This is a genomic window from Catenulispora subtropica (assembly GCF_039531675.1).
GTDB classification, from domain to species: Bacteria; Actinomycetota; Actinomycetes; order Streptomycetales; family Catenulisporaceae; genus Catenulispora; species Catenulispora subtropica.
Genome location: NZ_BAAAQM010000013.1, coordinates 54,364 through 112,034, shown reverse-complemented (window position 1 = coordinate 112,034; position 57,671 = coordinate 54,364). Strand labels below are relative to the sequence as shown.

45 protein-coding genes (2 of these 45 only partly in view) are annotated in these 57,671 nt (G+C 68.8%); 11 read left to right on the top strand and 34 right to left on the bottom strand.

Annotated features, from left to right (window positions below):
- Together ABD466_RS13900 and ABD466_RS13895 are read left to right on the top strand one after the other, a co-directional pair.
- Positions 1–1,454, top strand: partial view of an arabinofuranosidase catalytic domain-containing protein gene (locus ABD466_RS13900; protein WP_344657422.1) — the 3' portion only. 13 nt of this gene lie to the left of the window's left edge; 1,454 of the gene's 1,467 nt are visible here — the last part of the coding sequence; its start codon lies beyond the left edge, outside the window; its stop codon occupies positions 1,452–1,454.
- Positions 1,451–3,130 (top strand): glycoside hydrolase family 27 protein, encoded by a 1,680-nt coding sequence (locus ABD466_RS13895; protein ID WP_344657421.1) that lies wholly within the window; start codon positions 1,451–1,453, stop codon positions 3,128–3,130. The genes ABD466_RS13900 and ABD466_RS13895 overlap by 4 nt, the downstream gene beginning before the upstream one ends.
- 30 nt (positions 3,131–3,160) lie before the next feature.
- Here the strand turns inward: ABD466_RS13895 and ABD466_RS13890 are convergent, their stop codons facing one another.
- The 11 genes from ABD466_RS13890 to ABD466_RS13840 form a co-directional block, all read right to left on the bottom strand.
- Positions 3,161–3,922 (bottom strand): class I SAM-dependent methyltransferase, encoded by a 762-nt coding sequence (locus tag ABD466_RS13890; RefSeq protein ID WP_344657420.1) that lies wholly within the window; start codon positions 3,920–3,922, stop codon positions 3,161–3,163.
- A 10-nt stretch (positions 3,923–3,932) separates the two neighbouring features.
- Positions 3,933–4,880 (bottom strand): carbohydrate ABC transporter permease, encoded by a 948-nt coding sequence (locus ABD466_RS13885; protein WP_344657419.1) that lies wholly within the window; start codon positions 4,878–4,880, stop codon positions 3,933–3,935.
- Entirely contained in the window at positions 4,877–5,809 is a 933-nt protein-coding gene (locus tag ABD466_RS13880; RefSeq protein ID WP_344657418.1) for an ABC transporter permease, read from the bottom strand. Before ABD466_RS13880 ends, ABD466_RS13885 begins: the two co-directional genes overlap by 4 nt.
- 105 nt (positions 5,810–5,914) lie before the next feature.
- Positions 5,915–7,612, bottom strand: a complete 1,698-nt coding sequence (locus tag ABD466_RS13875; protein WP_344657417.1) for a type 2 periplasmic-binding domain-containing protein — start codon at positions 7,610–7,612, stop codon at positions 5,915–5,917.
- 1 nt (position 7,613) lies between these two features.
- Entirely contained in the window at positions 7,614–9,965 is a 2,352-nt protein-coding gene (gene yicI / locus ABD466_RS13870) for an alpha-xylosidase (protein ID WP_344657416.1), read from the bottom strand.
- A 338-nt stretch (positions 9,966–10,303) separates the two neighbouring features.
- Entirely contained in the window at positions 10,304–12,679 is a 2,376-nt protein-coding gene (locus tag ABD466_RS13865; protein ID WP_425558644.1) for a ricin-type beta-trefoil lectin domain protein, read from the bottom strand.
- A gap of 44 nt (positions 12,680–12,723) precedes the next feature.
- Positions 12,724–14,091, bottom strand: coding sequence for a GH12 family glycosyl hydrolase domain-containing protein (locus ABD466_RS13860; RefSeq protein WP_344657414.1), 1,368 nt, complete (start codon positions 14,089–14,091; stop codon positions 12,724–12,726).
- Between the two features lie 318 nt (positions 14,092–14,409).
- Entirely contained in the window at positions 14,410–15,525 is a 1,116-nt protein-coding gene (locus ABD466_RS13855; RefSeq protein ID WP_344657413.1) for a glycoside hydrolase family 11 protein, read from the bottom strand.
- A gap of 30 nt (positions 15,526–15,555) precedes the next feature.
- The gene (locus ABD466_RS13850) at positions 15,556–17,055 is read right to left on the bottom strand and encodes a glycoside hydrolase family 62 protein (protein ID WP_344657412.1); all 1,500 of its coding nucleotides are present in this window, start codon (positions 17,053–17,055) and stop codon (positions 15,556–15,558) included.
- Between the two features lie 260 nt (positions 17,056–17,315).
- Positions 17,316–19,475: a cellulose binding domain-containing protein gene (locus ABD466_RS13845; protein WP_344657411.1), complete on the bottom strand. Its 2,160-nt coding sequence runs from the start codon at positions 19,473–19,475 to the stop codon at positions 17,316–17,318.
- Between the two features lie 18 nt (positions 19,476–19,493).
- On the bottom strand, positions 19,494–22,535 hold the full coding sequence (locus ABD466_RS13840) for a glycoside hydrolase family 9 protein (protein WP_344657410.1): 3,042 nt from the start codon (positions 22,533–22,535) through the stop codon (positions 19,494–19,496).
- A gap of 175 nt (positions 22,536–22,710) precedes the next feature.
- On the opposite strand from ABD466_RS13840, the gene ABD466_RS13835 reads away from it, so the two are divergent.
- Positions 22,711–24,102: a serine hydrolase domain-containing protein gene (locus ABD466_RS13835; protein ID WP_344657409.1), complete on the top strand. Its 1,392-nt coding sequence runs from the start codon at positions 22,711–22,713 to the stop codon at positions 24,100–24,102.
- A gap of 76 nt (positions 24,103–24,178) precedes the next feature.
- Here ABD466_RS13835 and ABD466_RS13830 read toward each other — a convergent pair whose 3' ends face one another.
- The 6 genes from ABD466_RS13830 to ABD466_RS13805 form a co-directional block, all read right to left on the bottom strand.
- Positions 24,179–25,504, bottom strand: a complete 1,326-nt coding sequence (locus ABD466_RS13830) for a CE1 family esterase (RefSeq protein ID WP_344657408.1) — start codon at positions 25,502–25,504, stop codon at positions 24,179–24,181.
- 206 nt (positions 25,505–25,710) lie between these two features.
- A complete protein-coding gene (locus tag ABD466_RS13825) occupies positions 25,711–27,444 on the bottom strand; it encodes an amylo-alpha-1,6-glucosidase (RefSeq protein ID WP_344657407.1) in 1,734 nt (577 codons plus the stop codon).
- A 13-nt stretch (positions 27,445–27,457) separates the two neighbouring features.
- Positions 27,458–28,288, bottom strand: a complete 831-nt coding sequence (locus ABD466_RS13820; RefSeq protein WP_344657406.1) for a carbohydrate ABC transporter permease — start codon at positions 28,286–28,288, stop codon at positions 27,458–27,460.
- Positions 28,288–29,271, bottom strand: coding sequence for a carbohydrate ABC transporter permease (locus tag ABD466_RS13815; RefSeq protein ID WP_344657405.1), 984 nt, complete (start codon positions 29,269–29,271; stop codon positions 28,288–28,290). The genes ABD466_RS13820 and ABD466_RS13815 overlap by 1 nt, the downstream gene beginning before the upstream one ends.
- Before the next feature lie 25 nt (positions 29,272–29,296).
- On the bottom strand, positions 29,297–30,586 hold the full coding sequence (locus tag ABD466_RS13810; RefSeq protein ID WP_344657404.1) for a sugar ABC transporter substrate-binding protein: 1,290 nt from the start codon (positions 30,584–30,586) through the stop codon (positions 29,297–29,299).
- Between the two features lie 108 nt (positions 30,587–30,694).
- Positions 30,695–31,714 (bottom strand): LacI family DNA-binding transcriptional regulator, encoded by a 1,020-nt coding sequence (locus ABD466_RS13805; protein WP_344657403.1) that lies wholly within the window; start codon positions 31,712–31,714, stop codon positions 30,695–30,697.
- Between the two features lie 417 nt (positions 31,715–32,131).
- Here ABD466_RS13805 and ABD466_RS13800 point away from each other — a divergent pair, with 417 nt between their 5' ends.
- The 3 genes from ABD466_RS13800 (at position 32,132) to ABD466_RS13790 (ending at position 34,931) form a co-directional block, all read left to right on the top strand.
- Positions 32,132–33,670, top strand: a complete 1,539-nt coding sequence (locus tag ABD466_RS13800) for a serine/threonine-protein kinase (RefSeq protein ID WP_344657402.1) — start codon at positions 32,132–32,134, stop codon at positions 33,668–33,670.
- Between the two features lie 53 nt (positions 33,671–33,723).
- On the top strand, positions 33,724–34,032 hold the full coding sequence (locus tag ABD466_RS13795; RefSeq protein ID WP_344657401.1) for a discoidin domain-containing protein: 309 nt from the start codon (positions 33,724–33,726) through the stop codon (positions 34,030–34,032).
- Between the two features lie 455 nt (positions 34,033–34,487).
- A complete protein-coding gene (locus tag ABD466_RS13790) occupies positions 34,488–34,931 on the top strand; it encodes a DoxX family protein (protein ID WP_344657400.1) in 444 nt (147 codons plus the stop codon).
- A 52-nt stretch (positions 34,932–34,983) separates the two neighbouring features.
- Here the strand turns inward: ABD466_RS13790 and ABD466_RS13785 are convergent, their stop codons facing one another.
- The 4 genes from ABD466_RS13785 to ABD466_RS13770 all read right to left on the bottom strand — a co-directional run bounded on the left by ABD466_RS13785 (position 34,984) and on the right by ABD466_RS13770 (position 40,185).
- The gene (locus ABD466_RS13785) at positions 34,984–36,915 is read right to left on the bottom strand and encodes a DUF8034 domain-containing protein (RefSeq protein WP_344657399.1); all 1,932 of its coding nucleotides are present in this window, start codon (positions 36,913–36,915) and stop codon (positions 34,984–34,986) included.
- A gap of 33 nt (positions 36,916–36,948) precedes the next feature.
- Positions 36,949–37,896 (bottom strand): carbohydrate ABC transporter permease, encoded by a 948-nt coding sequence (locus tag ABD466_RS13780; protein WP_344657398.1) that lies wholly within the window; start codon positions 37,894–37,896, stop codon positions 36,949–36,951.
- Positions 37,886–38,701, bottom strand: a complete 816-nt coding sequence (locus tag ABD466_RS13775) for a carbohydrate ABC transporter permease (RefSeq protein ID WP_425558642.1) — start codon at positions 38,699–38,701, stop codon at positions 37,886–37,888. The genes ABD466_RS13780 and ABD466_RS13775 overlap by 11 nt, the downstream gene beginning before the upstream one ends.
- 101 nt (positions 38,702–38,802) lie before the next feature.
- Entirely contained in the window at positions 38,803–40,185 is a 1,383-nt protein-coding gene (locus ABD466_RS13770; protein WP_344657396.1) for an ABC transporter substrate-binding protein, read from the bottom strand.
- Positions 40,186–40,582: 397 nt separating this feature from the next.
- On the opposite strand from ABD466_RS13770, the gene ABD466_RS13765 reads away from it, so the two are divergent.
- Positions 40,583–41,335 carry a FadR/GntR family transcriptional regulator gene (locus ABD466_RS13765; RefSeq protein WP_425558638.1) on the top strand — a complete coding sequence of 251 codons (753 nt, stop codon included), beginning with the start codon at positions 40,583–40,585 and terminating at the stop codon, positions 41,333–41,335.
- A 301-nt stretch (positions 41,336–41,636) separates the two neighbouring features.
- On the opposite strand, the gene ABD466_RS13760 is transcribed toward ABD466_RS13765, so the two are convergent.
- The 6 genes from ABD466_RS13760 to ABD466_RS13735 all read right to left on the bottom strand — a co-directional run bounded on the left by ABD466_RS13760 (position 41,637) and on the right by ABD466_RS13735 (position 47,899).
- Entirely contained in the window at positions 41,637–42,434 is a 798-nt protein-coding gene (locus ABD466_RS13760; protein ID WP_344657395.1) for a DUF72 domain-containing protein, read from the bottom strand.
- Positions 42,435–42,518: 84 nt separating this feature from the next.
- Positions 42,519–43,793 carry a D-arabinono-1,4-lactone oxidase gene (locus ABD466_RS13755; RefSeq protein WP_344657394.1) on the bottom strand — a complete coding sequence of 425 codons (1,275 nt, stop codon included), beginning with the start codon at positions 43,791–43,793 and terminating at the stop codon, positions 42,519–42,521.
- 136 nt (positions 43,794–43,929) lie between these two features.
- Positions 43,930–45,039, bottom strand: coding sequence for a Gfo/Idh/MocA family protein (locus ABD466_RS13750; RefSeq protein ID WP_344657472.1), 1,110 nt, complete (start codon positions 45,037–45,039; stop codon positions 43,930–43,932).
- Complete coding sequence (locus tag ABD466_RS13745; RefSeq protein WP_344657393.1) at positions 45,024–45,692, bottom strand: ThuA domain-containing protein; 669 nt, start codon at positions 45,690–45,692, stop codon at positions 45,024–45,026. Before ABD466_RS13745 ends, ABD466_RS13750 begins: the two co-directional genes overlap by 16 nt.
- Positions 45,693–45,704: 12 nt before the next feature.
- Complete coding sequence (locus ABD466_RS13740) at positions 45,705–46,718, bottom strand: sugar phosphate isomerase/epimerase family protein (protein ID WP_344657392.1); 1,014 nt, start codon at positions 46,716–46,718, stop codon at positions 45,705–45,707.
- A complete protein-coding gene (locus ABD466_RS13735; RefSeq protein WP_344657391.1) occupies positions 46,718–47,899 on the bottom strand; it encodes a Gfo/Idh/MocA family protein in 1,182 nt (393 codons plus the stop codon). The genes ABD466_RS13740 and ABD466_RS13735 overlap by 1 nt, the downstream gene beginning before the upstream one ends.
- 129 nt (positions 47,900–48,028) lie before the next feature.
- On the opposite strand from ABD466_RS13735, the gene ABD466_RS13730 reads away from it, so the two are divergent.
- Positions 48,029–49,057, top strand: a complete 1,029-nt coding sequence (locus ABD466_RS13730) for a substrate-binding domain-containing protein (protein ID WP_344657390.1) — start codon at positions 48,029–48,031, stop codon at positions 49,055–49,057.
- 156 nt (positions 49,058–49,213) lie between these two features.
- Here the strand turns inward: ABD466_RS13730 and ABD466_RS13725 are convergent, their stop codons facing one another.
- The gene (locus tag ABD466_RS13725; RefSeq protein WP_344657389.1) at positions 49,214–49,927 is read right to left on the bottom strand and encodes a hypothetical protein; all 714 of its coding nucleotides are present in this window, start codon (positions 49,925–49,927) and stop codon (positions 49,214–49,216) included.
- Positions 49,928–50,228: 301 nt separating this feature from the next.
- Complete coding sequence (locus tag ABD466_RS13720) at positions 50,229–50,960, bottom strand: SDR family oxidoreductase (RefSeq protein ID WP_344657388.1); 732 nt, start codon at positions 50,958–50,960, stop codon at positions 50,229–50,231.
- Between the two features lie 95 nt (positions 50,961–51,055).
- Between ABD466_RS13720 and ABD466_RS13715 the strand changes: the two genes are divergently transcribed.
- Complete coding sequence (locus ABD466_RS13715) at positions 51,056–51,904, top strand: LysR family transcriptional regulator (RefSeq protein WP_344657387.1); 849 nt, start codon at positions 51,056–51,058, stop codon at positions 51,902–51,904.
- 33 nt (positions 51,905–51,937) lie between these two features.
- Here the strand turns inward: ABD466_RS13715 and ABD466_RS13710 are convergent, their stop codons facing one another.
- Entirely contained in the window at positions 51,938–52,795 is an 858-nt protein-coding gene (locus tag ABD466_RS13710; protein ID WP_344657386.1) for an MBL fold metallo-hydrolase, read from the bottom strand.
- A 127-nt stretch (positions 52,796–52,922) separates the two neighbouring features.
- Here ABD466_RS13710 and ABD466_RS13705 point away from each other — a divergent pair, with 127 nt between their 5' ends.
- Entirely contained in the window at positions 52,923–53,351 is a 429-nt protein-coding gene (locus tag ABD466_RS13705) for a MarR family winged helix-turn-helix transcriptional regulator (protein WP_344657385.1), read from the top strand.
- Between the two features lie 131 nt (positions 53,352–53,482).
- Here the strand turns inward: ABD466_RS13705 and ABD466_RS13700 are convergent, their stop codons facing one another.
- The gene (locus ABD466_RS13700; protein ID WP_344657384.1) at positions 53,483–54,019 is read right to left on the bottom strand and encodes a MarR family winged helix-turn-helix transcriptional regulator; all 537 of its coding nucleotides are present in this window, start codon (positions 54,017–54,019) and stop codon (positions 53,483–53,485) included.
- Between the two features lie 79 nt (positions 54,020–54,098).
- Here ABD466_RS13700 and ABD466_RS13695 point away from each other — a divergent pair, with 79 nt between their 5' ends.
- Positions 54,099–55,901: a chloride channel protein gene (locus ABD466_RS13695; RefSeq protein ID WP_425558637.1), complete on the top strand. Its 1,803-nt coding sequence runs from the start codon at positions 54,099–54,101 to the stop codon at positions 55,899–55,901.
- On the opposite strand, the gene ABD466_RS13690 is transcribed toward ABD466_RS13695, so the two are convergent.
- The 3 genes in view from ABD466_RS13690 to ABD466_RS13680 are tightly spaced (each overlapping or abutting the next) and all read right to left on the bottom strand, a layout consistent with a single transcriptional unit that may run on beyond the window.
- The gene (locus ABD466_RS13690; protein ID WP_344657383.1) at positions 55,862–56,713 is read right to left on the bottom strand and encodes a hypothetical protein; all 852 of its coding nucleotides are present in this window, start codon (positions 56,711–56,713) and stop codon (positions 55,862–55,864) included. The genes ABD466_RS13695 and ABD466_RS13690 overlap by 40 nt on opposite strands.
- The gene (locus ABD466_RS13685; RefSeq protein WP_344657382.1) at positions 56,700–57,344 is read right to left on the bottom strand and encodes an ABC transporter ATP-binding protein; all 645 of its coding nucleotides are present in this window, start codon (positions 57,342–57,344) and stop codon (positions 56,700–56,702) included. Before ABD466_RS13685 ends, ABD466_RS13690 begins: the two co-directional genes overlap by 14 nt.
- On the bottom strand, positions 57,341–57,671 hold the 3' portion of the coding sequence (locus ABD466_RS13680; protein WP_344657381.1) for a TetR/AcrR family transcriptional regulator. Its footprint extends 305 nt past the window's final position; the window shows 331 of its 636 coding nt (coding positions 306–636); its start codon lies beyond the right edge, outside the window; its stop codon occupies positions 57,341–57,343. The genes ABD466_RS13685 and ABD466_RS13680 overlap by 4 nt, the downstream gene beginning before the upstream one ends.

Sequence of the window (57,671 nt, the reverse complement as noted above, 5' to 3'; positions counted from 1 at the left end):
TCCGCGCCCGGATCGGTGTCGCGATCGGTATCGTTCTCAGCGCCCTGGCAGGCCTGCTGACCTTCACGGCGCCGGCGCGGGCCGCCAGCTCGGGGCCCTGCGACATCTACGCGGCCGGCGGCACGCCGTGTGTGGCGGCGCACAGCACGGTGCGCGCCCTGTACGCGGCCTACAACGGCAACCTGTACCAAGTCCGCCGCGCCTCCGACAACACGACGCGGGACATCGGCACCCTCACCGCCGGCGGCGCCGCGAACGCTTCGGCTCAGGACACGTTCTGCGCCGGCACGTCCTGTGTGATCACGATCGTCTACGACCAGTCCGGCCATGGCAACGACGTGGCATATCAGGGACCGGGCGGAGCCGGCGGCGCGGACACTCCGGCGAGCGCGACGAGCGAGGCGCTGACGGTCGGCGGCGCCAAGGCGTATTCGCTGTACATCAAGCAGGGCAACAGCTACTGGCACAACGGCTCGTCTTCGGGCATGCCGACGGGCAGTGCGCCGCAGGGCGCGTACATGGTGACCAGCGGACAACATGTCAACAACGGCTGCTGCTTCGACTACGGCAACAGCGAGACCGACCGCAGGGCTGACGGCGCCGGAGCCATGGACGCGATCTACTTCGGCACGAGCTGCTGGTTCGGCGGCTGCTCGGGCAGCGGTCCCTGGGTGCAGGCCGACCTCGAGTACGGTCTGTACTCCGGCGGAAGCCAGTCCTGGAACCCGAACCAGCGAGCGTTCACGAGCCGCTACGTCACGGCCATGCTCAAGAACAACGGGACGTCGCAGTTCGCTCTCAAGGGCGCCGACGCCCAATCCGGAGGCCTGACGACCCTGTGGAGCGGAGCCCTGCCACCGGGCTACAGTCCGATGAAACAGCAGGGCGCCATCATCCTGGGCAGCGGCGGCGATTGCTGCGCCACCAACACCAACCTGAGCATCGGCACGTTCTACGAGGGCGCCATCGTCGCGGGCTACCCGTCCGACGCGACCGACAACGCCGTCCAGGCGAACATCGCGGCGGCCGGATACGGGACGGCGGGCGGTGGCGGCCCGAGCAGCGGTCCGCTGCACGCGGTGGGGGCGGGCAAGTGCCTGGACGTGCCGAACTCCTCGACCGCCGCGGGCACGCAGACGGACATCAGCGGCTGCTCCGGTGTCACCGGCCAAACCTGGACCCACACCTCGTCCGGAGCTCTGACCGTCTACTCCGGCAGCACCCAGTTGTGCCTGGACGCCTCCGGCCGCGGCACCGCCAACGGCACCAAGGCCATCGTCTGGACCTGCAACGGCCAGACCAACCAGCAATGGAACCTCAACGCCGACGGCACCGTGACCGGCGTGCAGTCCGGGCTGTGCCTGGACGTCACCGGGGCCGGCACCGCCGACGGCACGCCGGTCGAGCTCTGGACCTGCAACGGCGGATCGAACCAGCAGTGGAGGCTTGGATGAGGCATGACCGGCAGAGCACTGATTCCCAGACCCACGCCGTCGGTCGCCCACCCGGGTATCGCCGGTCCTGGCGCTCGGCCCTGGCCGCCGTCGTCGCGCTGGCCGCCGCCCCACTACTGGCCCTCGGCCCGGCACACCCCGCACAGGCTCTCGGCAACAACCTCGCCCTGACCCCGCAGATGGGGTTCAACGACTGGAACGCGTACGGCTGCAACGTATCCGAGTCGCTGATCAAGTCCACGGCGCTGGCCATGCACGACAACGGCATGCAGGCCGCCGGCTACCAGTACGTCAACATCGACGACTGCTGGCTGACCCACAACCGCGACAGCTCCGGCCGGCTGGTGCCCGACCCCGCGAAGTTCCCCGACGGGATCTCCGGCACCGCGGCCTACGTCCACTCCCTCGGCCTGAAGCTGGGGATCTACGAGGACGCCGGCACCATGACCTGCGCCGGCTACCCGGGCAGTCTGGGACACGAGCAGACCGACGCGGACTCCTTCGCGGCCTGGGGCGTGGACTACCTGAAGTACGACAACTGCTACGCCGACGGGGTCAATCAGAGCGGCGGGGGCGGACCCAGCGCCCAGAGCCGCTACACCACCATGCGCGACGCCCTGGCCAAGACCGGCCGCCCGATCGTGTACAGCCTGTGCAGCTGGGGCCGGGACAACGTGTGGACCTGGGGCGCCGGCGTCGGCAACAGCTGGCGCACCACCGGTGACATCAACGCCAGCTGGGGCAGCATGCTGTCGATCTTCCACAGCAACGTCGGACTGGCCTCGTACGCCGGACCCGGCGGCTGGAACGACCCGGACATGCTGGAGATCGGCAACGGCATGTCCGCCACCGAGGACCGTAGCGAGTTCAGCCTGTGGGCCGAGATGGCGGCACCGCTGATATCCGGAACCAACATCGCCAACGCCAGCAGCACCACGCTGGGCATTCTGACCAACTCCCGCGTCATCGCCGTCGACCAGGACCCGCTGGGCAAGCAGGGCGTCGAGGTGGCGTCCTCCGGCGGCCTGGACGTGCTGGCCAAACCGCTGGCCGACGGCGACGTGTCGGTAGCGCTGTTCAACGAGAACAGCGGCACCGCCACCATCTCCACCACGGTCGGCGCGATCGGCAAAACCGGTGCGAGCAGCTACACGCTGACCGACCTGTGGACCGGGGCCACCAGCACCACCACCGGCGCGATCAGCGCCTCGGTCCCCGGCCACGGCACCGTCATGCTCCGGGTCACCGGCGGCACCACCGGCGGCGGCGGCGGCGGTTCGACGACCGGTGAGGTGCACGCGGTCGGCGCGGGCAAGTGCCTGGACGTCCCGAACAGCTCCACGACCGGCGGTACGCAGCTGGACATCAACGGCTGCTCGGGCACGGCGAACCAGATCTTCACCCACACCGGTTCGAACCAGCTGACGGTCTACTCCGGCAGCTCCCAGCTCTGCCTGGACGCCAGCAACCGCGGCACCACCGCGGGGACCAAGGTGATCATCTGGCCGTGCAACGGACAGACGAACCAACAGTGGCTCGTCAACAGCGACGGCACGATCACCGGCACCCAGTCGGGCCTGTGCCTGGACGTGACCGGAGGCGGCACCGCCGACGGCACCGCCGTCGAGCTCTGGACCTGTAACGGGCAGTCGAACCAGAAGTGGACGATCGGCTGAGGATCCCCGCCGGGGCCGCCGAGCATCCGCTCAGCGGCTCCGGCGAGCCTTCCAGATCTCCTCGCTGGGCCACCGGCTCGCCCAGTCGGCGGAGACCTCCGCGTACTCCCGGTGTGCGGGCTGCGGAGCTTGGATCTCGATCAGGTCTTCGACGACGCACCCGCAGGAACGCAGCAGCCGGATCATCTCCCCGTGGGGCAGCTGGAACTCGACGCTCGTGCCGTCGCCCGAGGACCGCAGACCGAACTGCGGACGCCGCAGGACGGCTTCGGCCTGCCCGTCGGCCCGCGCGCACAGCGCGAACAACGGCGAGCGGGTGACGAACGTCAGGCGCCCGCCCGGTCTCAGCACGCGCACGGCCTCCGGGATCCACCGGTACGGATCGCACCACAACGACGCCCCGAACTCACTGACGGCGAGGTCGAAGCAGGCGTCCTGGAACGGCAGGTGCTCGGCATCCGCGAGCACGAGCGGATAGCCGATCCCGAACTCCCGCTGCATCGAGCGTGTGGTGGCCAGTTGCTCCCGGGAGATGTCGACCCCCGTCGGACGAGCCCCCGCCCGGGCCGACCACGCGGAGACGTAGCCGGTGCCGCAGCCGATCTCGATCACGTCCGCCCCGGCCACGTCATCGGGGAACACCTTCACCCGCGACTCCGGCGTCTGCCACAGCCCCCAGCACGGCTCCGGCCGAAGCCAGTGGTCCCGGGCCAGCGGCCCGTGCCAGGCAGCCGCCCGTTCATCCCAGTGCCGCCGGTTCAGCGTCACGTGATCGGACCGGTCGTCCGACACACTCACATCCTCACCCCTTGATAGCCCCGGTCAGCATGCCCTTCGCGAAGTGCTGCTGCACGAACGGCGTCAGGATGATGATCGGCACCAGCGACAGTGTCACCACGCACATCTGAAGCCCCAGCTGGGAAGCGTTCTGCAAGCCTCCGATACCGGTCGTCCCCATCCCGGGCATCTGATTGCCGGAATATGTGTACTCGTAGATGACCATCGCGAGCGGCCACTTGCGACTGTCCGGCTCGTACAGCAGCGCGTTGAAGAAGGTGCCCCAGTACGCGACCGCGTAGAACATCGTCATCACCGCGAGGACCGGGCGCGACGTCGGAATGACGACCGACCACAGCAGCCGCCACTCGTTGGCGCCGTCCAGCCGCGCCGCCTCGATCAACTCGCTGGCGGTGTTCTGGAAGAACGAGCGGATGATCAGGATGTTGAAGACGTTCACGGCCGACGGCAGGATCATCGCCCACAGGCTGCCGTACAGCTTCAGATCGCTCACCACGAGGAACGTGGGGATGATCCCCCCGTTGAAGAACATGGTGACGACCAGGGTCAGCAGCAGCGGACGCTGGCCGAACGACCTCGGCCGGGACAGGCCGTAGGCGCACAACACGCTGACCACCATCGAGATGGCGGTGCCCACGACCGTGACGAACGCGCTGACGGTCAGCGCCTGGGAGACCGTTCCGCCGCTGAAGACGAGGCGGTAGTTCGCCAGGCTCAGGCCGTGGGGCACCAGGACCAGGCCGCCGGCGGCGTTGATCGAGGCCTTCGTGGAGAAGCTGGTGATCACCACGGCCCAGACCGGCACGATGAACACCGCGAGCGTGACCCCGATGACCGAGCTCTTGCCGAAGCGGCCGAACCAGGTCGGGTTCTCCTCCCAGACCGCGCGGCCCTTGGCCCGCCTGCGGGGCGCCGTCGTCGTCGCGCGCGGCGCGTCGATCAGAGTACTCATTTGCGGTACAACCCGTCCTCACCGAAGGCGTGCGCGAGCTTGTTGGCCCCGAGGATCAAGATCAGCGACAGCACCGCCTTGAACAGCCCGGCGGCCGCGCCGTAGCTGTAGTCGGCGCCGAAGGTCGCGGCGGAGCCGAAGCCGCCGCCGATCCCGTATATATAGGAGTAGGTGTCGAGCACATCGGCGGCCCCGGCGCCGACGGCCTGGCGCTGGATCAGCATCTGCTCGAAGCCCACGCTCAGGGCGTTGCCCAGCCGCAGCACGAGCATCAGCACCACGATCCCGCGCAGCCCCGGCAGCGTGATGTGCCGCATCCGGCGCCAGCGTCCCGCGCCGTCCACCGCCGCCGACTCGTACAGCGCCGGATCGATGGCGGCCAGAGCGGCCAGGAAGACGATCAGGCCCCAGCCCGCCTCCTTCCACACCGCCTGCGCCGTCACCAGGTACTTGAACGTGTGCGGGTTCGTCATCACGTCCCACGACGAGATCCCGTGCCGGTTGAGGAACACGTTCAGCACCCCGGCACCGCCGAGGAACTCCTGGAAGATGGTGATGACCAGGACGAACGAGAAGAAGTGCGGCAGGTAGACCACGGCCTGGATGAAGGCGCGCGCCCGGGTGCTGAGGATGGTGTTGACCAGCAGCGCCAGCGCGATCGGCACCGGGAAGTACAGGATCAGCTGGACGAAACTGATCACCAGCGTGTTCTCGAACGCGTGCCAGAAGTCGGGGTTGGCCAGCAGCTCCCGGAACTCGCCGAGGCCGACGAAGTCGCTGTTGACGATCCCCTGGTAGATGTCGTAGTGCTCGAAGGCCACGATGATGCCGGCCATCGGCAGATAGTTGAACAGCAGGAGCAGGATCAGGGCGGGGACGGTCATCAGCACCAGGGACTTGTCCCTGCGCAGCCTGATCCGCCAGTTCATTCCCCCTCCGCGTGCCGTCCGCCCTCCCCCGGTCCGCGCGCCGCCGAAGCGGCGCCGCGGCGGGGTCTTCGCCTCCTGTGTCGTGATCGCAGCCATCGCTCAGCCTCAGTTGCCGGTGCCGTATTGCTTGGCGACGCCTTCGTAGAAGGTGCGGAGCGTGTTGCCCGCGCTGTTCTGCCACGTGGTCAGCGCGGCCTGGTAATCCGAGACACCCTTGCGTCCCATGCGCACGTCGGTGACGACCGCCTCCAGCGCGGTGGTCGCCTTGGCGGTCTCGGCCGGCTCGGTGATGTTCATGGCGTAGAACATGGGCTTGTAGGCGTGCTGGACGGCGTCGGCCTGCCAGGCCGCGTAGTCCTTGGTGATCTGGTCGGCGCCGGCGTTGAAGGTGACCGCCTGGCAGTTGGCCAGCTGGTCGAAGGTGTCGGTGACCACCTTGTTGCCCTCGTCGTTGAGGATCGGGCCGGAGGGGGTCATCGTGTAGGTCGTCCCCTCCTTGCCGTACCGAGCCGTCAGGTACTCCTGGGTGCCGAACGGGGCCGCGAGGTAGTTCGCGATCCGCAGCAGCTCCTTGACCTGGTCGTCGTTCAGCTTCTTGTTCAGGTACGAGAACATGCCGGCGGCCGGGTAGAGCGCCAGCGACGGCTTTCCGCCGTCGAAGGCGAAGAGCTTGAACCCCTGGCGCACATAGCCGGGGTTGGCCGCCGTGCCGCTCTGCGCGTCGCTCTTGTTCCAGGCGCCGGTACCGTCGGCGGTGATGACGGTCTTGCCGGCCCAGAACCGGTTCTTCGCCTTCGAGGAGTCGCCGGCCAGCGCGTCCGGGTGCACCCAGCCGCTTGCCGCCAAGGAGTTGGCGAAGTTCAGGAACTCCAGATACTCGGGCGTCTCGTAGCCGTTGACCAGCTTGCCGCTGCTGTCGCGCTTCCAGCCGGTGTGGCCGTTGGAGAACGGGATGTTGAAGATCTGGTAGAGGTAATAGGTGAGGTCCTCGAAGGCATACTGCCCCTTGGACTTGACGGTGAGCTCGGGGCCCAGGGCCTTGAGTTTGTCCGCCGAGTTGATCGAGGACGCGTCGATGCCGGCCGCCTTGAAGATGTCCCCGCGGTAGAACAGCATGCCCGGGAAGTTGCCGGCCGACGTCCACAGCGGGATGCCGTACAGCTTGCCGTTCCACACTCCGGCCTGCCAGCCGCCGGTCGGGATGGCAGCCAGATTCGGGTAGTCCAGGACCTTGTCCCCGGCCAGGAACGGGGTCAGGTCCTTGAAGTACTTGTCGACGCCCTCGGCGAAATTCTGGATCGCTGAGACGTTCCAGCCCGGGACGTCCAGCCAGTCGGGGATGTTGCCGGAGGCGAACCTGGTCGCGAGCATCGTGGCGTAGGTGGTGCCGTCCGAGGGGCTGTCGGTCAGCGTCGCGCCGATGGCCTGGTTCACCGCGGTGTAGTAGCTGTTGCCGGGCGGAGGCACCGAGCCCCAGAGCGGCGTGACGGCCTGGTAGCTGCCGCCGGACCCGACCGGTCCGGTCACGGACTTCGCCGGACTGGCCGGGAAGGTCAGGAACGCGGGGTCGCTGGCCGCGCCGTTGGCGCCCTGCACCGAGGGGATGTCGGCGGTGACGGCGGTGGACGCCTTGTAGGTCGGGATGACGGACTTGACGGTGTTCGTGTCGGCGACACCGCTGTTCTTGGTGGACGCCTTGCCCGAACCACACGCGGACAGCAGCGGTGCCGCGGCTATCGCGCCGCCGACGGCGGCCGAGGTCCGGAAGACCTGGCGACGGGTGAAGCCATGCGAAGGTGCCATTTCAATCCTCCATCGAGACGGATGTGCTATCAACCCTGAGCGTGATGACCACGGTGTCGCCGGTGGCCTGGACCACGGCCCCCAGCGGATCGGACGTCGCCGAACCACCGTCCACGGCCACGTCCGGGACTCCGGCCACCTGAACCTTCCAGCCGTCCGGCGCCCCGGAGGCCGCGACCCGGATCGTGGCGCCACGGCGGACCGTGGTGAACTCCGCGAGCCGCGAACCGTCGGCGGCCGAGATCACCGTCGCGACCTCGGCGCCGTCGGCGAGTTCCGAGACCCGCAGCGTGACGCCGGCCGCGTAGTCGTATTCGGGCCGGTCTTCGACCGCGCCGAGCGCGATGACCGAGCCCGGGCGGGCCAGCAGCGGCAGGCTGTCGAAGCCGTGCTGCTCGGTGACCCAGCGTGGGCCGGTTGTCTTCTCTCCGGTGAGCAGATGGGTCCAGACCCCCTCCGGCACGTAGTACGACACGCGCCCCCCGGCGTCGAACACCGGCGCGACGAGAAGGTCGTCGCCGAGCATGTACTGCCGCTCCAGGTAGGTGCAGGCGGGATCGTCGGGGAACTCCAGAACCATCGCCCGCATCATCGGCAGACCCGCGTCGACGGCTTGTTCGGCCGTCCGAAGCAGATACGGCATCAGACGCGTCTTGAGTTTGGTGAAGCGCCGCAGCACCTCGACCGACTCCTCGTCGAACAGCCACGGGACCCGGTAGGAGGAGTGCCCGTGCAGCCGGCTGTGCGAGGACAAGAGCCCGAACGCGGTCCAGCGCTTGAACACGGCCGGATCCGGCGTGCCCTCGAAGCCCCCGATGTCGTGGCTCCAGTATCCGAAGCCCGACATGCCCAGCGACAGACCGCCGCGCAGGCTCTCGGCCATCGCCTCGAACGTCGACTCGCAGTCCCCGCCCCAGTGCACCGGGAACTGCTGGGAGCCGGCCGTCGCCGACCGGGCGAAGACCAGTGCCTCGCCTTCGCCGCGCCGTTTGCGCAAGAGCTCGAAGACGGTCTGGTTGTAGTAGTACGCGTAGAGGTTGTGGACCCGCTCCGGATCGGACCCGTCCTTGTAGACGACGTCGGTCGGGATGCGCTCGCCGAAGTCGGCCTTGAAGCAGTCGACGCCCATCTCGATCAGCGCGTCCAGCTTGCCGGCGAACCACTCCCGCGCCTCGGGGTCGGTGAAGTCGACGACCGCCAGCCCCGGCTGCCAGAGATCCCACTGCCAGACGTCGCCGTCGGCCCGCCGGAGCAGGTACCCGGCGGCCTTGGCTTCGGCGAACAGCGGCGAACGCTGCGCGATGTAAGGGTTGATCCAGACGCAGATCCGCAAGCCTCGCGCCTTCAACCGCTGCAGCATCCCCCGCGGATCGGGAAAGGTACGCGGATCCCATTCGAAGTCGCACCAGTTGTACTCGCGCATCCAGAACGAGTCGAAGTGGAACACCGACAGCGGCAGATCGCGCCGCGCCATCTCGTCGACGAACGAGCCGACCGTGGCCTCGTCGTAGGAGGTGGTGAACGACGTCGACAGCCACAGTCCGTACGACCACGCCGGAACGCGCGGCGGCCGGCCGGTCAGCGCCGTGTACTTGCGCAGGATCTCGCGGGGTGTCGGGCCGTAGATGAGGAAGTACTCCAGTTGCTGGCCCTCGACGCTGAACTGCGTCCGGGTCACGACCTCGGAGGCCACCTCGAAGGACACACGGCCGGGATGGTTGACGAAGACCCCGTATCCCGCGTCGGTCAGGAAGAACGGCACGCTCTTGTAGGCCTGCTCGCTGGCCGTGCCGCCGTCGGCGTTCCAACTGTCGACGACCTGGCCGTTCTTCACCAGCGGGCCGAAGCGTTCCCCGAAGCCGTACACGTGCGCGTCCAGGGCCAGATCGAGCTGTTCGCGGACGTAGTGCTCGCCAGAGCCGGTGTCGATGGCGGCCATGGCCTTGGTCCCGCTGCCGGTCAGCCGGCGCCCGCCGGCCAGGAAGTCCAGGCTCCACCGCGCACCCTTGGCGACCCGGGCGGTCAGGGCGCCGGAGGTGAACGTCAGCGCTTCATCGTCCTCGATGATCAGCGGCGGCTCGGCCTCCCCGTCGGCGGCGTCGGCCAGCACGAAATCCGGCTTGCGGTCCTGGCCCGCGAAGTGCGTCACCGTCACCCGGATCACGTCGGCCAGCGGCGCCGCGAACGCCACGGTGAGGGCCGGACCCCGCAGCAGGTCGCGGCGCTCCCGCACGGGATAGCAGGGGGCGTGGACGACGAGCGAGTCCGGGCCGACGTCCCCGTCCAGCACCTGCACGGGATAGGCCGCCTGGACGCCGGGGCGCATCATCCAGTAGCCGTCGGTGAACTTCACGCGTGGTGCCTCTCTGTTCGGCGGAGCTGATCGAAGCGCTTCGATCACCTGGCTTCCCCTCCGTGGGAAGATCAGAGTCCAGGAGCCGGACAACGGCGTAGAAACCCCGCCCAGCGCGCCTCACGTCCAGAAGGACGGCTGACGCACTACGGAGCGCTGTTGTCGAAGCGCTTCAATTGGCGGAAATATTAGGCGCCCGGGATGCGCGGAACAATACTTCGCGGAAACTTTCTCGCCGGCGACCCTCGGAAGCGCACGTCGGCGCGCCCGGATCCCCAGGTGTCACCGGGGATCCGGACGCGCCGGACGGGAAGGGCGGAACGGCCGCGCTCAGCCGCTCAGCCGTGCGTCCATTTCTGGTTGCTCCCGCCGTTGCAGGTCCACAGTTCGAGCAGCGTTCCGTTGCCGGTGCCGGCACCTGTGGCGTCGAGGCACAGGCCGGACTGCACACCGGTGATGGTCCCGTCGGCGTTGAGAGTCCACTTCTGGTTGGACTGCCCGCTGCAGGACCAGATGTCGACCTTGGTGCCCGCGGTGGTGCCCTGCCCCGAGGCGTCGAGGCAGGAGCTGCCGTAGACCCGCAGTTCACCGGCGGCGGTGGCGGTCCACTGCTGGTTCGTCCCGCCGTTGCAGTCCCACAGTTCGACCTGGGTGCCGTTGGTCTGCGTCGCGCCCGGCACGTCGACGCACCGGCCCGAGCCACTGCCGACGATCGCGCCACTGCCACCGCCGGTTCCGCCGCTGCCGGGGGTGATCGACAGATTGTCGAACTGTGCGGTCTCCCCCTGGCTGGTGGCGTAGCCGGCTTGGCCCGCGCCCCACGTGCTGTTGGAAGCGGCCCCCACCTCGGCCCCGTCGATGCTCGCGGTGATGGAGCTTCCGGAGAAAGACAGGGCCAGACTGTGCCAGCGACCGGTTCCCAGCGCCGCCACCGAGCCGCTTGCCAACGTGCTGACGGTGCCACCGGTGTTCGAGCTCAGGATCGACCAGGCCCCGGTGTCACTGACGCGCAGGTGGTAGGCGTTCAGCCCGCCTGCCCCGGTGTACGACTGGCTGTTGGCCCGGCCCATCAGCTCGGCGTAGCCGGACTTCTCGAGCAGCACGTCCGAAGTGACGGTGTAGTTGCTCCACCCCGTGTCGCCGAGGAGGGCATGCGGGTCGGAGAGCGAGTCCCACGTAATCGGGGTCTGCGCGCTCATCTGCCGCACACACTGGCCGGTCCGCCCACCGCCGCAGCCGGCGACCTCGAAGGCGCCCTGCCAGTCCATCAGGTACTTCGCCTCAGTCCCGGCCGCATCGCTGTCGAAGGTGTCGCTGTAAGGCAGGCTCAGCGTTCCCTGGCCGGGTCCGGCCGCGGTGCCCTTGCCCTGACCGGTCGTGGTCGTCAGGGAGTAGACATATCCGGGCTGCACCGTGAGGCTGAAGCTTCCACCCGACGGGGTGATGTCGGCGGTGTGCACGAAGTAGTCCGCAGAGCTGTTGGACCGCAGGTTCGTCGCCCACACGTGCACCTGTCCCGTCGACAGTCCCCCGGTGACGTTGAAGTTCAGTGTCTGGGCGCTGCCGGCGTCGACGGTCTCGATGATGGAAGAGTAGTCACTGTTGTTCGGCGCCTTGAGCGTCACGTAGCTGCCGTTGGCGCGGTTGCCGCCGATGAAGCCGCCCGAGCTGTCCAGGTACTGCCAGCCAGGCGCCGTGAACTGCGTGGTCTGAGCCATCACCCAGGCGTTCTTGCCGACCGAGTAGTACCCGGACCACGGCTGCGGCGCCAGCACGACGCCCATGGTGGGATACGGCAGGTTCGGCGTGATCGCGGCGACGATCGGCCAGTTCAGGTACGCGGTCATCCGTCCGTCGAGGTAGCCGCGGTTGATGCCGCGTGCCATCGCCTGCGCGCCGGAGTTGTAGTCGTCCGAGCCGTTCTCGCTGGCCCACAGGGGTTTGCCGGACGAGCTCGCGGCTGACGGCACCGTGCATGTGGACTGCGCGGAGCGGTAGCCGCACGGGTAGTGCGCGCCCATGACGCCGACCGCGGAGGCGAACGCCGGGTTGGAGTCGACGTCGTTGGCCACCGTCCAGTCCGAGTCCGCGGCCACGAGCTTGACGCCGCCGTAGCCGTTGGCGTTGAGAGCGCTGCGCAGTTGCTCGTACCAGGAGACGTTGTAGCCGCGCTCGTTCCAGCCGCCGAGGTAGTCGATGGTCAGCCCGTGCGATTTCGCGCAGCCGAGCCAGGAGACGAGGTAGTTCACCATGTCGGTGGACCAGAAGTCGCCGCCGCCGATCCAGCCGGGTGCACCCCACGCCAGTCCGTACAGCTTGATGTTCGGGTTGCGGGCCTTGGCCTGCTGGGCGAGCCAGAACTCGTACCCGACGTCGCAGTTCACGCTGCCACGGGTGTGTTCGACACTGGGTTCGGCGCCGGAGGTGGAGTTGGTGTCTCCCCCGATCTCGATCTTGAGCATCTGAGCGGCCGCGCCGTAGGCCGGTTTGAACATGTAGTCCAGGATCTGCCCCCGCTGGGGCTCCGGATAGTCGATCAGCAGCCTGCTGTTGCCGCCCCCGCCGCTGATGGCGCCGACGCCGTCGAAGGTTCGTCCCCCGGACGCTCCGTTGAGGGTGATCGAGGTGGCCGCCTGGGCCGGGGCCGCGGCGACCGCCACGACGCCGCCCGCGGCGAGCGCGACGCCGACGAGCACCGCCGTCGAGGTGCGCAGGCGTTTGAAGAATCGTCTGAGTCCTGACACCGTGTCATCCCTTGTCAGCTCGTGGTGCAGCTAAGGCTCGGGGACGGATTAGTACCCGAGTAGGTGGCTTGGAGGCCGAAGCTGGTGGTGCCGCCCGGCGCTATCGATCCGTTGTAGGCCGCGTTCGTGACGGCCACCGGCTGGGCCCCGCTCAGAACGCCGTTCCACACGTTGCTGATCTGCTGATTCCCGCCCCAGGTCCACGTCACCTTCCAGCCGTTGCTGGGAGCCGTGCCTCGGTTCGTCACCGTCACGTTGGCGGTGAAGCCGTTGTCCCACTGGTTCGTCACCGCGTATGTCGCCGTGCATCCGCTTCCTCCGCCGCCGCCCGCCGATGTCGTCGCGGTCACGCCGGAAGACTGGCCCGAGACGTTGCCCGCCGCGTCGTAGGCGGCGACTTTGTACGTGTACTGAGTAGAGGCCGACAGGCCGGTGTCGGTGAACGAGGTCCCGGCCGTGCTGCCGACCTGGCTCCCGTCGCGGTAGACCCGATACCCGGCCACGCCGACGTCGTCGCTGGACGGCGACCACGACAGCGACGCCGAGGAGCTCGTCACACCGGTGACGGCGAGGTTCGACGGCACGGACGGCGGGGTCGTGTCGCCGCCACCGCCGGCCGTGGCCGTGACCGAGAAGCTGTTGGTGCCCAGGCCCTGGCCGCCCTGCCAGATCTCGAACCCGGCCTCGACGTCCAGCAGGTAGTGCGAGGGGTTGATCGAGCCACGGGCCTGCGCGTCCTGGAAGATGGCCTTGAGGTCGAGGTTGCTGACCGACGTGGCGCCGGGGTTCAGGACGTACGAGATGATCTTCCACGAGGTCTGCTGCCCCGTCCAGACATTCCAATTCAGGCCGCTGATGTTCGCGTTGCCGGTCTGGGATCCGAACGGCTGCACCCCGCCGCGGCTGTTGATCCAGATCATCACCTCGGTCCCGTCCGGCTGCCCGCTGGTGGTGGGCGTGGAGTTGAACCAGATGTCGTAGGCGACGTCGTACGCCCCCGAGGACGGCTGCGTGGTGCTCCACGAGGAGACCGCACTGCTCAGCTTGCTCATCTGGATCGGCAGGCCGCTGTTGCCGGTGCACAACCCCCAGTGGCAGCCTTTGAAGATCGACGGGTACGTGGCCGGCGCGCCGCCGCTGAGGTTGAAGTCGGCGGTGCTGACCGTCCACGCGGTCCCCCCGGTGTACGTGAGGCACTGCGGCGCACTGGAGTTCCACTCATTGGCCTGGATCATGTAGTCCCCGGCCGGGATCGTGCCGGTGCCGGAGCACGTGGTCGTCGCGGCCTGTGCCGTCGGCAGCGCGACCGCGGAGACCGCCGCCGCGAAGGCGATCGCGAGCGCCGCCGCCCATGCGCGCGGGCGGAGAAACCTTGGAGCCATCCGGGTGCCTTTCCTTCTGATGTCCGCATCCGCCGATGAAGGTGCCAATCCGGCGCCCGATGCTCAAGGGCGAGTCGAACCGATTCGTTGTCACTCAGGCTGGAGGCGTCCGGAAACGTGCTGGTCACAGAATCAGCATTGGACGCCATCGACGTTTCATGCGACGCGCGCCGATCCGAAAGTTTCACGGTTCGACGAGGCGGCCCGCCGTCTTACGTACGAGCACCGGCGCCGCGAACCGGTGGCGCCGACTCCCACGTCGGGCAGCGGGAATCGGCGCCGGTCGCATCGGTGCTCACCGGGCCCCGGAGACCGAGGTCACCCCAGCGTCCACTGCTGGTTGGCAGCGCCACTGCACGTGTACAACTGGACCAGCGCGCCGTCCGCGGTACTCGCCCCGCTCACATCCAGACAGAGCCCTGACTGCACCCCGGTGATGGTGCCGTTGGAGTTCACGTTCCATTGCTGGTTCGCGCCGCCGTTGCAGGTCCAGGTCTCGACCTTCGTGCCTGGAGTGGTCTGGTGGTTGTACGCGTCCAAGCACAGCGTGGTCCCGTTCATGGTGACGGTCAGCTGGCCGGACGAGGTCTTGGTCCACATCTGGTTCGCGCCGCCCCAGCAGCTGTAGATCTGCGTCTGGGCGCCCGGCGTCGTCGAGGCGTTGGGGACGTCCAGGCACTTGCCGGCGCCGACCGCGTGCACCTCACCGGTGGTGCCGCCGCCCCCGCCCCCTCCCCCGCCGCCTGTCGAGCTGTCGACGGTGATGTTGGAGTTGCCGCTGCTCTGGTAGCCCTCGGTGGCCAGGATCATGTAGTTGTACTGGCCCATGTTCATGCCGTGGGCGGCCCAGGCGTCGAAGAAGTTGCCGGTGGTGATGGTGCCGCCGACCCGCTTCGACTGGCGCACCGCCCAGTACTGGTTGAAGGTGGCGGTTCCGATGATGGAGGGGGCGTTGACCCGCTGCGTCTCGTAGATGTCGTAGGTGCCGCCGTCGCTCGTGACGGTGCCCTTGTAGGTGCCGGTGGGCCGGTAGCTGCCCCAGCTGTCGGTGATGTAGTACTCCACCAGCGGGTTGGTGGTCCAGCCGTACAGCGACAGGTAACCGTTGCCGGAGGGGTTGAAGCTGCCGGAGTAGTTCACGGTGCGCCGGCTGCCGGTGCTCCAGCCCTCACCAGCCACGAAGTTGCCGGCGTTGCTCCAGGAGGTGCTGTAGTTCCCGCCGGAGCCGAAGCTCATACACGCCGACCCGCTGCCCTCAGTCCAGAACGAGAAGTAGTAACCGTTGCTGTTCCCGGTCTGGCTGTTGCACACGGTCGCGGCGCTGGCCGTCCCCGGGAGAAGCACTCCGAAGGCTGCGAGCAGCATGACGCAGAGAGCTGTCAGAAGTCGCCTTCCTCGGGTGCGGCCCCTTGCGCGTCGTGGGTTGTCGTTCATGGTCGTCCTTCCTCCTGTCTCCCTCGAGGTTCAGCACGTGGAGTTGGTCTGGGTCGCCAGCCCGAGGCGCCAGGGCAGGTGGTTGTAGTCCTGGTTCGCGGACGGATCCTTGCCCTGGTACAGGTACTGCAGATGACAGGGACTGAGCGTGACGTTCTGGTCGTAGCCGCTGCGGACGGCCTCGCCGCTACTGAGGTCCTGGGTCCACGGGGTCCCGCTGAAGGTGGTGTCCGAGGCCGCCAGGAAGGGGTTGGACTGCGTGGCGGCCAACGGGGTCCAGCTGCCGGTGAGGCTGTCGGAGGTCCAGGAGTGGAACAGCCGGTGGCCGTCGGAACCGATGGCCTCGACGACCATCAGGTAGGTGTTCGATCCATCGACCTTGTAGACGTTGTCGGCCTCGAACATGTCGTATTTGTTGGGAGCCGACGCGGCGATGACGGTGTTGCCGCCGTCACCGAAGCCGTTCGGGAACTGCGACAGCGAACTCGTCGACCGGTAGACGTGGCCGTTGTCATCGACGGAGAACAGGTAACAGTTCGCCGAGTCGCAGATCACCCAGCTGTCGACCCAGTAGCCGCCGCCGATGTTCTGGCTGATGATCGTCGGCATGCCGTTGCTGTAGAAGTTGTGCGGCGCGCTCCATCCGGCCGGGTTGCTGATGTCGGGGTTCGTGGAGTACCCGATGTTCGAGCCCTCCTGGTAGGTCACGTACCACAGCTTCTGCGGCGCGAAGTAGAACACCATCGGTGCCGTCTTGTAGCCGCCGCCGATCGGCGTCGTGTCGAGGTACGTCCACGGCGCCGAGTCGGCCTGCGACCAGTCGCTGAAACTGGTCTGGGCCATCCCGTAGTCGCCGTTCGAGTCGACGGTCGACAGCACCACGTACCACTTGCCGTCGAAGAACACGACGGACGGGTCCTTCGCAGCGATGATGGTGTGCCGGGAGTCGGACTTCGGGCTGATCAGGATGCCGCTGGAGTTCCAGCGGAAGCTGCTCGGCAGGGAGCCCCCCGGGCTGCTCGGGGATGTCGAGGGACTGGTGGGCGGCGTGGTCGGCGTGGTCGGCGTGGTCGGTGGAGTGGACGGCGCCGTCGACGGAGTGGTCGGCGGCGGCTGCGAGCCGTCGCACAGCACACCGTTGAGCGCGAAGTCCGTGGGAGCCGGATTGCTAGCGGTCCACGTGCCGTTGAAGCCGAGGCCGACGCTGCCACCGGACGGGATGGACCCGTTGTAGGCGGCGTTGGTGACGCTCACATGCCCGCCGGACTGCGTGTATGTCCCGTTCCACAACTGGGTGACGGTCTGACCGGCACCGAACGACCACGTCAGCTGCCAGGACGTCACCGGGCTCCCCTGGTTGCTGATGGTGATGTTCGCGCCGAAGCCGCCCGGCCACTGGCTGGAGACGCTGTAGTCGACCTGACAGCCGCCGGCGGCGCGGGCGGTGGCCGTCACGGCCGCCACGCCCGCTGCGGCGAGACCGGTCGCCACGACGGCGGCGAGTACCGCTCGGCGATCGAAGAGACTCACGGGACGCCCTCCTGGAGGTGATGGGATCTCGTGGCGAGAAAATGCCACCAAAGCCCGATGACCTCAAGGTCCCCCTGGAGGCTCTCGGAGAGCCCAGCCATCCGCACTTATGGCAGTGACCTGCGAAAACAGCCTATGCGACAGCCCCGAAAGCCATCGCCACACCGTGACAATCCGCGAAACTTTCAACTCGGCCCGAGAGCAGGACATCCCATGAATCACGGCCATGGCGATGTCCTGTCTCGGACCGGGATCAGTTCTCAGATGTTCGCGCACACCGTCCCGTTGAGGGAGAACGCCGTGGGCGCCGGGGCCTGGCCGGTGTCGGTGCCGTTGAAGCCCACACTCACCGAGCCGCCGTTCGCCGCGATCGCCCCGTTCCACGCCTCGTTCGCCACGGTGACCGTCGAGCCGCTCTGCGTCCACGTCCCGTTCCAGCCGCTCTGCACCGCCTCGCCGGCGTCCGGCCAGGTGAAGGTCAGGGTCCAGCCGTTCACGGCCGTCGCGGCGCGGTTGGTGACCGTGATGTTCGCGCCGAAACCACCGGGCCAGGAGCTGCTGACGGCGTAGTGCACCGCGCAGCTCGCGTCGGACGGAGGCGGCACGGTGAACGTCACCGGTGGCGAGGGCAACGACGGGTTGCTATGGGAGTCCACCGCGATCACGTCGTAGGTGTAGGTGGTGCCGATCGTCAGACCGCTGAGGTTCAGCGTCGTGGCGCTCGTCGTGCCGACCAGAGTGGTGCCCCCGCCGCTGTTCTGCCGGTAGACCTGGTAGGACGCGACCGGGTACGTGCCGGGGGTGGCGGCGGGCCAGCTCAGCGTCGCGATCCCGGAGTCGTTCCCCGACGTGCTGGACGCCAGGCCCGACACGGTCGGCTGACCCGGCGCGCCCGGTGCCGTCACGCCGCCCCCGCCGCTGCCCGGCACCTGGACGACGGTGAGGGTGTACGGCGCGACGGTGACCGACGCGGCAGAGCTCTGCGTCGCGCTGGTGATCGAGGTGCCGTTGTTCGCGAAGGTGAAGACGGTCGGGCTGCCCGCCGGGGTGAAGCCGTTGTAGGCGAGGTTCACCGTGTAGGGCGTGCTCGGATCCTCGTTGTCGATCAGCACGTCGAGACTGCCGCCCGCCCGGCGGACCGCGTGCACCCTGACCAGCGAGTTAGAGGAGGTGCTGTTCACCATCGTGTCGCCGGGCCCGCCGAGTTTGGAGAGCATCTCGATGCCGTAATACGGCGCGAACGGTGTCTCGACCGCCGGTTCGGTCACGCCGCTGTTGTTGCCGCCGCTGGAGAAGATGCCGTAGTCGCCGTAGTCCTGCGCGCCGTCGACGACGCTCGGCGGATTGGTGCCGGGGCCGTTGTGCTCGTCCCACCAGTCCACGTTCGAGACGCCGTTCTCCAACCACGTCATGTACATGTCCGCGGCGAACAGCGCGTTCGGCTGGGTGTCCATGTCCACGTTCGAGTTGGCCTCGGAGACCAGAATCGGCACGGTGGCCGGGTTCACTTTCGCGTACTGGCTGATCTCCGACTTGACGGTGGAGATGATCCCCGAGATCTGGTTGGTGGCGGTGAGCATCGCCGCGGCACTCGAGCCGCCGGGGTAATAGTGCACGATGACACAGTCGGTCTTGGCACCGAGCGCGGTCAGCACCGTCTGGTTCCAGGGCAGCGGGCTGGTCTGCGCATTGGTGACGTTGTCGGGCCAGTTACCCGGCGTGGTCAGGACGGCGCACACGTGCGCGCCCGAGCTGACCGCCTTCATCGCCGACATGTAGCTCAGCACGTTGTTCGCATACACACCCGGACCGCAGTTGTAGGTCTGCGACGGCTCGCTGCCGATCGTGACCGGGGTTCCGGAGGACGTCTGGCAGTGTGCGTCGGCCTCCCAGTTCGCGCCGTAGGTACCGTTGCCGTAGACCTCGTTGCCGACCTCCCAGTAGGAGACGCCGTACTTGTTCGTCACCGTGGCGTTCTGCACCCAGGACGCGGCGAGCGCCGGTGTCCCGGTGCCGTAGTTCACGGTGATGACGGGACTCGCCGAGGCCGCCTGCGCGGTGCCCATGAAGTCCGCGAAGCTCGTGTTCGGGGCGTCGTAACCGCCCTGGGCCACGTTGGTCTGCCAGTTGTAGATGTCCGAGTAGGAGCCGCCCGGGTAGCGCAGAGCGTTGATTCCTGCGGCCTTGAGCAGCCCCGGGATCGGGGTGTCGTTCATGTACCCGTCGTAGACGGCGGTGTTCAGACCGATCGCGCCGCCCGGGATGGTGCCCAGTCCCGCTGTGCCGTTCACGGTCACGGACACCGCGGTGGCGGCGGACGCGTCCGGCGCCGCCGGTCCCGCGAGCATGACCGCGCCCGCCAGGGTCGTGGCCGCGGCCAAGGCGAGAGAGCGCGCCTTGGTTCTCCAACGGTTTCGCATGCCTTCTCCTTGCTGGACTCAGTGGGGTTCGGTGCCGTAGACCAGGAGGCCGCCGACGTAGACCGTGATCGCGGGGTTCGCGGTGAAGGCGGTGTCGGCGGCGTTGAAGCTGTAGTCGCCGGTCTGTGTGAAGTTCGACCAGTCGGTCTTGTTGACCGCGTTCTGGATCTGGCCGGTCGACGCGCCGACGGCCAGGCTCCCCGCCCCGGCGGTGAAGCCGACCTGCAGATAGTGGTCGGCCCCGGTAACCGGCGCGGACATCGCGACGACGGACTGCGTGACGTTCGCGCAGCCGAGGACCGCGTACCAGCAGTTGGTGGTGAAGGTGCTCGCGCCGCCGTCGGCGGTGAACCAGTACCGGACGGTCACCGACGACAGGGAGATCGCGCTGGTTCCGTTGTTGACCAGGTTCAGCATCGGCTGAAGCTGGCCGGTCGTGGCCGCGGTGACGCTGGTCTGGTACTGCGCCGTAAGCGAGGCGGGCGGTGCCGTGACCGTCGTCGCACTCACGGTGGCCGATGCCGGCGACGACTGCCCGCCGCTGTCCTCGGCCACAACATAGAACTGATAAGCGGTTGCCGGACTCAGGTTGCTGACGGTCGCGGCCGTCGCCGTTCCGGGCACCGTGGCGACGGCGGTCGCGGACGCTCCGGTTTGGTAGACCACGTAGTTCGCGATCGGCAGTGTGCCCGGCGTCGCCGCTGTCCAGCTCAGCCCGACGGTACTCGCCGTCACTCCGGTCACGGTGAGGCTGCCTGGCGCGCCAGGCGGAGTGGCGGAGGCGGTGGTCACGCTCACCGTCGGCGAGACCGCCGAGAGGTTGCCGGCGCTGTCCCGCGCGACGACGTCGAACGTGTAGGCGGTCGACGGCGTCAGACCGGTCAGCGCCGCCGACGTCGTCGTGGACGAGGCGACCTTGGTGGAGGTCGAGCCGGAGACGCTGTAGACGTCGTAACCGGCGATCGGGTTGGTGCCCGCGGTGGCGGCGGGCCAGGTCAGGGTCGCGCCGGTCGCGGTGATCGCCGACGCCGTCGGCGTGCCGGGGGCACTCGGCGGCGTGACGGTCCCGCCACCGCCGGGTCCGGAGCCCCAGACCTTGGTGGCACCGTCGTAAAGCTCGATGTAGTTCGTCGTCACCGGTGTCGCGTTGGTGGGGAGCCCGGCCAGCCCCTGGTAGGACCAGTCCTTCGTGTAGTCGTGCGCCGCCGGGAAGGTGATCCGGAACTGCACCTCCCGATGGAACGCCGACTGCCCTGCGGGGGCGATGTCCTGACCGGCGCAACTGACTGTGAGGTAGTAGGTCGAGCCGGAGAACTGCGTGATGGGGCTCGGTGCGCTGCACTGGCTGTACGGCGATGACAGCTGTATCTGGGAGGGTGTCTCCCCGGGGTCGAGCGTGAAGTAGTACCGGAACGAGCCGTTGGTGAGGTGCCGGGCGGGCCAACCGGACTTGTTGACGACCTGGGCCTTGATCTCGATGAAGTTCGTGCCGGTCTGGTTGGGCGCCGCTTGCATGAACTCCTCGGCCCCGTCCGGGGTCTCGGTCGGCGGGAAGTCCACCCTCGGTGTGCCGCCGTACTCGCTGGTGAGCTCGGCCAGGGCGCCGGAGAACAGGGCGTTGTAGTCCAGTGCGCCCTCGGTCTGCTGGTAGTTGGTCCGGCTGTCCGTGAAGCCGTCGCCCGAGGTCGGGCCGCCGACCAGCAGGCCGTAGTCGAGATGCCGGGTGTAGGGCGGGTCGCTCATGCTCTGGTCCCACGAGCCGTGTGCCGGCCGGTTGTGGATGAACTGCGGCCAAGAGGTGTTGGTGCCGCCGTTGGTGAATCCGACCTCGTAGCTCTCGTGGCCCGGGTTGTCGCCGAGGATGTAGTTGATCTGCCGTACCGCGAAGTCGTGATACGTCTGTTGGCGCGTCGGGTCGAGGCTCTTGGCCTTCAGCCAGTTCGCGAAGTCGAGTGCCAGGTAGGCCTCGTTCGCCGAGTAGCGGGCCGTGCCCCACACGTCGACCTGCGCCTCGCCGCCCGGTGACATGGCCACGTGCTGGCCGTTGTAGCCAGTGGTGAACCAGTCGAGGTTGCGTTCGGCGTCGTCGATGTACTGCTGCTGACCGGTGATCTGCGCGAGAAGGATGTAGGAGGCGTAGGACGAGTCGTCCCAGCTGATGGTCCAGGCGTATTCCGGGGTCGTGGTCTGGTTCGCCTTGTTCAGGTTCGGGAAGTAGTTCTCGGCCTTGGTGAGATAGGTGGTGTCGCCGGTCGCCTTGTAGAGCCACAGCGCACCCCAGACCAGCTCGTCCCAGTAGCCGCTGAACGAGGTGTAGAAACCGGAGGCCCCGGTGATGCAGGCGTCGTATTTGCCGCGGTAGTCGTCGGCGAACTCATACAGCGACTCGGCCTGCGCGAGCAGCTTGGCCGAATAGGTCGGATCGTCACCCTGGAAGACGATCGAGGAGGCCGCCAGCGCCGCCGCCGACTGGCCGACCAGATCAGAACCCGGACACGACTCGGTGACCGCGGAGGACGGCCGGGGCTCGGGATTCACCTCGGGCGGCCCCCAGAAGCTGTGGTCGCTGCTGCCGTCGCCGACCTGGCCGTAGAACACGTGCGGCTGCGGGTGCGCCTTGATGATGTAGTCGTCGCCCCAGCGCAGGTTCCGCTCGACGAACGCCCACTGCCCGGCCTTCTGGTAGCCGGCCTTGTCGTCGATGGCGCCCCAGGCCAGCGCGGTCATCGAGTACGCCGCCGGCAGGCCGAACTTCACCTCGTCGCCGGCGTCGTGGTAGCCGCCGGTCAGGTCCAGGCCGTGGTCCGCGCCGTCGGTCAGATCGGACGGCCCGCGCCACAGCACCCGGTTGTCGGCCGGCAACGGGCCGGAGCGCTGCGACTCGTAGAAGAGCATGGAGTCCTGGAGGGCCTCGGCGTAGTCGAACTCGCCGGTGCTCGAAGGCGTGCTCGCCCGGGCGGCGGGCGGTTGCAGCAGAGCCATGGCGTTCGCCGCGAACAAGGCGGCGGCGACGGCGGCGAGGGCTCGGGCGGCACGGTTCCGCGGCTTGCCTGATCTCATGGGGCGACGGTCGGCAAACGACCGCCAAGCGTCAATGTTCTGCGGCACTTTCGTGGACCGACCTGGGGTGACGCCGATCCGCTCACGAAAGTTTCATCTGGGCGGCAACCGTTCGCAGCGGCCCGGCAGCCCGCGATAGGGTCGCCGAACCCCGCCCTGCCCTTGTGGAGATCCGATGACACCGCTCCCCCGCTGCACGCCGTCCGCGCAGAACACCGACGCCCGCGGCGTCTCCGCCTTCCTCGACGCGATCGACGGCGAGTCCGGAGTCGAAGCTCACAGCCTCATGCTGCTGCGGCACGGCCACGTGATCGCCGAGGGCTGGTGGGCCCCCTACAGCCCGCAGGGGATCCAGCACCTTTACTCGCTGAGCAAGAGCTTCACCGGCACGGCTGCCGGGCTCGCCTGGGCGGAAGGGCTGCTGGACCTCGACGCGCCGGTCATCTCGCACTTCCCCGAGCTGGACGCCGAGATCACGGACCCGCGCAGCCGGTCGATCCTGGTCCGGCACATCGCGTCCATGGCCGCCGGCCACACCGCCGAGCAGTGGGACCGGGCCTGGGCCGCCGACCGCGACGAGCCGGTCCGCGGTTTCCTGCTCCACCCGCCGGACGGCGTCCCGGGCACGACGTTCGCCTACAGCCAGCCCACCACCTACACGCTCGCCGCGGTGATCCAGCGGGTGACCGGCCAGACGCTCACGGAGTACCTGCGACCGCGGTTGTTCGAACCGCTGGGCATCGACAAGGCGACCTGGGTCCAGCACCCGGCGGGACGGGACATCGGCTTCATCGGCCTGTCCACCACCACCGAAGCCGTGGCCCGGCTCGGCCAGCTGTATGCGCAGGGCGGAGTCTGGGACGGACGACAGCTGCTGGCGCCGGAATGGGTGGCCGAGGCCACCCGCGCGCAGGTGGGCAACAGCGGGACGGGCTCGAACCCGGACTGGTCGCAGGGATACGGATTCCAGTTCTGGATGTCCCGCCACGGCTACCGCGGGGACGGCGCCTACGGCCAGTTCTGCGTCGTCCTGCCCGAGCAGGACGCCGTCCTGGCGCTGACCGCCGAGACCGAGGACATGCAGGCCGTCCTCGACGCGGCCTGGACCCACCTGCTCCCCGCCTTCGAAGGCGCCGGCCACGATGCGGCGGCGGCCGACAAAGCACTCGAACACCGGCTGACGGGCCTGCAACTCCCCTTTCCCACCGGAGCCGAGGTGCCGACCGGCGAGTTCACGGCCGCCAGCTCGGTCCTCTCCCGGCTGACGCGGGTCGCACTCTCGCCACAGGTCCTCGCGCTACACGAGGACGACGGCACCGTCACCACCCTGCCTCTGGTCCCCGGCGCCTGGCCGACGCGCGAACACATGGCGGCGCGCGCGGCGCGGACCGACGCGGACACGGTGGTCGTCCACGTTCAGTTCGTGCAGACGCCGCACAAGCTCCGGATCACCTGCGATCTGCGGACCGGCACGTTCGACGCCGGGTGGCGGACCATCCCGCTGACCGGGCGACCGTCGACCGCGCTGTCCGCGCTCGCGCAGCCGACCCCTTTGGACGCGCTCTGACGGTCAGGGCACGAGAGGCCGCGGCCGGCACCGGGTCAGGGTTCCCGATGCCGGCCGTGGTGCGGTTCGCGGCAGGTCACGGACTGGTGCAGGTCAACTGCGGGCTGGACGGCGTGCCGTCGGCGAGGAAACCGAAGGTCGTCGTCCCGGCCGGTGGCAGCGATCCGTTGTAAGCGGCGTTCGCCACGGTCGCCGCGGGTCCGTTCGTGGTCAGGGTGCCGCTCCACAGCTGGGTGATCGTCTGGCCGCTCGCGAGCGTCCAGCGGACGGTCCAGCTGCTGATCGGCGTGCTCCCCGCTGTCACCGTCACCTGTCCCTGGAAGCCGCCCGGCCAGGAGTTGGTGGTCTGGTAGCTGGCGCTGCACGCCCCGGGCGGCGGCGGGGTGGTGCTCGGCGTGGTCGAGGGTGTGGTCGACGGGGTGGTCGGGGTGGTGCTCGGCGTGGTCGAGGGTGTGGTGCTCGGGGGTCCGCTCTGGAACTGGGTGAAGAAGTTCCACACCACTCCCGACGTCCAGGTGTGCCAGCCGTCGCCGGTGCTGCCGTCGATCGGGCCGGGGTCGTGGCCGGCTCCGTCGAAGGCGGCCCAGACGACCGGGTACCCGGTCTGGCATCCGGAGTAGGCGGTGACGATGTGTGTCAGGCTGCCGTATGCCGGTTCGGGCGGGTTCTGCGGGGTGCAGTGGTTGTTCCGGACGAAGGTGTCGCGGAGCGATCGGCCGTCCGCGATCGGCAGGACGTTGTCCCGGATGCCGTGCAGCCCGATGTAGGCGACGGGCTGCGTGCCACCGCTGCATCCGCTCAGGTTCGCGCCGGAGTAGACCGCGACCGCGCGGAAGACGTTCGGCCGTGCGCAGGCCAGCGCATAGGACATCGCGGCGCCGTAGCTGAAGCCGCTGGAGAAGATCTGTCCGGTGTCGACGCACAGGCCTGTTTCGAACTGGTTGAGCATGTCGTCGACGAAGGTCACATCTTGCCCGCCGGGGTTGGCCCAGCCGTTGCTGTTGCCTTGCGGTGCGACGAAGATCGTGCCGTTGCCCGCGGCGTCGGCCAGCCGCCGCAGCCCGTAGTAGGACCAGTTGTAGCCGTCGGTGCCGCCGGAGTCGACGTCGTTCATGGTGCCCCCGAGCCAGTGGAACCCGAAGACCAGCCGGTAGGGGTGACTGCTGTCGTAGCCGGCGGGGAGCCGCAGGATGTAGCTGCGGGTCTGGCCGCCGCTCTGGATCGTGTGCGTGCCGCTGGCCAGGGCCGGAGCCTTGCCGCACCCGCCGGAGGCCGCGGCGGGCGCGGCGCCTGGCGACGCCGCCGCACTGCCGAGACCTCCGTACACCGTCAGCGCGCTCACCAGGGCGACCAGGAGCGCCATGAGCGCGACCGGCCCGAACACGGCTCTGCGTTTCTGCATGGCCTCACCCTCCGTCGAATCGATTCGCACGATCGGTTCGACGGGATGCTACGAACCCTCCCGGGAACGGGCAATCGATGTGTCGTACTCTTCGGCCCTGATGCCTGGTCGACGCCGCTACCGGCGCCGCCGACGGCCGAAAGTTTCAGACCGATTCTCAGCAGGCGGACACCCAGTAGTCGTCGACCTGGACGTTATCCGTCTCCCTAGCGGTTCCTCCGCGACTCGTACGCCGCGGCGAGGATCAGATAGCCGCTGGCCGTCCACGTGTACGCCCGATCACGCAGTCCGGCGCCGGACAGAGCGTCGAAGTTCTCTGCGAAGCCGGACTTCTCGCACAACGCCCGGAACCGGCTGCTGACGTCGTCCGCGAGCTCTGTGAACCCCGCGCGGCGCAGACCGTCCTCGATCAGGATCGTGGACGGGGCCCAGATCGGGCCGCGCCAGTAACCGTCGGCTTCGTAGTGTTCCGACGACGGCTGCTCAGTGGCCAGACCGTGCGGCGTCAGGTGCGCCTCGATGTCGCGGGCCAGGGCGCCGCGGACGTCGTCGGGCAGATCCGGTCCCAGGACGATCGCCATCAGGTCCAGCAGACTCGTACTGCCCACGGGCCGCCCGGTCGCCGCACCGCGCGCGACGAACCTGCCGTCCGCCCACAGCGTCGTCAGCATCGCGGCCCGCACGTCCGCCTCTTGGCGCCGCCACCCGGCGGCCTCGTCGGGGAGCCCGAGCTCGTCGGCCAGTCCGGCGAGCCGGTCGAGCTGCAGGATCAGGAACGCCGCCAGATCCGACGTCTGCACGACGCGATCGGCGTCGAAGGTGGTGGCGTTGTCCCAGCCGCTGTCGTTGCCGTGCTGATAGTGGGGCAACGCCTGGCCGGGGACCCGGCGCGCGGTCAGCCAGAACTGCGTCCAGGAGGAGAGTCTGGCGTAGAGGTCCGCGATCTCGGCCCGGGTCAGTGCGCGGGGCAGTCGGCCACGCAGGTGCCCCAGCGCCCAGCCGTGAATAGGTGGCTTGACGTAGTTGTAGAGGATCTCGGAGTGCGTCACCGAATCGGGAAGCGCACCGGTCTCGTCCTGGTGGTCGAACGGGATCTGGAACTGGTCCAGGGCCAGCTCTGGCGCACCGGCGGCCAGCGCGATGGCGTTGAAGCAATGATCCCAGCTCCAGACCTTGTCCATCCAGTGCTTGGACATCAGTACACCGGGGCGGGAGAGGAACCCGGCCGGACGGACGGTCGCCGACCACAGGACATACGCCGCGAGCTCCGCAGCCGGAGTCCGGTCGCTGCGCCAAGGCGCGACAGCGTCCACGAAGGCGACGAACCCCGCGGCCGACGCCTGAGCCGCGTCATCGAACGTGGCGGCACGGCGGTAGCGCGGTCGAGCGCTGTCGAACTCCTCAATGGCGATCTCCCAGGGCTGATCCGCGGGGAGATGGAGCCCGCGTGCCGCGGTTCCCAGGGCCTGGAGTCCGAACACTTCAGCCGGCTCACCCGCCAGCACGGTGATCCGGTAGCGGCGACCGGTCTGGTAGAGCGTGTAGATGTAGGACCCGTCGACCGGATCGCGGTAGAAGTACGGTCCGCTGAACGGGCCCAGTATCGTGTCGGCCGCACTGATGCGCAGCCCCAGTCCCGTACCGCCGCCCCGCACCCGAACCGTGTCGGCTGTTTCGTAGGCGAGCTCGACCCCGGAGTCCTGAACCGTCCAGGCAAGCCGGGCCGGCGTCGCGGCGACGGCCGCCTCGACGCGCGAGCCGGACGGATCGGCCGGTGTGAGACGCAGGACCGCGTGCAGTCCGTTCTGGTGGGAGACGAGATGGAGGTCGTCGGCGTAGGCGGCCTCGCCGATCACCGGCGAGATGCCGAACCACGAACCGTGGTGGCTGAACGGGATCTCGCGAACGTCGAACGCCGGAAGGGTTCCGGTGATGGTCATAAGTGATCTTTCTTCAGTCCTTGACCGCACCTGCGGTCACACCGGCGGCGACATAGCGCTGGGCGACCACGAGCAGGACGGTGGCCGGGATCGAGGCCACGACCGCGGTGGCCATGATGGCGTTCCACTGCTGGTTGTTGTTGCCGATGTAGTGGTAGATGCCGAGGGTGATCGGCTGCGCGCCGCCACCGCTGTCGAGAGTATTGGCGAACATGAAGTCCGACCACGCCCACAGGAACGCGAACAGCGACACGGTGACGACGGCGTTGCGGCTGACCGGCATGACGATCGACCAGAAGGTCCGCACCTGTCCGGCACCGTCGGTCTTCGCCGCCTGCATCAGCTCCTCGGGGATGCCGGACATGAACGCGGCGAACACCAGGGTCCCGAACGGGACCGCGATCGTCGAGTCGGCCACGATCAGGCCCGGCACGCTGTTGAGCACGCCCAGATTCAGGTAGATGGCATAGAAGCCCATCGCCATGATGATGCCGGGGATCATCTGCGCCATCAGCAGGGCGAAGCTCAGAACGCCGCCGCCCGGGGGACGGAGTTTGGCCAGGGCGTAGCCGGCCGGCGCCGCGACCGCCACGGTCAGCGCGACCGTCCCCAAGCCGATGAACAGGCTCGTGCCGAGATAAGGGAGCTGCTGGTGCAGAACGGCACGGTATCCGTCGAGCGTTCCGTGGACGGGGAGCCAGTCCGGCGGCGTCTTGCGCATGTCCTGGTCCCGCGTCAACGACTCGTTGATCATCCAGTAGACCGGAAACAGCATCAGCCCGGTCAGACCGAGCCCGACGGCCGTCTTCCAGCGCGCGACGTGCTGGGATCGGGACTTCCGCATCACGCCTCCCGCTGCTTGCGCTGGGCGCGGACGTAGACCAGTCCGAAGGCCAGGGCCATGACGACCAGCAGGTTGCCGACCGCCGCCCCGGGCCCGAACTCGGGCAGCAGGTTCCCGAAGCCCAGCTGGTAGGACCACGTCGCGAAGGTCGCCGAGGAACCGGCCGGACCGCCCTTCGTCATGATCCAGATGATGTCGAAGACCTTCAGCGTGTAGACCAGCCCGAGCAGCAGCGTGATCGCCGCGACCGGCCGCAGCAGCGGGAACGTGACCTTCCAGAAGCGCTGCCACGCGCTCGCGCCGTCCAGCTCCGCGGCCTCGTACAAGTCGTCCGGGATCGCCTGGATCCCGCTGTAGAGCATCACGAGGTTGAACGGGATGCCGATCCAGATGTTCGCGATCGTCACCGAGGCCAGCGCCCACGTCGGCGACGTCAGCCAGTCGACCGGGGCGACGCCCAGGCCGTGCAGCACGTGGTTGACGACGCCGGAGTCGCTGTTGAGCATCCACGACCAGGTCGACGCCGACACGATCAGCGGCAGCAGCCAGGGCACCAGGAACAGCGCGCGCAGCGTCGCCGAGAGGCGGAAGTTCCGGCTGAAGAACACCGCGAGCGCCATGCCGATCCAGAACTGGCACAGGATCGACACGCCGGTGAACACCAGCGTGTGCTTCAGGGCCGGGCCGAACGCCGGGTCGCTCAGGATCTTGCGATAGTTCTCCAGGCCGGTGAACGGAGCGCCGCCGTGGACGAAGGAACGCACCGTGTAGTGGCGGAGGCTGAGCTCGATGTTGCGGTACATCGGGTAGGCGTAGAAGGCGAGCAGGTAGATCGTGACCGGGGCGAGAAAGGCCCAGCCGGCCCAGTTCGTCGAGCGGGTGCGGGATGGGTGCCGGGGCGACGGCGCGCGCCGCGGGGCGGTCGCAGCCGCCCCGCGCGCGCCCCGCACAGACCGTGCCCCAGTCCGTGTCACGGAGTTCATGAAGCGGCGCCTTCGGTCCTCGGCGTCACTTGGTCGCCGCGGCGGCCGCGCTCTGCGCGGTCTTCAGCGCGGCCTGGGGCGAGGCCGACCCGCTGAGGGCGGCCTGCACGGCGGTCCACAACGGCTGCGAGATCTTCGGGTACTTCGTCCCCAGGTCGTCGCTCGTCCGGCCCTTGGCCGCGGCGACCGCGTCGACCCAGGGCTTCAGGTCGGGGTTCGCGGCCACCTGCTTGGCCTGGACGTCCTTGGTCGCGGCGACGTAGGACAGGGTGGTGTCGGTGGCCAGTGCGTTGTCGGCGCTGGTCAGGCAGGCCACGAGCTTCTGCGAAGTGGCGTACCGGTCGGTCTTGTCCTGGACCGGGATGGTGACGAACTCGCCGCCGGTCGGCGCCGCCGCGGTGCCGCCGCTCGCAGCCGGGATCGGGATGATCCCGTAGTCGAAGCCCGCCTTCTTGGCGTTGGCCAGCTGCCAGGTGCCGTTCTCGGCGAAGGCGTACTGTCCGGTGGCGAACTCCTGCCAGCTGGTCGTCTGCGTGTTGTTGATGACGGAGTTCGGTGCGTAGCCCTTCTTCAGCCAGTCGGCCCACAGGCTCACGGCCGAAACGCCCTGCGCGGAGTCGAGCTGCTTCAGGTTCGCGCCGGAGCCCCAGAACCACGGCAGGAACTGGAAGCTCCCCTCCTCGGTGCCGATCGCCGAGAACGTGATGCCCTTCTTGCCGGCTCCGGTGACCTTCGCCAGGGCCGCGGTCAGCGACGGCCAGTCCTTCACCGAGGCGACGTCCACCCCCGCGGCCGAGAGCACCGCCTTGTTGTAGTACAACGCCAGGGTGTTGGCGCCGATCGGCACGCCGTAGGTCCTGCCGCCGAGCTGGCCGGCGGCCAGCAGGTTCGGCGAGATCGCCGAGGTGTCGAGCTTCGTGGCCCCGGTGTCGGTGAGCACCCCGGCGTCGGCCAGCGTGGAGACCACCGGATTGTCGACGATCAGCACGTCCGGCGGATTGCCCTGCTGCGCGGCCAGCAGAGCTTTGGTGGTCAGGTCGGTGGTGTCGAAGCCGGTGCGCTTGACGGTGACCCCGGCGTCGGAGCCGCACTTGGTCAGCAGTCGCGACCAGGCCGAGCCGCCGTCGAACTGCGGGTACGGGTCCCAGATCGTGAAGGTTCCACCCCCGCCGCCGCCCGCGGCCGCCGTGCTGTCGGTGTCGGCCCCGGACGCGCCCGTGGAGCTCTTGGACGCCGAACAAGCGGCCGCCGTCCCGGTGACCGCCAAAGCCAGACTGGCACAGGCGATGCGCCGGGCTATGGACTGTGCTTTCATGGTCGTTCCCTTTCGATCTGCCGCCGCGAGGCGGCTGATGGACTCCGCATTGCCGTGCGGAGCGCGGGATTTCTCAGGTCCGGGCGGGCGCCGGGGCCCGCCGCGGGGTCAGTCGTCTGACGCCGGTGCGGGCCCGGCGCTCGCGCGCAGGGAAACCGGCGGCGTGAGCAGGACGTGCCGGGGCGGCACGTCCGGGGTGGCGAGCAGTTCCAGCAGCAGTTCCACCGCGACCCGGCCCATCTCGATCGCCGGCACGTCGGCCGCCGTGAGCTGCGGCGTCACCGCGGTGGCCCAGCGTCCGGCGGCGATGCCGGTGACGGAGAAGTCGCCGGGGATCGCGCGTCCCCGGGCGGCCAGGCCGCGGTAGAGCCCGCCGAGTGCGGCCTCGTTCACCGTCACCAGGGCCGTGGTGCCGGGATCGGCGGCCAGGATCCGGCCGATCGCGTCCTCTCCCGACGCCGGGTCGTCGCCGCACAGGTGGGCGGTGCCGACGACGCCGTACTCCGCGCAGGCGCGCTCGAAGCCGGTCAGGCTCCGGTGCGCCGACTCGTACCCGGCGTGGAACAGCCGCTCCGAGCGGTTGACGAACGCGATCCGCCGGTGCCCGAGCTGCACGAGGTGCGTCACGCAGGAACGGACCAGGGCGGTGTAGTCCAGGTCGACCCAGCGGGTGCGCTCCGGCTCGCCGGTGCGGCCTATGGTGACGAACGGGAAGCCGGCCTCGGCGAGGTAGTCGACGCGTGCGTCGTCCAGCCGGATCTCCATCAGGACCGCGCCGTCCACCCGCCGCTCGGCGACCAGCCTCCGCAGCCCCTGCTGTCCGTCGCCGACGGCGGCGGCCAGCAACACGTCGTAGCCGAACCCGGCGGCGGCCTCCACGAGGCTGCCGATGAAGTCGAGCTGCATGTCGGTGTAGTGGCTGCCGGCCGGAGGGAACACCAGACCCAGGGTCCGGGTCTCCCCGGAGGACAAGGCCCGCGCGGTGGCGCTCGGCTGGTAGCCGAGCTCGTCGATCACCGCCTGGATGCGCGCCCGGGTCGCGGGCGAGATCGACCGCTTCCCGGACAGCGCGTAGGACACGGTGCTGCGGGACACTCCCGCCCTGCGGGCTATCTCACCGATGTTCACGCGCGGCGTCTCCGATGTCGACGATGGCTTCTGATCGAACCGGTTCGACCAGCGATGTGAAGCGAGGGTAGGCGCGCCCGGGGTACGTGTCAACCATGTGAACGACGAGCGACGATCCCTCCCCCACTTCAGGGCCCTGCGCCTCCAGAGGCTCCGGGATCGCCTCGGCCCGGCCGTTGACAGGCGCGAGCCGCACCTCTACGTTCTGACGAACCGGTTCGACTGGCGATTCCGTTGTGCACCATCGCGTTTCGTCATCCGAAGGACGGTCACCATGGCACATCCCCGAACCAGGAAGCGGCTCGCGATCACGACAGCCGGGCCCATGACCGGTGTCGGCAAGCTCCAAGTCCAGACGGCCGACTGATCGTGCCGCCGCTGACAGGCGAAGGCGGTTCAGTAGACTGACGTTCCAATGTGGCTTGTCCATCCGCAGAGACCGGGGGTCTTGTGGTTGCGTCCTCGAACGTCCCTTCCACCGTTGCTGCGCACGGGCTGGCTCTGGCTGGTGGTCGGTACCAGCTGGTGCGCCAACTCGGCACAGGCGGGTTCGGCAGGGTGTGGCTGGCGCGGGACCAGACGCTGAACGTCGACGTGGCGGTCAAGGAGGTGCTCGTCACGCCCGGCGCGACACCGGAAGAGACCGTCGAGCGCATCGAGCGTGCGGCCCGGGAAGCCCGCAGTGCTGCCCGGCTGCGGGACCATCCGAATGTGGTCACCGTGCATGATGTCGTCGTGGAGCGGGGGACGCCGTGGACTGTCATGCAGTACGTTCCCGGCCGATCACTGGCTGAACAGATCGCCGCCGACGGCCCGATACCCAGGCCGCAGGTCAAGCAGATCGCGTCCGCGTTGCTGTCGGCACTGGCCGCCTGCCACGCCGCCGGGATCACGCACCGGGACGTGAAACCGGCCAACATCATGATGGCCGACGACGGCCGGATCCTGCTCACGGACTTCGGCATCGCCAAATCTGCCGAAACCTCGGCCATGACTGCCGAGGACATGGTGATCGGCTCCCTGGAGTACATCGCCCCCGAGCGTGCCCAGGGTGAACCGGCGACACCGGCCTCCGATCTGTTCTCGTTGGGCGTGACCCTCTATCACGCGGTCGAAGGCGTCTCCCCGTTTCACCGCGGCTCGGGTGTGGCCACCTTGTCGGCCGTGCTGCTGGAACCACTTCCAGCACCGGGGAACGCCGGACGGAAGCTGGCGGCGGTGATCGAGGGCCTGACCGTGAAGGACCCCGACCACCGCCTGACCGGACCGGAGGCAGCACAGCTGTTGCACGGCGCCGCCACGGCCGGAAGGCCGGCAAGGACGAAGACCCTCACCGCCGAGGTGTCAGCGCCGGGCAAGGAACCGGAGCCGGCCACCGCCGGACCTGATCCGTCGCAGCGCCACGAGCCGGACGGGACCGCACCCGAACCGGAAGCGTTGCGCGATCGGCTGCTCTGCCTCGGCACAGCCGCGGCGTTGCTCGCAGCGGGGTTGCTGATCCCCACCGGGGTCGGCGTCAAGCAGACCTACAGCAATGCAGCCGCATACCTGGCGGGCAAGACCACGCAGGCGACCAGCAGCCATACCAGCTACGTCAGCCTTTACACCAGCTTCACCAGCCTGGGAGACCAGAACTACAGAAGTTGGGCCACAGCCCTGTGCATCGTGCTGCCCGCCGCAGCCCTCATCATCGGCCTGCTCATGACCCTCAGACAGGTCAAGGACGGCGTCGCGGCACTGGTGTCGCTGATGAACCTTCCAGCTGTCATCTTCGCGACATTCTGGGTCTGGCTGCCAGTCCAGACGAAACACGCAGGGAGCTTCATCCGAGCCACGGACGCCGCCGGCACCTATCCCTCACCCACTCCGGGACTGGGGCTCTTCGTCTACACCATCCCCCTCGCCGCCTACTTGATCCTCCTCTACTACGCGATCGCCGCCAAACGAGGCACCTGACCGACGTCACCCGACCCGGCAGGACGACGACCAGCACCTCGCAAGTCCAGAATGTGGGCTTCAGCGCGGCCACCCGCCACCTCCGCCTCACGGTCACCGCGCTGAACTCCGGCTGCTGGGCCTCGGTCCGCGCCTTCGAGGTCTACGACCGCCCGTTGTTCGACCCGTCCCTGGATCTGGCGCTCGGCCGGACCGCGACGTCCTCGTCGAACGAGAGCTCCGCGCTCGGCCCGGGCAACGCCGTCGACGGCAACCCCGCCTCGCTCTGGTCCAGCGCTTTCTCCGACCCGCAATGGCTTCAGGTGGACCTCGGATCGGTGCAGAGCATCGGCCGCGTCGTCCTGTCCTGGGAGAACGCCTAGGGCAAGGCGTACCAGGTCCAGACCTCCAACGACGGTTCCACCTGGATCACCCTCTACGGCACGACCGGCGGCACCGGTGGCGTGAACGACCTCACCGGGTTGAAGGGCACGGGCCGCTGCGTGCGCATGTATGACACAACCCGCGGGACCCAGTGGAGCTACTCGTGGTGGTCCATGCAGGTCTTCGCCAGCTGAAAGTTTCGGCGGCGGCGTCGAAGAACCCGATCTTCCTCGCCGCCCGCCCTCCGCGGCGCAGCCCTCGCCTCATCGCAGGTGAACCGCCTATCCGGCGGTGGTACCAAGGCACCGAAGGCTCTGATTCCCGACAAGAGCCGCGGGAACAGACCTGTACCGCCGTTTCGCATCAGAGCATCGAACCGATACGTTCCCACCGCCGACGTACCCAGACGTCTGCCTCCTACCCCGACGTATCCACACGGAAGTGGTGAAGCCGCATGCCCGACTTCAAGTCACTGCCGCCCATCGGCCTGTCGCTCTATCGGATCGTCATCGGATTCCTCATGGCCTGCCATGGGGCCTCCACCCTGACCGGCTTCCCGGTCAAGCCCTTCTCCGGGCACACCATCTCGCCCACCACCTGGCCCGACGGGATCGCCGGAGTGCTCCAGCTCGTCTTCGGGCTGCTCGTCATGCTCGGGCTGGGAACACGGATCTCCGCCGTCATCCTGTCGGGGACCATGGCCTACGCCTACTTCTCCGTACACCAGAAGCACGCGTTGCTGCCGATGGCCAACGGCGGCGAGCAGGCCGCGCTGTTCTCGTGGGCGTTCCTGCTGATCGCCATCGTCGGCGCCGGCCCTCTGGCGGTCGACACGCTGATGAAGGGGACCCTTCGACTTCCCAAGCCGTCGAAGGCGACGGCTCCCGGGTTCGAGTGACGGCTGCCGCAGCCGGCGTCGTCGTGCCCTGCGCGGCCCTGGTGCCTGTCGGTCAGTCCGTACCGCCCCGTTGCTCTGCGTCGAACGGCGTGCGGTAGGACGGCTGACGCGTGCGCAGGTCCAGACGCAGCGTCAGGCGCACACGCGTCGAGCGAGGCAGCTCGACGGTGAGCCAGGGGCCGCCGACCTCGGCCGAGACCACCGTCTCGCTCGGCTGCCGGTGGCCGTAGTCGTAGAGGTCGCCGATCCATGAGGAGTCCTCGCAGATCGTGTATGCCACCTCGGCGATCGTGTGTTCTGCGAACGCACCCGCCTGCACGATCACCGTGCGCCCGCGTTCCGGATCGAGGTTCACCAGCTCCACGACGGTCGCCTGCGGATCGATGCTGGAGACCAGCGCCGCGACCGACGACGGCAGGCCGGGGCGGCGGGACTCGGCGTCGTAGTAGCGCACGCGCGCCTGCTGAAGCCCGCCGTTGTAGAGCACCTGCGGACCGCCCCAGGTGAGCTGGACCAGGGCCTCGGTGGCCACCGGGTTCGACTGCTGCCAGAGGTGGATGTCCGCCTCCGGCACGTCCAGGCCGCGGTAGCGCTCCATGCGGGCCAAGCGGTGACGCACCTGCGCCTGCGCGGCGGCGAGGATGCGTTCGGGATAGCCGGGATCGTCTCCGGCGAGGAAGGCGTACCAGGGCTCTTCGTGCCCTGATTCCTCCTTGCTGCGGAACGGGCGGACGATGCTCCAGTCGATGCCGGACGCGCTGCGCAGCCGCTCGATGCGCTCACGGTCGGCGTCCGCCGCGGTGTGGTGCCAGAGCGCGGCGGGCACCACCAAGGGCATCGGGTTGAAGTCGAACCAGCCTTCGTCGCCGTACCGGTACGGGACATGCAGCGTGGGAGTACGGACGTCGTCGAGCAGTTGGATGGTCCACTTGGACTGCAGGCTGGAGTCGGCGTCCTCGAAGGCGATCGTCTTGCCGTGCGCGATGACCTCGTCGAGCGCCGGTCTCACCAGGTCGAGGAAGGAGTCGTCACCGGTGGCGGCGGCCGCGGCGAGAGCGGCGACGGCGGCAGCCGGTCCGACGCTGTGCCAGCCGTGCGGCCAGTTCCACCCGTAGTGGCCGCCGTACCAGCGCCCTTCCAGCAGGCCGCCGACGGTACCGTCCGGGGCGACGTTGTCCGGAAGGACTCCCCCGTTGGCGACCGCACGCTCCCGCCAGGCACCGACGTACTCGGTGATCCAGTCCCGGTAGCGCACGTCACCGGTCAGGATCAGAGCGTTGAGGGCAAGACCGGTGGCCGCCAGGTTGACCGCGGTGTCACCGTAGCCCGTGCGCAGCCGCATCTGTTCGCCCAAGCGCGGGTCCTCGTCCAGCGGCGGGGTCTCGGAGCCTTCGGGCAGTATCCAGTTCAGGGGGAAGCCGTACATCTCGGCTTCCTTCGGCAGCCACGGGTAGCTCGCGGTGTCGGACAGGCCTTCTCGCGCCGGATCGCTGCCGTTGTGCGGGCGCCGGATGATGCGATGCTCGGCGTCGTAGTTGCCGTGCGCGGGGTCGACGTAGAGCTCTGCGAAACGAGTGGCGCGCTCGGCCCAGCGCTCAGGCGCGGCCATGCACAGGAAGTAGAACAGGAGCAGGCTCTCGCCTTGGTGGAACCAGTCGTACCCGCGTTCGTACTCGTCCTTGAGCATGCCCAGCTCCGTCAGCTGGCGGGTGACGCCTTCCCAATGCCGCTCGGAAGCGGGCAGCAGGTCGTCGGCGCCGCCGAGCAGGTAGAGCTGCGGCCAGTTGAAGAAGACCTCGTAGAAATCGTCCCCGCCGTCGCGGCTGGAGAGCGTCCCGTTGTACGTGAGCTCGCCGTCCGGCCCCGTGAAGTCGTCGGCGAAGCGCCGCCACGACCGGTCCAGCAGATCGAAGAGCTCGCGCTGCGCCAGCGCCCAGCCGGGCGGTTCGAGCAGCGGCACCGAGGCCGTGATGACGGGATGCATGCGGGTTTCTCCGTTTCGGACATGGCTTCGGAATCAGCCCTTGGCGGCGCCGGCGAGCATGCCGGCCACCAGGAAGCGCTGGGAGAACAGGAAGACGATGAGCACCGGGGTGATCGCGAGCAGAGTGGCCAGTGCCAGTTCCGGTCGCTGCACGGCCAGATCGCCGACGGTCGGATTGAACTGCGGCACATCGTCGAGCAGCGTGCCCAGGCCCACCTGGACCGGGAACTGATCGCTCTGCGGCAGCAGCACGTACGGCAGGAAGTAGTTCGTCCAGTTGGCCACGAAGCTGAAGAAGCCGACCAGAGCCACGATCGGGGCGGCCAACGGCAGGGCGACCCGGCGGAAGACGCCGAACTCGCCGCAGCCGTCCAGCCGCGCCGCCTCCAACAGTTCCCTGGGCAGGGCCGTGCTGAAGTAGATGTAGGCCAGATACACGCCGAACGGGTAGAACGCGTACGGCAGGATGACGGACCACATCGAGCCGACCAAGTGCACCGCGTCGATCTCCAGGAACAACGGCACGACCAGGGTCGCGTTCGGCATGAGCATCACCACGAGGGTGGAGATCAGCAGAGTCCGGCGTCCGCGGAACTCGGTCATCGCCAGCGCGTAGCCCGCCGGAATCGCCACGGCCAGAGTGATCACCAGGGCGAGGAAGGAGTAGACCGCGGAGTTGCGCAGCCATTGGAAGATCGCGTCGTCCTGATAGGAGGTCAGCGCGTCCCAGTTCGCCTTCAGCGCGTGCCAGGAGCCGAACGACAGCGGGTTGCCGTGCACGAGCTGGTCGTCGGTCTTGGTCGCGGCGAGCACCAGCCAGAGCACGGGCAGCACGAAGAAGACCGCGAACAGCCCCAGCACCAGCGCGGGGAGCGGATTGCCCGGGCCGCGGCGGACGGAGCGGCGCGGCCGGCCGGTGTCGGCGGGCGGCATGGACACCCCCATACGTGCGGCCGCGGCGGAGTGTGTCTCAGTCGGCATCGAAGAACCCCGATCTGGCGACGAACAGCGCGGCGACGACCAGACCGATCAGCAGCAGCTCGACCGAGACGGCGGCGGCGGTGTTCACGTCGTCGTTCTGGAAGGCGAAGTCGTAGGACAACTGGTTCAGCGAGTAGTCGCGGCCGGCGACACCGACGCTGGCCTGCGCGAGCAGCTGCGGTTCGACGAACAGCTGGGTGCCGCCGGCGAACGCCAGGATCACCATGTAGACGATCCACTTGCGCAGCATCGGGATCTGGATCCGCTTCGCGGTCTGCCAGGCGGACGCCCCATCGATCCGCGCGGCCTCGACGACCTCGTGGGGGATGTTGTTCAACGCCCCGTGCATCACCACGATCCAGCCCCCCGCGCCGGTCCAGAACGCGATGAGCGTGAACAGGACGGGCAGCTGCCCCGGCGCCACGACCTGGCCGAAGGTGTCGAACCCGAGGGCTCTCAGCAGGAAGCTCACCGGGCTGACCGAAGGATCGAGCAGGAACAGCCAGACCATCACGCTCGCCGCTCCGGCCAGCGCGCCGGGGATGTAGTACAGGAACCTCAGGGCCTTGCTCACGCCGCGCGCCGACAGCCGGTGCACCAGCAGCGACAGGCCCACGACGAAGACGACCAGTGCCGCCAGCCAGAACACCAAGTACAGCGCGACGTGCCCGACAGCCGGCCCGAAACGGAAGTCCGCGGCCGCCCGGGTGAAGTTCGACAGCCCGGTGAAGTGCGCACCCTCGTCCGTGAACGCGAAGTAGACCGCGTAGCCGGTCGGCACGACGCCGAAGGCGATCAGCAGCACGACGTAGGCGGCGACGAAGCCGTAGCCGGCCCGGCCGGACCAGGGCGCGCGCCGTGCATCGCGCTGCGCGGTGGTCCGGTCGGCCGTCGCGGGGGACGTGCTCACTTCGTCGTCACCTGGTATCCGTCGGCCTTGGCGTAGTTCGCGATGGCGTCGCGCCAGGCCGGCAGCAGCGAGGAGATGCTCTTGCCGGCGTTGACCCCCGGGGTGATGGTCGCGGCCCAGATCGCCTCCTGGCTGAACTGGCCGTAGCCCCATCCGGGCCACACCTGGTTCGCCGCTGCGGTCAGCGGCGCGGTGATGTCGTTCGCGTAGTAGCCCGAGGCCACCTGGGCCGCCAGCCAGGTCTTGGCCGCGGCGGAGTAGGCCGGGTATCCGGGGGCGAGCTTGCCCTGGTAGTCGTCGGACGTGGTGACCCAGGTGAGGAAGTCGGTGGCGGCCTTGAGGTTCTTGCTGTGCGCGGACAGCAGCCAGGTGCCGCCGCCGACGTTGCCGACCGCCGGGCTGGAGTCGCCGGCCCACTGCGGCATCGGCGCCACGCCGGTCTCGCCGGCCGGAGTCTTGAAGGTGCCCTGGAACAGTGCGCCGCCGTACCAGGCCGGTCCGGGCAGCATCAGGATCTTGTCGGCCTCGTTCTTATCGAAGTCGGAGCTGAACACGCTGGAGGTCGACATGGTCTTGTTCTTGATCAGCGTGTCGAGCAGCGTCGCCATCTTGGTGCAGTTCGCGCTCGCGGTCTCGACCGTGACGGCCTTGGGGCCGGTGATCTGATTGGCGCCGCACTTGCTCGCCCACAGGTAGACCTCGGGGGTGAAGGTGTCGCCCGCGGCACCGACCAGGTAGCCGGGGTGCTCAGTGGCGACCTTCTCGCCCAGTGCTTGGTAGTCCTCCCATGTCGCGGGCACCTGGTAGCCCCACTGCTTCATGAGCTTGGCGTTGTACCACAGCACGGTCTGGGACAGGTCGTTGCGCAGGCAGTAGACGGTGCCGTCGACGGTGCACGGGGCGTTGGCGTTGGTGGCCCAGCCGTCCAGCGTGGCCTGGGGTATCAGACCCTTGTTCAGCGGTGCGGTGAACCCGGCCTGCACCGCCCAGGAGGTCTCGTTGTTCTGGGAGCTGAAGACGACGTCCGGCCAGCCCGAGCCGGTGCGGTTGAACAGCGAGACCTTCGTCTGCAGATAGTTCGAACCGTTGGCGTCACCGTCGTAGGTGACGATGTCCATCTTCACGTCGGAGTGGTTCTTCTGGTAGAGCTGCGCCGCGGCCAGGCGGGTCGAATCGACCCAGACCGTCAACGTCCCGCCGGTCTGCTCCGCCGGCTTGAAGCTGCCGCCCTGAGCGCCCGGCGTGGTACCGCCCTTGCCGCTGCTCGAACCGCAGGCGGCGACGCCGAGGGCCAGGAGGGCTCCGATCGCCAGCAATCCGGTGCGCCCGCGTGGCCGGGCCGGGCCTCGTCCGCCGACGGCGCGGAACTTCGTGTTCATGAACGACTCCACTCGCTGGGGCACCGCCGGAAGAGCCCAGGCGGGCCGAAACTGGGATATGTGTCGTACTCATCGGGCCCACGAGCTCGTCGATCCGAGCCGGCCCCGGAGTGCGCGGGCGACCGGTCTCGGCCTGCGCACTTCACGCTGTAACCTTCGTCACATATCAGAGCCGCCCCCAGCCACTCGAGTCAAGGGGGTAGGACACATCACTTCAGAGTTCTTTAACGCTGCGGCCACACCCCCTCCCGGATACTCCGGTTTTCGCAGTATTTCTCCCCCTGACCATCGGCAATGAGTAACACACATCTGGCCTGGGCTGGCCGAGCGGTGTATGTTCCTTGCCGACCCAGGATCAGTCACGCTCGATGTGGCCGAAGACAACGGAGGTGGTCCGGTGGACGGCGCACCCGAACTGACGGAGCACGGCACTCGGGCCGACGCCTACCGTCCGGGCTACGAGGTGGTCGCGGAGCAGATCCTCCACCTGATCGCCGAATCCCGGCTGCGACCCGGTGACCGGATGCCGACCGAGAACGAGCTGGCCGCGCACGTGGGCGCCAGCCGCACCATGGTCCGCGAAGCGCTCAAGATCCTGTCCGCGATCGGACGTGTGCGCGCACAGAAGGGCCGCGGCCTGTACGTGGCCGACGACGAGGGCATGTTGGGCTCCGCACGGTGGGGAGGCTTCTTCATGCCCACCGACCTGGACCACGTCTACAGGCTGTTCGAGTTCCGGCGGGTCCAGGAGACGGCCGCCAGCCGGCTGGCGGCGACCCGCGCGACCCCGGCCGAGCTGCGCGCCATCGAGGCCGCGGCGCAGCTCTGCGAGCACGGCCACCTCACGGGCCGGCCGGCGTCCTTCGACCGCGGCGACGACGACTTCCACCTCGGCATCGCCACCGCGTCCCACAACCCGTTCCTGCTCGCCGCGGTCCGCGAAGCCCGCCGCCTGCAACGCCAGTCCAGCACCATCGGCATGCGCGGTGCGATCGGCAGCCACGCGGCCGAAGCCATCACCGAGCACGCCGCGATCTACGAGGCGATCCGCGACGGCGACCCGGAGGCCGCCGCCGCGGCGACCGGGGTCCATCTGGACAGGACTCTCGAGGACTACCGCCAGGAGATCCAACGGCGCGTATTCGGCTGACGCCCCGCCGATGCCGATTCCGGCACCGCGCCGAAGCCGACCACGAGGTCGCCGAGCTGCTGTCGATGATCATCACTTCTGGCGGGTCCTCCCACGAGGCACAACGGGAGCACAGCAGCCAAGGTGCGTAACGCCGAGAGAGACTCGGCCGCCGCCGGGAGCTCCAGCGCCGGTTGGTGGTCATCGTGCGTTCACTGAGCCCGCGAAGGCGCTCAGGTCACAGGCCGTGGTTGTCGGTGCCGTGGCCTTCAGCGAGGCCGGTCCTTTCCCCGGTTACGGAGAGTACGGCCCGGTCCCGCTGTCAAAGCGATCGTGGCGGCACGGCTCCGGAGCGCTCCAGCATCCGCGCCGCCGGCGTTCGACTGACCTGGAGCCCGTCACGCCGGGCCGCGCGGGCGAACGCGACAGCGTCACGCACTGCCGCGCCTCCCATGTCGTTGTTGAAATAGACGTAGAAGTCGGCGGAGGCGGGCCGCTCGCCCAGGATCCGTTCCGACCACCGGGCCAGCGCCCGGCGCCCATAGTGGTGACCGGCGGCGCGGCCGTCGTGCAGCCGCACATACCCCCAGTCAGCGGTACGCCACAACGGTGTCATCAGATGCGAGCCACGATCGGCCCAGCACAACGCGGCCCCGTGACGCTCCAGCACCTTCCGTACCTCTGGCACCCACCACGACTCGTGCCGCGGCTCAACCGCCACCCGCTGCCCGGCGGGGAAACAGCGCAGGCAAGCATCCAGATCGTCGGGGACCGCCCGCAGCGTCGGCGGCAGCTGGAGCAGTACCGGACCCAGCCGGGTACCCAGCGACTGTGCGGCGTCCATGAGCCGCCGCACAGGTTCCCGCGGGCCGCGAAGACGCTTGATGTGGGTGAGGTAGCGGCTGGCCTTGACCGCCATGATGAAGTCGTCGGGCGTCCGGTCACGCCACTTCGCGAAGGTCTCGGGCTTCGGCAGCCGGTAGAAAGCCGCGTTGACCTCGACCGTGGCGAAGACGGCCGCGTAGGCCTCCAGCCACAGCCGCTGCGGGGTCTCCCGCGGATAGAGAACCCCGGACCAGTCCTTGTACTGCCAGCCCGAAGTCCCGACGAGAATGGGCATCACAGCCAGGATTCCACACATCCGGCGCGGATTCGCTCGCGTTGGGCCGTCGGGACCACGGAACGATCCGTACCTCGCGGACAGTCAGTGATGGTCGGGGAACAGGTCCCTGACGAACTGATTGCGGAACTTGCCACGCGGATCGTGCCGGCGAAGGATGCGGTCGAACTCGTCGGCCTTTTCATAGGTGGCGAGGGCGGCGTCGGGCCCGCCGGAGAACACTTTGCCCCAGTGCGGACGTGCGCCCAACGGCAGCAGCTCGTGCTCCACCGCCGCCAGAACCGGCGCCACCGCGGCCCGGTCGGCGATCCACGTGAAGTGGATGGCGACGCTGTCCCGTTCGAAGCAGGGGCTCAGCCACAGATCGTCGGCGGCGATGGTGCGGATCTCGGAGACCAGCAGGACCGGGGCGATCCGCGCACCGAGCGCTCGCACAGCCGCGAACGCCGCCTGCGCGCGGTCCCGCGCGAGGAAGAACTCCGACTGGAGCTCCTCGCCGCTGCTCGGCGTGAACTCGGGACGGAAGTGCGGCAACCGCTCGTGCCAGGGACCCGGCACGCCGAGCTGCTCGGTGCAGTTCTCGGCGGGCAGACCGGGGATCGGATGGACGGGCCGGTCCGCCAGACGGCCGCCGAGCCAGTCGTCGTCACGTGGAGGGAGCGCGATGTCGTCCGACTGCGCCGCATGGAGCTTCACCCAAACTGTCGCCGTATCGGTCCAGTCGGTGAACACGCTGACGCTGTAGCCGGCTGAGAACACCTCGTCGAAGTGTTCGAAGACCCGGTCCAGCGGGACCCGCGTCCAGACGTGCTGCGCGACGTCGAAGGCCGGCACCAGGTCCAGCGTGAGATGGGTGACGACGCCCAGCGCGCCGAGGGACACCACGCACCCTGCGAAGTCCTCGGAGCCGTCACGACTCAGCTCCGTGACATCGCCCTCCGGCCCGACCAGCCGCATCGCGCGCACCAGGGCCGCCAAGCCGCGCAGCCCGTCGCCGGACCCGTGGGTACCGGTGGCGCAGGCGCCGGCCGGCGAGATGTGCGGCAACGACGGCAGGCTGGGCAACGCGAAGCCCGCCGCCTGCAACCGAGGCGCGATCTCCGCCAGCCGCATCCCGGCCGCGACCTCGGCCGTGCCGGCGGCGGTGTCGACGTCGACGGACGCCGGCAACGCGTCCAGCACCACCTGGTCGCCGCCGTCGGCGTCCGCGACGCGGTTGAACGAGTGCCCGGTCCCCAGCACCCGGACCGCGTCGGCGGCTCCCACCACCCGGCGAAGTTCCGCGAGCGAACCCGGCCGGTGCATCCGCCCAGCCCGGAAAGTGATGTTGCCCGCCCAGTTGCGGGGCCGCGCGCTCATCGGTCCAGACCTCCCAGAATCGCGGTGATGATCAATGGCGCGGACGCGCTGACCAAGAGTAATCGTTCGTCATGTGTGGTTCGGGGTTTCGTTTCCGAGCTGATTCGGGTGGCGTTTCGATGACGGCCGTGGCGGACTACTTCCCCCGTGAAGAGCAGCCGGTCAGCGGCACCAGCGGAGGTACCTCGCACCGGCTCTCAACGCTGAGCGTCGTTCGCTCGGCTGCCGACTCCAGCAGCGTGTACGCGCAATCGACGACGTGATACGCCAGATCGGCGGACGCTCGGTGGGGTCGCCCTTCGGCGATGGCCTGGGCCATCTCCGTGAGTCCGTATCCCCGCCCCGCCCCGGCGAAGCCGGCGGCCGGCGACACGGTCGACCAGCCGGTGTGCCCGGCACGCCAGAGCTTGCACTCGCCGTCGAAGACGTTGGGGTCCGGGACGATCAGCGATCCGGCGGTGCCGTGGACTTCGATGTTCGACGCCTTCGTGGCCGCCACGTCGAAGGTCATGATCAAGGTCGTGAGCGCGCCGCTCTCATGTTCGAGGATGCCGGTGACGTGGGTGTCGACCTCGGTCTGGAACACGGTGCCGGCGCGTGGGCCGGAAGCTATGGTCCGGATCGGGCGAAGTCGGCTTCCCGCGCCCATCACCGACTTCACCGGCCCCAGCAGATGGATGAGGGCCGACAAATAATACGGCCCCATATCCAGCAGGGGCCCTGCGCCGGGCCGGTAGTAGAACTCGGGGTCAGGGTGCCACAGCTCGTGGCCGAAGCACGCCATCACCGCGGTCGCCGACATCGGTGTGCCGATGGTTCCGCCATCGACGATCTTGCGGGCCGTCTGGATACCGGTGCCGAGCACCGTGTCCGGTGCGCATCCCACGCGCAGCCCGGCTTTCCGCCCCGCATCGATCACCACGGTCGAGTCGGCCAGGTTCGCCGCGAGCGGCTTCTCCCCGTAGACGTGCTTGCCCGAAGCGAGCGCCGCCAAGGCGACCTCCGCATGCGCCTCCGGTGTCGTCAGGTTGAGCACGACGTCGATGTCATCGGCGGCCAGCAGTTCGTCCACCGGGACCGCTCTCGCACCAGGCATCACTTCCACCGCGGCCAGGGCGCGCGGCAGGTCGCGGTCGCTCACCGCGACGACTTCCACGGGGGAAGGGCTCAAGGAGCTCAGAATCCGGAAATACTGATGGCTGATGTTCCCGGCTCCGACCACACCCACTCTCATCGGCTCGCCCATAGCAGCCCCCTTTCTATGATGGTGCGGATCTCGGGTACTTCCAGCGCGGGCGGGTGGTGGCCGGAGGTGCAGACGAAGACGCGGCCCGAGCCCCACGTCCGGGTCCACACCGCGGGGACGGTGATCGGTGTCGCCCACGGGCTGCCGTCGCGGACCGGAAGGGTCGTCGTGGCCAGCACGTCGTTGTAGGAGTCGGTCAACACCCAGTACTGCTCGTCCTCGACGGCGATCGTCGCCGGCAGATCCTTGACGATGCCGTGCTCCGAGCGGTCGGGCACCACCTGAAGAGTGTGCTGGGAGATCCCACCCGGATGGGCCACGAACTGGCCGCCGACCAGTTGGAGATACTCCGGCGTGGCGCGGAACGAATCCACGACGCCCCCGTGCCAACCGGCCAGTCCGACACCGGATGCGACCGCGTCTCGCAGGCCCTTCGCCTGGTCTGCGCTGAGCGAGCCCATCGTCCAGCATTGGAGGATCAGATCGGTCCTCGCCAGGAGCGCCGCGTCCGTGTAGACGTCGAGGCTGTCGCAGATGACGACCTCGTACCCTCGTTCCTTCAGGAACGGAGTGAACAACTCGGTGGCCTCCACCGGGGCGTGGCCGTCCCAGCCGCCGCGGACGACGAGCGCCTGGTGGGCAGTGTGCGGCATCGCCTCTCCCTCTCAGTCTGCCGTGCTCTGGCTGAAGGCGGCGTCGAATGACGCCTTCGGCGGCTCGATCATGGTGAGTTTCCGGATGAAGCCCAGCGCTTCCGGGGCGCCTATCAGGCGGTCCATCCCCGCGTCCTCCCATTCGACGCTGATCGGGCCGTCGTATCCGATGGCGTTGAGCATCCGGAAGACCGGCTCCCACGGCACGTCGCCGTGTCCGGTCGACACGAAGTCCCAGCCGCGACGCGGGTCTCCCCAGGGCAGGTGCGAACCCAGACGGCCGTTGCGGCCGTCGAGACGCTTGACCGACTCCTTGCAGTCCACGTGATAGACGCGGTCCCGGAAGTCGGACAGGAAGGTCACCGGATCAAGGTCCTGCCACATGAAGTGGCTGGGATCGAAGTTCAACCCGAAGGCCGGGCGGTGGTCGACCGCCTCCAGAGCGCGGACCGTCGACCAGTAGTCGTACGCGATCTCACTGGGATGAACTTCATGGGCGAACCGCACGCCGACGGAATCGAAGACGTCGAGGATCGGGGTGAACCGCTCGGCGAACTCGGCGTATCCGCGATCGACGACGTCCGCCGACACCGGCGGGAACATCGCCAGGTAGTGCCAGATCGGCGAACCGGTGAAACCGACGACGGTCCGGACACCGAGTTCGGCCGCGGCCCGCGCGGTGTCGGCGAGTTCGGCGGCGGCGCGCGTCCTGACGCCTTCGGCTTCCCCGTCACCCCAGATCCGCGCGGGCAAGATGCCCCGGTGGCGGTCGTCGATGATGGCGTCGCACACCGCCTGGCCGACCAGATGGGTCGAGATGGCGTAGACGTCGAGGCCGTACTTCGCGAGGAGGTCTTTGCGGCGCCGGACGTAGTCGGGCTCGGCAAGAGCACGATCCACTTCGAAATGATCGCCCCAGCAAGCGATCTCCAGGCCGTCGTAGCCCCAGCCCGAGGCGAGTCGGCACACCTCCTCGAACGGCAGATCGGCCCACTGGCCGGTGAACAGGGTTACCGGACGAACCATCAGATTCCTTCTTCCCACGTCAGGGGCTTCCAGGCAGATCCTTCACGGGCGCTGGTCTCGACACCGTCCAGCACGGTCTGCACATAAAGGCCGTCGGTGAACGACGGCCTCGGCGGTGTGCCGAGTGCGATGGCCATGACGAAGTCACGCGCCTGGTTGACGAACGTGTGGTCGTAGCCGAGGCTGTGGCCGGGCGGCCACCACGCCTGCAGGTACGGATGCTGCGGTTCGGTGGCCAGGATGCGCTGGAAACCCGAGTGCGCACCGTCGGCAGTAGCGTCGTAGACGTGCAGCTCGTTGAGGGCTTCGAAGTCGAAGGACAGACTGCCCTTCGAGCCGTTCAGCTCGATGCGCATGGCGTTCTTGCGGCCGGGCGCGAAGCGGGTGGCCTCGAAGGTCGCCACCGCTCCGCCTTCACACCGGGCGATGAAGATCGCGGTGTCGTCGACGGTCACCGCGCCGCGGCCGGTTCCCCCTACGCCGCTCAGCCCCGCCGCGGCTTGCGGCAAGGGCCGCTCCTTGACGAACGTCTCGGTCAGGGCACTCACTCCACTGATGCGCTGCCCGGTCAGGAAATAGACGAGGTCCACCAGATGGGCGCCGAGGTCGCCGAGCGCTCCGGAACCCGCTTCCTCCTTACGGAGCCGCCACACCAGCGGGAACTCCGGATCGCTGATCCAGTCCTGCAGGTAGGCCGCCCGAACGTGCCGGACCTCGCCGAGCCGGCCGGATTCCACCAGATCGCGGGCCAGGGCGAGTGCCGGAGTACGCCGGTAGTTGAACCCGACCATGGACAGGACACCTCGGGTCGAGGCGTCCTTCGCGGCCGACGCCATCGCCCGGGCCTCGGCCAGGGTGTTCGCCAGCGGCTTCTCGCAGAGGACGTGTTTGCCCGCCTCCAGCGCGGCCAGCGCGATCTCGGCGTGCAGGGCTCCAGGAACGGTGATGTCGACGACGTCGATGTCGTCGCGCTCGACAAGACGGCGCCAGTCGCTCTCGTGCGACGCCCAGCCCCACGTGCGGGCGAAGTCCGCGACGGCGTCGGGGTTCCGGCCGGCGACGGCGGTCGGCTCGGGGACGAGCGGGAGGTCGAAGACCGGTGCGACCGCCTGCCAGGCCAGCGAATGCGCCCGGCCCATGAATCCGTGGCCGATCAAACCGATCCGAAGGCTGTCCGGCATCTTCCTCCTCAAAAGTTGCGCAACTTCCAACCGCAGAATCCCCCTTCGCGCTGACCATACAGACGTCTTCCAGCAAGAAACAGAGATCAAAAGTTGCGCAACTCATGCGGCCATCGCCATGCTGAGCAGATGACTCAACGCGCGTGGCGCAGACCGCCGGGGTCGCCGACCTTGACCCAGATCGCCCGCGCCGCCGGCGTGCCGGTCCCCGTGGTGTCGAAGGTGCTCAACGGACGGAGTGACGTATCGCCACCGGTCCGCGAGGCCATCACGGCTCGCCTACGCGAGGCCGGTTACACCGTGGCGGACCCGGGACCCGCTCCCGCTTCGAGCGGTCTGGTCGACCTGGTGGTGCCCGGCGTCGAGGGCACCTGGGCGAACGTCGTGCTCACCGGGGTCCAGGACACGTTGTCGCGCACCGGCCAGGACGTGGTCGTCGTGGTCGCGCGGCAAGACGAACCCGAACGTCACGACTGGGTGCAGCGCCTGGTTCAGCGCGGAAGCAAGGACGCGATACTCGCCCTGGTCACTCCGGCCCCCGCGCAAGACCGCCGCCTGGCCGCGGCCGGCATCCAGCTCGTCGCCCTCGACCCCCATCAGCCGCTGTCCAACGGCACCCCGACGATCGGCGCGACGAACTGGACCGGGGGCCGTCAGGCCGCGGAGCATCTCCTAGCGTTGGGACACACCCGGATCGCGGTCATCGGGGGCGTTCCGCACCACCGGTACAGTCAGGCTCGGATCGACGGATTCCGGTCGGTCTTCGCCGCATACGGATTGCCGGACGACCCAGACCTGGTCCGCCACGGGAACTGGACCAGAGAGGGAGCCGCCCGGGAGACAGCAGCGTTGCTGGACCTTCCGCAGCCCCCGACGGCCGTCTTCGCGTGCTCGGATCACATGGCGCTGGGCGTCTTCGACGCGGCCGCCGAGCGTGGGCTCCGCATACCCCACGATCTGAGTGTCACCGGCTTCGACGACCTCCCGGAGGGCCGCTGGCTCAGTCCCGCGCTCACCACGGTCCGCCAACCGGTCCGCGAGATGGCCGGACTGGCCACCGACACACTGCTGCGGCTCCGGGCCGGCGAACCCCTCCAATCCGCACGCGTTGAGCTGGAGACCCGGTTGATCGAGCGAGGGAGCACGATGCGGCGATAGGGCAGCGCCGCGTCGATCTTTCGGGGGTCGGTTCGGCATGCGGTTGGGGGCGGGCGCGGGTGCGGGTGCGGGTGCGGGTCACCGCGCCCACCGCCTCAGTCCACGCCGCAGCCCTCCGCGAGGCCGGCCTGATCACCACTGTCCGCAACGGCCGCGTCATCCACTCCCTGACTCCCCTCGGAGCCGACCTATCAGCCGCCGACGTCGCCCCGCGGTAAGCCCGTGTCCGTCTGCGGCAGGGCGCAGCCAGTCGTAAGCGCTGCCCAGGTGTTCGAGCGCGGCGAGGAACTCCGAACGTGAGCCGCACCAGTGATCGATGGCGTGCTGTGCCGCGCGAGCCTCCGCATGCTGCACAGTCACGTCGTCTGTACAGCGGATCACCAGCCCGGCTTTGTGTTCACCGGCCTCGCCAAGCAGCTCCCGGACTCGCTCGGCCCCCGCGCCGACACGCGTCTCCCGCGCGCGCACCGCCTCGGCCCCGGACCTCACGCCTTTCAACACCGAGACCACGCCGTGGAATCCGACCATGATGGAGGCCGAGAACTTCATGACGGCCGCCACCAGGCCGTTGGCCGTCACGAACCTGGATTGGACGAGCTGGAAGGTGCCGTGCTGGTCCCCGGTCACAACGAACGCGTCGGCCCAGCCGCGGCGGGCCTGGCGCCGAAACGCGCCGCCCAGGTGCACCACTGAACGCTCGGCGGCGCGACGGCTCGGAACGATCTCCACGACGATCCACGCCTCTTCCGTGTCCGCGAAAGCAGGTGGACCGGGCGACGGGAGGGTCGCGCCCGTTTCGGACGCGCCGTGAGCCTGACCGTTCTGGTCGGCACCGCCGGGCACTCCTTCAGGGCCGGAGGGAGACTTCATGATCATCTCTTTGACATGGCTGAAGACATTTCGCCCCTTTCGGAGATGATCGCAAGCCTATCGAGGACTACACGGCGCAGACGTCGCTCACGCGTCGGACATCCGCACGGTTCGCCCCATCAGTCGATGCGTCCCAGAAGGCTCACGACCCATGGGCCATCCGACCGGCATCACCACCCTCAGCCGGATACTCGGCCGGTGCCCGGCCCGGGGCGGCAGGAAGACCGACCTCTTCGGCGCCTACTCATTCGCAGCCGTCGCCATCAGCGCTCTGATCGCCTGCGACGGGGCGTTCTGTGCATCACCAGGGCACGACGCCGGCGTCGTCGAAGAACTTGCCGGTCGGGCCGTCATCGGGCAGGGTCGCGAGTTTGACGGCGATCGCCGCGCCCTGTTCGGGGGTGCGCACGCCGCGGAAGCCGTTGAGATCGGTCGCGACGTAGCCGGGGCAGCCGGCGTTGATAAGGATCTTCGTGCCGCTGAGCTCTCGGGCGTACTGGAGGGTGACGGCGTTCAAGAACGTCTTCGACGGCGCGTACGCCACCGCCACCGGACCCGCCGTCTGCTCTGGATCGGGTCCTGACTGCCGGGTGAGTGAGCCGACGCTGCTGGACATGTTGACGATCCGCGGTGAGGCAGAGCGGTGCAGCAGCGGCATCATCGCGTTGGTGACGCGGATGACGCCGATCACGTTGGTCTCCACGACCGTTCGGATGGTGGCGGGGTCGGTGCGGGTGGGCTCCTGCGGCATGACGCCGGCGATGGCGGCGTTGTTGACGAGCACGTCGAGGCACCCGGCCTGATCTTCGATCAGCCGTGCGGCGGCGGTTACGCTCGAGTCGTCGGTCACGTCCAGTGGTACGCCGAAGGCGTCGACACCGGCCGCGCACAGTCGCTCCACCGCGGCCTTACGACGCTGGTCGTCGCGGGCACCGACGCCGACGCTCCAGCCGAGGGCGCCCAGACCCGCCGCGATCTCGTAGCCGATTCCCTTGTTCGCGCCGGTGACCAGCGCAATCGTTCGTGCACTCATGGGGACCATGCTGCCTTCGGACTCCCGAGGGCGTCCAAGACCGATTGGGTGGGCAACGATACCGTCAGGGTATCGATGCGGAGTACTGTGGCCGGATGGAGACCCGGGAACTGCGCTACTTCGTCGCTGTCGCTGAAGAGCTGCACTTCGGGCGCGCCGCGCAGCGGCTCGGGATCGCGCAGCCGCCCCTGTCCCGGGCGATCCGACAACTCGAACGGCGACTCGGGGCGGTGCTGCTGGAGCGGACCAGCCGCACCGTCACGCTGACCGAGGCCGGCTCGGTGCTGCTGGACGAGGGCCGAGCGGCCCTCGACGCGGTCGACGCCGCCGAGCGCCGGACCCGCCGCGCCGCCCTCTCCCCGACCGGCCGCCCCGGCCTGGTCCTGGTCACCAAGGCCAGCGCGTCCAGCGAACTGCTGGCGAAACTGCTGGACGCGTACGCCGCCGAACCGGGCGCGGTCCCCGTCGACGTCATCCTGTGCGGCCCGGCCGAGCAGGGACGGCTCCTGCGCGAGGGCCGAGCCGACGTGGCGCTGCTGCACCGGCCGTTCGACTCGACGGCCGGGCTCCACACCGAAGAGCTCAGCACGGAGGGCCAAGTGGTGGTCCTGCCGGCCGGGCATCCGCTCACCGCTCGGTCCCATGTGCACATGGCCGACATCTCCAGCCTGCCGGGCCTGCCCCTGCCACGCTGGCCCAACGCGGACGGCACCTACCCGCCCGGCCCCGGCCCGCAAGTCCGCGACCACGCCCAGTTGTTGCAGCTCGTCGCGCTCGGCCGGGCTTGCGCGGTCTCACCGGAGTCGTGCCGAACCCAGCTGCACGCCGACCTCGCCGCCGTGCCCGTGCTGGACGCGCCGAACGTCACCACCGTGATCGCCTGGCCACCGCACAGCCGGTCCAGGGCCGTCGCCGACCTTGTCAGGACCGCGACACGTCTCTAGTGGTTCACCATGCCCGGCCAGGTTCCATGGCCGTCAGGCATCCAGAGGATGCCAGGCGAAGTGATCGCCCTCCGGCCGGACGCGGCCGAACACCACGTCGGCGAAATGCACGCCGAAGCCGATGGTGCCGGGTTCAGCCAGCTCGGCGACGAGACGGCGGCGATGCGCCGCGGACTCGGCGGGATCGTGGTCGAAGGAAGAGGACCAGCCGGGGTGGCCGACCTGGATCGGGGAGACCAGGGCGTCGCCGAAGGCGATCAGCCGCTGCCCGCCGAAGGTGATGACGTACTCGGCGTGCCCGGGCGAGTGGCCGCCGGTGACCCGCATCCGTACGCCGGGGAACACCTCCTGCCCGTCGGCCACGATCCGGACGCGCGGTGTCAGGGCGGCGATCTCCTGTGCCCCGACCAGGTCGCGCCCGGCCCATTCCTCTTCGGACAGGAGGTAGGTGGCATGGGCGAAGGGCAACCGGTCGCCGCCCGGGACGGGGTGCCAGGCCCAGCCGGTGTGATCCGGGTGCAGGTGCGTGAAGGCCACCGCCTCGATCTCCTCGGGCCTGCGGCCGAGTTCGGCGAGGCTGTCCAGCAGCGCGCCTCCGTGGATGGCACCGGGCAGCCAGGACCGCGGGCCGAACCCCGCGTCGATCAGCAGTGCCCGGCCGCGGTACTCCACCAACAGGCCGCCGATGCTCGCCACGAGGTTGCCGGACTCGTCCAGGTACTGGGGGTGGGCGGCCCAGACCTCGCTGGTGGTATCAGGGAGCGAAGCTAGGGGCCTGAGCCGCACCACGCCATCGGGTACGTAGGACAACCGAGCGTCGCCCAACCGCACCGTGCGGATGCCGGCCGGCCGTCGCAGCCGCTCGTCCTCGCCACCGTCAAGCCGCGTCACCGTCGAACCCTCCTTCTGCCGAGGGCCTTCGGCCGCACTCCTCGGGTTGGCACCACGACCATAAGCATCAAGTCAGAAGTATGCAAGCTTCAAATATTTCAGCTTGATGAGTTGCTAGAGTACGCGCATGACCACGCCGGAAGAACCGCCCGCCGTCGCCGCGCGCAATCTTTGCGGCATGGTGAACGGGCTGGCACAGCGGATCGCCGACCACCTGCGCGAACGCGCCGTCGCCCTGGGCCTCACCGCGCCGCAGGCGACCGCGCTGCGGGAGATGACCGGACCGATGACCATGCGGGAGTTGTCCGAGCGCATGGGCTGTGAGCCGTCCAACGCCACTTTCGTGATCGACAAGCTCGAGGGACTGGGCCTTGTCGAGCGGCATGCGCACCCTTCCGACCGCCGTGCGAAGCACCTCGTCCTCACCGCGGAAGGCGCCGCCACTCGCGAGCGACTCCTGGAACTCCTTGCCCAGGACACGCCGCTCGCCGTCCTCAGCCCGGAACAGCAATACGTTCTTTACGGCATCCTCAAGCAGGCGCTAACAGGGTCATGACGGGTACACCACGCGCCCACCTGATCCGTATCACCGGCCTCTCCTACGTGCGCAATCCGGAGAAGCTGACCCGCGTCGCCTCCGCGACCCCGCTCAGCCTGCGGTGAGGATACGAGTGACAGTGCTTTGCGTTACTGCCAGCCGAGCGGGATCGGGTCATATCCCGCGGACGGTTCGCCGCCCGCGGCGCTGAAGGATTCCAGGGCCTCGGCGAGCCGGTCGAGGTGGTCGGCCGGCATCCGTTCGACGATGGCGGTGATCTCCTCGCGTCGCCGGCTGGTGACCTGCTCGACCACCTGCCGGCCGGCGTCGGTCAGAGACGCGATGGACTCGCGGCGGTTCTCGGGGTTGGGCGAGCGGTCGATCATCCCGGCGGCGGCCAGTCGTTCGGCCATCCGCATCGCCGTGGAGGGGTTCACCGCCAAATGCCCGGCCAGGTGGGTCAGCCGCAGTGGTCCGCGAGAGGCCAGCACGACCAGGGCGCGGAACTGCGGCAGGGTCAGGCTGTCCTCGACCTCGTTCAAGGAGCGCGCCGACACGGCGACCAGCAGCCGGGACGCGGTCAGGACGGCATCGGTGACCCGGTCGACCTCGCTGGCGGCACGAGCCCTGCGGGCGGCTGCGGAGGACGGAGCATCCTTGTCGTCGTCGGCGGTTCGCGGACTCATGCGTCCAGTTCTATCGCGCCCACGAACGCCGTGTCGGACGTGAGACCGGCTTGACGCGACCAGCCCCATTGTTTGCATAATGCAAACCATGCCCTCCGTCCAAGGCGCCGCACGCCGGATACCCTCCCCTCTGCTGCCGGTCCCGAACCGCCGGGGGCTGAACCGCCTCCTCGACACCTTGGCCACCGGCCGGGGCGGCCTGGTGGTCCTGGCCCTGGCGATCGGCGCCGGCGCCGGAGGCGGGGCGATCGTGTTCCGCTGGCTGATCACCACGTTCACGCACCTGTTCTCCGGCCATGCCGACTACTCCGCCGCCGGGCACGTCGCCAACCCGCATGTTCCGGCCCTGGGAATGTGGTTCGTGCTCCTCACCCCGGTCGTGGCCGGGCTGATCTACGGCCCGCTGGTCTACAAGTTCGCCCCCGAAGCGCGCGGGCACGGGGTGCCCGAGGTGATGTACGCCGTGGCCCGCAAAGGCGGCCGGATCGCCCCCCAGGTCGCGGTGGTGAAGTCTTTGGCCTCGGCGCTGTGCATCGGCTCCGGTGGATCGGTGGGCCGCGAGGGCCCGATCGTGCAGATCGGCTCGGCGCTCGGTTCGACCGTCGGCCGGGTGGCCGGCGCCGGCGAGGACCGGATGCGGCTGCTGGTCGCGTGCGGCGCGGCCGGAGGGATCGCGGCGACGTTCAACGCCCCGCTGGCCGGGGTCTTCTTCGCCATGGAGCTGATCCTCACTTCCTTCGCCGCTGAGGGCTTCGGGATGATCGTGCTGTCCTCGGTCACCGCCTCGGTGATCGGCCGGGCCGCGTTCGGAAACGTGCCCTTCCTGACCCTGCCGCCCTTCCACGCCGCCCAGGTGTCGCAGCTGGTCCTGTTCGCGGCGCTCGGCGTGGGCGCGGGGATCGCGGGCGTCGCCTTCTCGAGGATCCTCTACCTGATCGAAGACGCCTGCGACTGGGCGTGGCGCTGGCCGGAGTGGGCCCGCCCGGCCGTCGGCGGGCTGCTGCTGGGCGCGGTGCTGCTGGTACTGCCCGAGATGTACGGGGTCGGATACCCGGTGCTGGAGAACGCGGTCGCCGGCAAGTACGCGATCGGGTTCCTGCTGGCACTGCTGGCCGGGAAGGTCGTCGCCACGAGCCTGACCATCGGCATCGGCGGCTCGGGCGGAGTGTTCGCCCCCAGCCTGTTCATGGGGGCGATGGCCGGGTCGGCGTTCGGGCTCGCCGCCCACGACGTCTTCGGTTCGACCGTCGGTCCGGTCGGCTCCTACGCGCTGGTCGGGATGGGAGCGGTCTTCGCCGGCGCGGCGCGGGCCCCGATCACCGCGGTCGTCATCATGTTCGAGCTCACCGGCGAGTACTCGATCATTCTGCCGCTGATGGCCGCGATCGTGCTGGCCACCCTGACCAGCAAGGCCATCACCGGCGACACGATCTACACCCTGAAACTGCGCCGCCGCGGCATCGACCTGTCCACTCCGGCGCCGACGTCGCCGTTCGCCGGGATCACCGTCGCCGAGGTGATGGAGCCGGTCCCGGCCGCCCTCCCGGCGGCCACCTCCCTGTCGCAGGCCGCTGACGCCCTGGCCATCTCCCGCCATGGCGCGCTGCCCGTCACCGACGACGACGGATCGTTCCTCGGAATCGCATCGGCCCAGGCGGTCGCCGAAGTGCTGTCCGAAGGCGGACGTGACGACGAGCCGGTCCGCGAAGTCGTCTCGGCACCCAAGCCGGTCCACGCGGAAAGCGACCTGGCCGAAGCTCTGGCGGACCTGGTCGCCGCCGCGCCCTCAGGACTGCCGGTGCTCGACGAAACCGGCACCGGACTGTCCGGATGGATCACACATCAGGCCGTGCTGCTGGCGGTGCACCGCAGCCCGGCCTGATCAAGGCGACGGCTACGAGTCCTGATGCGGAACACCACCAGCCCGCACAGCGCGAACCCGGCTGCCCACGCCAGTCCCAGCGCCAGCCGCCCCCACAAGGCGGTGTGGCCGAAGGCGCCGCCGACGGCGGCCTGCATCGGCCCGAACGAGGGGAACCACTCCAGCACCGGCTTGTTCGCCAGCGGGTTGCCGAGGGGGTTCTGCAGGAAGGTGTCCATCAGACCACCCATGATGATCAGGAAGAAGCCCTCCAGGTCGCCTTTGACCAATACCCCCAGCAGCAGCCCGAACGCGCCGTAGGTCAAGGCGATGACGGCGTATCCCGCGGCGATCGCCAGCCAGCCGCCGAACGAGGGCCGCCAGAACACCAGCAGCACCAGAGCCGCGTAGAGCGCGACGGCGGTGGCGATGACGCTGATCGACAGGGTCTTGGCACCGATCAGGTTCGCCTGCCGGTAGCCGGCGAAGACCAAGCGCTTGTCGAAGGCCAGGGTCTTGCGGATGGCGTCGAAGATGGCGAAGCCCACGATCAGCGACAGGGCATTGAGACCGGCGCTGATGAGGGTCAGCTGCCCGCCGTCGACGGTGAGCGTCTGCCCGGTGGAGTACAGCTTGAAGTCCAGACTCTGGTGCCCGACCATCGCCATCATCAGGGCGTACCAGGCAGGGACGAACGCCACCAGCAGCACGGCGGCCAGGCGGTTGCGTGTCTGGTTGCGCAGGGCGAACCGCACAGCCGTGGGGAACTGCGCGAACCCGCCCCGTCCCCGCGGCGAGGCGGCGGGCCGGGCCATCAGATCAGCGCCGGTCATCATCGCCTCCTGAGCCGTCCGTGCGCGGGCTTCGCAGATGGAGCTTGCCGCCGGTGAGGTCGGCCAGGACGTCGAACCGGTCCTGCTCGAACACCAGGTGGGTGATCAGCACGATCGCCGTGCCGTGCTCGCGCAGCTCGCCGACGAGATCCCAGAACCTCAGGTAGGTCTCCCAGTCGAAGCCCTGATACGGCTCGTCCAACAGCAGCACGTCCGGCTCGTGCAGCAAGGCGAGAGTGAGGTTCAGCTTCTGCCGGGTGCCACCGGACAAGGATCCGGCCGAGACGTTCCGGTACTCGGCATAGCCCAGCCTGTCCAGCAGCTGCTCGCCGCGATCCAGCCCGGGCAGGTGGTAGGCGGCGGCGAAGTAGCGCAGATGCTGCGCGACGGTGAGGTTGTCCGACAGCACCGCCTCCTGCGGGCAGTAGCCGAGACTCCCGGACAGCCGCACCGATCCGGCGTCGGTCCTCAGCGTTCCAGCCAGCGCCTTGAGCAGCGTGGACTTGCCTGCGCCGTTCTCCCCGACGACCGCGACCAGCTGGCCCGGATCCACTGACAGATCAGCTCCGGTGAGTACCTGATGGTGGCCGTAGGACTTGCGCACGCCCTCGGCGGTCAGTACGGCAGTCACGGCTGCCCTCCCTGTTCCTGCGCGGGTGGGAGCAGCCCGGTGGCGTAGATCGCGAGCATCTCCGCCGACCACCGCGCCATCCCCTCCCGGGACAGCGGATCCACGCCGAGGGCCTCGGTGAGCTGATCACGCAACAGCAACACCGCCAGGTCGTTGGCCATGAGCAACGCCGCCCGCACCGCCGGGTCCTGCCCGGGCGTGGCCATGCCGGCCTCGGACAGCGCGGCCAGCATGCCCCGGCTGAGGGTGAACAGCTTGGCGAACAACTCCCGGCCCGCCGCCGAATCGGTCAGCAGCATCCGGCGCAGATACGCCGGCATCGGCGAG

Coding starts and splice junctions, on each gene's coding strand:
- ABD466_RS13740 (WP_344657392.1), bottom strand. CDS start 46,718: ATGGTTCGTCCGGTAACCCTGTTCACCGGCCAGTGGGCCGATCTGCCG.
- ABD466_RS13880 (WP_344657418.1), bottom strand. CDS start 5,809: ATGAACTGGCGGATCAGGCTGCGCAGGGACAAGTCCCTGGTGCTGATG.
- ABD466_RS13690 (WP_344657383.1), bottom strand. CDS start 56,713: ATGACCGGCGCTGATCTGATGGCCCGGCCCGCCGCCTCGCCGCGGGGA.
- ABD466_RS13730 (WP_344657390.1), top strand. CDS start 48,029: ATGACTCAACGCGCGTGGCGCAGACCGCCGGGGTCGCCGACCTTGACC.
- ABD466_RS13860 (WP_344657414.1), bottom strand. CDS start 14,091: ATGGCTCCAAGGTTTCTCCGCCCGCGCGCATGGGCGGCGGCGCTCGCG.
- ABD466_RS13725 (WP_344657389.1), bottom strand. CDS start 49,927: ATGAAGTCTCCCTCCGGCCCTGAAGGAGTGCCCGGCGGTGCCGACCAG.
- ABD466_RS13715 (WP_344657387.1), top strand. CDS start 51,056: ATGGAGACCCGGGAACTGCGCTACTTCGTCGCTGTCGCTGAAGAGCTG.
- ABD466_RS13780 (WP_344657398.1), bottom strand. CDS start 37,896: ATGCCGACTGAGACACACTCCGCCGCGGCCGCACGTATGGGGGTGTCC.
- ABD466_RS13785 (WP_344657399.1), bottom strand. CDS start 36,915: ATGCATCCCGTCATCACGGCCTCGGTGCCGCTGCTCGAACCGCCCGGC.
- ABD466_RS13845 (WP_344657411.1), bottom strand. CDS start 19,475: ATGCGAAACCGTTGGAGAACCAAGGCGCGCTCTCTCGCCTTGGCCGCG.
- ABD466_RS13705 (WP_344657385.1), top strand. CDS start 52,923: ATGACCACGCCGGAAGAACCGCCCGCCGTCGCCGCGCGCAATCTTTGC.
- ABD466_RS13895 (WP_344657421.1), top strand. CDS start 1,451: ATGAGGCATGACCGGCAGAGCACTGATTCCCAGACCCACGCCGTCGGT.
- ABD466_RS13770 (WP_344657396.1), bottom strand. CDS start 40,185: ATGAACACGAAGTTCCGCGCCGTCGGCGGACGAGGCCCGGCCCGGCCA.
- ABD466_RS13810 (WP_344657404.1), bottom strand. CDS start 30,586: ATGAAAGCACAGTCCATAGCCCGGCGCATCGCCTGTGCCAGTCTGGCT.
- ABD466_RS13840 (WP_344657410.1), bottom strand. CDS start 22,535: ATGAGATCAGGCAAGCCGCGGAACCGTGCCGCCCGAGCCCTCGCCGCC.
- ABD466_RS13885 (WP_344657419.1), bottom strand. CDS start 4,880: ATGAGTACTCTGATCGACGCGCCGCGCGCGACGACGACGGCGCCCCGC.
- ABD466_RS13835 (WP_344657409.1), top strand. CDS start 22,711: ATGACACCGCTCCCCCGCTGCACGCCGTCCGCGCAGAACACCGACGCC.
- ABD466_RS13790 (WP_344657400.1), top strand. CDS start 34,488: ATGCCCGACTTCAAGTCACTGCCGCCCATCGGCCTGTCGCTCTATCGG.
- ABD466_RS13820 (WP_344657406.1), bottom strand. CDS start 28,288: ATGCGGAAGTCCCGATCCCAGCACGTCGCGCGCTGGAAGACGGCCGTC.
- ABD466_RS13755 (WP_344657394.1), bottom strand. CDS start 43,793: ATGAGCGCGCGGCCCCGCAACTGGGCGGGCAACATCACTTTCCGGGCT.
- ABD466_RS13700 (WP_344657384.1), bottom strand. CDS start 54,019: ATGAGTCCGCGAACCGCCGACGACGACAAGGATGCTCCGTCCTCCGCA.
- ABD466_RS13825 (WP_344657407.1), bottom strand. CDS start 27,444: ATGACCATCACCGGAACCCTTCCGGCGTTCGACGTTCGCGAGATCCCG.
- ABD466_RS13735 (WP_344657391.1), bottom strand. CDS start 47,899: ATGCCGGACAGCCTTCGGATCGGTTTGATCGGCCACGGATTCATGGGC.
- ABD466_RS13815 (WP_344657405.1), bottom strand. CDS start 29,271: ATGAACTCCGTGACACGGACTGGGGCACGGTCTGTGCGGGGCGCGCGC.
- ABD466_RS13750 (WP_344657472.1), bottom strand. CDS start 45,039: ATGGGCGAGCCGATGAGAGTGGGTGTGGTCGGAGCCGGGAACATCAGC.
- ABD466_RS13855 (WP_344657413.1), bottom strand. CDS start 15,525: ATGAACGACAACCCACGACGCGCAAGGGGCCGCACCCGAGGAAGGCGA.
- ABD466_RS13875 (WP_344657417.1), bottom strand. CDS start 7,612: ATGGCACCTTCGCATGGCTTCACCCGTCGCCAGGTCTTCCGGACCTCG.
- ABD466_RS13760 (WP_344657395.1), bottom strand. CDS start 42,434: ATGCCCATTCTCGTCGGGACTTCGGGCTGGCAGTACAAGGACTGGTCC.
- ABD466_RS13830 (WP_344657408.1), bottom strand. CDS start 25,504: ATGCAGAAACGCAGAGCCGTGTTCGGGCCGGTCGCGCTCATGGCGCTC.
- ABD466_RS13695 (WP_425558637.1), top strand. CDS start 54,099: ATGCAAACCATGCCCTCCGTCCAAGGCGCCGCACGCCGGATACCCTCC.
- ABD466_RS13720 (WP_344657388.1), bottom strand. CDS start 50,960: ATGAGTGCACGAACGATTGCGCTGGTCACCGGCGCGAACAAGGGAATC.
- ABD466_RS13745 (WP_344657393.1), bottom strand. CDS start 45,692: ATGCCGCACACTGCCCACCAGGCGCTCGTCGTCCGCGGCGGCTGGGAC.